We start from the raw sequence: 56570 nt of genomic DNA, 5'->3' as shown, positions 1-56570 counted from the left end.
GAGACCCGCCGCCACGGCCGCCGCCGATCCGGCCGACGATGCGCCAGGCGTGTGCGCCGCACTGTGTGGGTTCAGCGTCGGCACATCGCTGGCATAGGCGAATTCGGTCGTCACCGTCTTGCCGATGATGGCTGCCCCCAGCGCACGGGCCTGCGCGACAAGCGCTGCGTCCGCGCGCGGTCGGTGGCGGGCATAGAGTGGGGAGCCGTAGTCGGTGTCCAGATCGAACGTGTCGAACACGTCTTTCACGCCGAGCGATACGCCCGCCAGCGGCCCGTCCCGTATCGAAGAGGAAAGGGACGCGCGGTCGGCCACTCGGGCAAAACTTCGAAGCTCCGGGTCGAGAGATGCGATGCGCTCGAGAGCCCGATCGATCTCGCGCATCGGGCTGGACCGGCCGGACGCAACCCGTTCGATGAGAGCGGTCAGGGACTGGGGAGCAAAGCCGGCCATGCGTTCGTCCTGTATCGACTGTGCGCTCTTGTGGCAGATGGTTCACAAGCCTGCCATGCGTTTCGGTGCAGATAGCAAGATGGCTTTTGCTGGATTCGCCGCGCCCTATCTGTCGCAGCGGTTCGGCCTGAAAGGAGTGCCTTGTTGCAGAAGTTCGAAACGGCCCGCGATGCGGCCCTCTCGCTCCGCCCGGACGTTCCGGTCTACTGCTTCCGTCCCGATGTGCTGCGTGCCGACGCGCGCGCCTTCATGGACGCGTTTCCGGGCGAGACCGCCTATGCGGTGAAGACCAATGGCGAGCCCATGGTTCTGGAAACGCTGGCACAGGCTGGGGTGAAGGTGTTCGACGTCGCCTCGCCCGGCGAGTTCGCGGCGGTGCGCGCCGTCGCGCCGAATGCCGAGATGCTGTACATGCATCCGATCAAGGCCCAGTCCGATATTCGCCTCGCGCTCGAAACCTACGGGATCCGAACTCTTTCGCTCGACCATGAGGACGAGGTCGCCAAGATCCTGCGCATCGTGCGGGCCATGGATCTCGATCCCGCAACGCTCACCATTTTCGTGCGGCTCCAGACCAAGGGCCATGCGATGTACGAACTTTCGAAGAAGTTCGGCGCAGCGCCCGCCCATGCGGTCGAGCTTCTTCAGCGCTGCCATCGCATCGGCTTCAAGGTCGGCCTCTGCTTCCATGTGGGCTCGCAGATCGAAGACCCGGACACTTACGAGCGCTCGCTCGCCTCCGCCGACTGGGTGCGCAACCGCGCCGACGTGCCGCTGGCAGGGCTTGATGTCGGCGGTGGCTTCCCGGCGGAATACGGCCATGATCCGCGCCGCAAGAAACCCGACATTCCGGGCATGGACGAAATCATGTCGCGCCTTCGCGCGGATATTTCCGAATGGGGCTTTGCCGACATGCCGCTCGTCGCCGAGCCCGGCCGCGTCGTTGTCGCCCGCGCCTTTTCGCTGATCGTGCGCGTGCTTCTGCGCAAGGGGCGGCGTCTTTATATCAATGACGGGATCTGGGCGTCGTTGTCGGATTCCTGGACCGGCAAGATCACGCTGCCGGCCCGCTTCATTCCCGACCCCGCGCGGGTCGCGCGCAAGGGCGATCCGAAGGTGATCAGCGCGTTTCGCGTCTGCGGGGCGACCTGCGATTCCGTCGACATTCTGTCTCGACCCTTCTGGCTGCCGGAAACGGTCGATACGGGCGACTGGATCGAAATCGGCCATATCGGGGCCTATTCTCTCTCGCTGCGCACGCGCTTCAACGGGTTCTATCCCGACACGTTCGTGGAAGTGGCCCGGCCCTTCGAGGAGGGCGGGGCCGTCGAGGGCTTCGCGAGCCTTGAAACCATGGCGGACTGAACGTCCGTCAATGGCGCTGCGGCGTGACGTCCGTCATGATGTCGCGCCGCGCCAGATCGAAATGATCCAGAATGATCTGGATGTTTCGCTTGTGCGCCTTGAAGTAGACGTCGAACATGTCGCCGGCGAGCGGCACCGCACCGACCGCCGCGTCCAGCCCGAGATTGGCCACCATGCGCGCGAGCTTGCGCTTGGGCAGGCCCAGCCGGCGCGCCTCGTTGACGATGAAGAGACCGATCAGCGCGCCGCCCGCGTCGCCGATGCCCGGGACCAAGCCGATCAGGGCGTCCGCGCCGAACCGGATATTGGTGCCGGGAACTCTGAGTGCCGTGTCCATCAACCGCGCGATCCCGTTCAGCCGCGCAAGGCGACGGGTTAGGTCCAGCTCTCCCGCTGCGGTTTCGAAGCCAGACGCATAAGCGGTGGCGATCATCGTCTTTGTTCTCCAGGGGCGCGCGAAGGGCGCCGATCAAACAAGAGATGGTAGGTCGCCACTCGGGTTGCGAGGGGTTCGAATTGTAAGCCATTCCCGATCCGTAAGGGCCGCCTATCTCCCTCGTCACGAAAACGCGAAGGACGAACGGGGAGAGCGACCATGGAATGGCGAGGCCGACGCGAAAGCAGCAATATCGAGGACCAGCGCGGCAGCGGCGGTGGATTTGGCGGTGGGGGCGGCGGAATGCGCATTCCGATCCGTGCTGGCGGCGGTGGCATCGGTCTGCTGATCATACTTGGCATCCTCTGGATTGGCTTCGGCATCAATCCGATGTCGGTGATCGGCATGGACGACGGAACATCCACCAGCCAGACGCAGACCGCGCAGCGCGGACCTGGCGTCGATGGCACGGCCGACGAGACCGACAATTTCATCGCCGTGGTGCTCGGCGATACCGAGGATGTCTGGAACCGCCGCTTTCAGGACATGGGCCGTCAGTACCGCGACCCGACATTGGTGTTGTTCACCGATCGCGTCTCGTCTGCCTGCGGCAATGCCAGTTCAGCGTCCGGCCCCTTCTACTGCCCGAACGACCAGAAACTTTATCTCGACACGAGCTTCTTCCGTCAGCTCGATCGCGATCTCGGCGCGTCCGGCGACTTTGCGCAGGCCTATGTGATCGCGCACGAGGTCGGCCATCACGTCCAGAACATGACCGGCATTCTTCAGCGCACGACCGAGATGCGCCAGCGCATGTCGGAGGCCGAAAGCAACGCCGTCTCCGTCCGCGTCGAGCTTCAGGCCGATTGCTATGCCGGCATCTGGGCACATGACACGCAGCAGGCCGGCTATCTCGAAAAGGGCGATCTCGAGGAAGCGTTGAACGCCGCCAGCCGGATCGGCGACGACACGTTGCAGCGCCGCTCACAGGGCACGGTCGTTCCCGATAGCTTCACCCACGGCACCTCCGCCCAGCGTGTCGAATGGTTCCGCCGGGGTGCGACCTCGGGCGACATGAACCAGTGCGACACGTTCAACGGGCGGATTTGACCGCTCGAAACGGCTATCGGCTTGCAATCGGAAGATCGGCATGGTGAGACGCGGCCAAACGCGATCCAGCCACGAAGCGAACCATGCCCGATCTTCTTCTTGAACTCCGCTCCGAGGAAATCCCCGCACGCATGCAGCGCAAGGCGGCGGGCGATCTTCGCAAGGCGGTGACGGATGCTCTGGTGGAAGCGGGCCTCACCTACGAGGGCGCGCGCGAATACTGGACGCCACGCCGCCTGACGCTTGACATTCGCGGCCTCGACGCGCGCTCCAAGGACGTGCACGAAGAGCGCAAGGGGCCGCGCACCGACGCCAACGAGAAGGCGATCGAGGGCTTCCTGCGCTCGGCCGGTCTCACCTCGATCGATCAGGCGCACCGGCATTCGGACGGCAAGAAGGGCGAATTCTTCGTCGCCCATATCGTAAAGCCCGGCCGCGCGGCGGAAGAGATCATCGCCGAGATCATGCCGGCGATCATCCGCGAATTCCCCTGGCCGAAATCCATGCGCTGGGGCGCGGCCTCGCGCGAGCCGGGCTCGCTGCGCTGGGTCCGCCCGCTCCAGTCGATCCTCTGCGTCTTCGGGCCCGAGGTCGGCGAGACCGTCGTGGTGGATTTCGAAGTGTCCGGCATCCGTTCGGGCGACCGTACGGTCGGCCATCGCTTCCATGCGCCCGCTGAGATCAAGGTTCGCCGCTTCGAGGACTACGCCCAGAATCTCGAGCGCGCCAAGGTCGTGCTCGACGCCGAGCGCCGGAAGGACATCATCCGCACCGACGCGCAGAACCTCGCCTTCGCGCAGGGGCTGGAACTGGTCGAGGACGAGGGGCTGCTCGAAGAGGTGTCCGGCCTCGTGGAATGGCCGGTCGTCCTGATGGGCGAGTTCGAGGAGGCCTTTCTCGCCATCCCGCCCGAGATGATCCAGCTGACGATCCGCACCAACCAAAAATGCTTCGTCACGCGGCGTCGGGGCCAAGCGGGTCTGGCGAACCGTTTCCTGCTCGTTTCCAATATTGAGGCGGTGGACGGCGGCGCCGAGATTGCGCGCGGCAATGGCAAGGTCGTGCGCGCGCGCCTGTCGGACGCGCTCTATTTCTGGCACACGGACCAGGGCGCGCTTCCCGATCTGGCTTCGCTCGAAGCGTCCGCCAGCCGTTTCGGGCTGAACTTGGCCAAGCCGCTGGATCAGCGCATGGCCAAGCTCGACGCGCTCGGCGTGACCTTTCATGCCAAGCTCGGCACGCAGGGGCAGCGTGTTGCGCGGATCGCGGACCTTGCGGCCGTCATCGCACCACTGGTCGGCGCGGATGCAACGCTCGCGCGCCGCGCAGCCGTCCTCGCCAAGGCGGATCTCACGACCGAAGCGGTCGGCGAGTTCCCCGAGCTTCAGGGCCTGATGGGCCGGAAATATGCCCGGCTTCAGAACGAGCATACATCGGTTCAGGCCGCCGTCGAGGATCATTACAAGCCGCAGGGGCCTGGGGATCGCGTTCCCAAGGACGCCATCGCCATCGCCGTCGCGCTGGCCGACAAGCTCGATACGCTGGTCGGCTTCTGGGCCATCGACGAAAAGCCGACCGGCTCGAAGGACCCATACGCGCTGCGCCGTGCGGCGCTCGGCGTGATCCGCATCATTCTGGAAAACGAGCTTCGGCCCCGTCTGGGGACGCTGATCACGTCCGGCGATCTTCTGTCCTTCTTCCATGACCGGTTGAAGGTCCAGCTTCGCGATTCCGGCGCGCGGCATGATCTGGTGGACGCCGTGCTCGCGGGCGGAACCGACGGCGCGGTGAAGGACGATCTCCTTGACATCTCGCGCCGCGTCGCCGAGCTCGGCCGCCTTCTGGAAACCGAAGATGGCCGCAACCTTCTGGCGGCTTACCGCCGCGCCGCCAATATCCTGGCCGCCGAAGAGAAGAAGGGAACGCGCGTTGCCCAAGCGGTCGATCCCACGCTTCTGACGGAGGACGAGGAGCGGGCGCTGGTGGGCGCGGTGGACCGCGCGGAAGGTGAACTCGACACCGCGCTTTCGAGCGAGAATTACGCGCAGGCGGCCGCCGCGCTGGCGCGTCTTCGCGGCCCTGCCGACGCCTTCTTCGACAAGGTTCTCGTGAATGCAGAGGATGAAGCCGTGCGGGCTAACCGCTTGGCTTTGCTCGCTCGCATTCGCGCGGCGACGCAGCGCGTCGCGGACTTCTCCAAGATCGCGGGCTGATCTTGGCGGTCTGGAGCGATAGCCGCCGGATCGGCGAGATCCAGTGGCTTCGGGCGATCGCCGCCATCATGGTGGTGATTGCCCATATCAAGATCGCGATAGACCTGCGCTTCTACGGGCTGAGCTTCGCCGAGTTTCCGCTCAGCCCGTTTCCCTTCGTGGCCGGCGTCGACATCTTCTTCGTCATCTCCGGCTTCGTCATGGCCCATTCCTCGCGCAGCCTGCATGGCAAGGTGGGCGCCTGGAAGACCTTTCTCCTGCGCCGCCTGGCGCGCGTCGTGCCGCTCTACTGGCTGATGACGGCGCTGGTGATCGTGCTCCTGGACGTCATGCACGTGCCCGTTTGGGCCGATACGACGCTGACCCAGATCGTCGCGTCGTTCTTGTTCTTCCCCGCCGCCAATCCTGACGGGGTTCCGCTGCCAGTCCTCGATATCGGCTGGAGCCTCAATTACGAGATGCTCTTCTACGCCGTCTTCGCGCTTTTCGTGGGTCTCAGGCAGCGTTGGGCCTTGGGCGGCGTGTTTCTGGTTCTGGCGCTGGGCGTGGCAGCCGGGCGTTGGTTTTCGCCCGCCAGCCTCGCGCTACGCTTCTGGAGCGACCCGATCGTTCTGGAGTTTCTGCTCGGCATCATTGTCTATCTCCTCGTGTCGCGAGGATTTCGAATGCCGGACCCGGCCCGCTGGCTCATGGGTTTTTGTGGCTTCGGTCTGTTCTTTGCCTTTCCGCAAATCGACTTCACCTGGCGCTTCCTCCAATGGGGATGCCCGGCCGCGTTGATGGTTCTGGCCGCCGTGTCGGGCCGCCGCGAAACGCGCTCGAGTGTCGCCGAATGGGCGGGGAACGTGTCCTATGCGGTTTATCTCTCGCATTTCTTTGTGATCCGAGCGCTTCTCTTCGCGCTGGAGCGTGGCGGCATTCGCCATGCCAGCGCGTGGCTCGTCGGGTTTCCGCTGGGCGTTGTCCTTGGAACGCTCGCCGCCTCCACCGTCCTTCATTACGCGTTCGAGCGTCCGGTTCTGCGCTGGATCAGGCACCATGCCGACCGTGACCTTCTGACCGGCGTCGGCGCTCCGACCGGGCCTTGATCCCTGAATTTTCCTGTGGCGTCAGGCTGGGGCAAGGCGGGAATCGTTTTCTAAAGACTGGCGAGCGAACTGTTCGTCGAAGAGACGACCGCCGGATCGCAGCGATGATCGCTTCGACGGCGTCAAGGATCATATGTGGTTGCCTGTTCGGAACCGCGGTCGATCCCTGACGAGGAAGCGATTGGGTCTTGAGCCGATCGCTTTTTCAGGTGGTCGCTAAGTCATGAGAAAGCCTAGTTTTCTCATTTTATGACGAACGCTCATGATGAGTGATCTCCACCGCCTTCGGCCCGCCCGATTGGTTGTGGAAAACGGTTCCGGTTGGCGAAGGGGACGCGCCCCTTCAGGACTTGAGGGACAAGCGACGCATTCTCGGCGTCGTTTCGCGCACATTGTATCGCCCAATGCCGGCCTGCGGGCCTGCTGGGTGACGACGAGGGGACGAACCCGAATGCCTGACCTGAGCGCCGCTCACGCGGCTGCCCTGCGCTTGGTGACTGCAATTGCTTTCGGCGCGATTTTTTTGGGTGCGATGCCTGCCAGCGCCGACTGGAACAAACCATGGAAAGATAGCGAGCGCGCGCTCGTGATCGATGCCTACGAGTTCAATCCCATTAACTGGAAGCAGATGACCAGCGACAAGCGCATCGCGGGGTTCATCAGCAAGGCCTCCGATGGTCTGCCGCCGGAATGGTCTTGCTCCAAGCTGTCGGGCGATCTGCTCAATCTCTGCAAGAACCGCTGGTGGAAATATTCCGTCACGCAGGAACTCTACATGACCCGCCGCGAGATGGCGAAGACGCTGGGTCTGAAGTGGGGAGCCTATCATCTCGGGCGTCCCGGCAATCCGCGCGAGCAGGCCGATCATTTCGTGGATTTCGCCCAGCCCGAGCCCGATGATTTGATCGCGCTCGACATCGAGGACAACACGTCGGACTGGATGTCGCTGGCCGACGCCGAAATCTTCGCGCAGCAGATCAAGATCAGGCTAGGCCGCTATCCCGTTCTTTATACGAACGGCAACACCGCCGATTACGTCGCCCGCAACAAGGCGCAATATCCGCTTCTGTCGCGACTGCCCCTCTGGTACGCGCGCTATCGCGACGACATCACGGGCGTGTTCCCGAACGGGAACTGGGACAATTACGCGCTCTGGCAGTTTTCCTCGATGCACAATTGCGGCTCGCGGTCCTGTCCGTATCGCGTGGCGGGCGCCAAGAACGATATCGACGTCAACGTTTCGCCGCTCACCGTCGCCGAACTCCAGAAGGCTTGGCCCTTCGACGGACTGGTCGGACAGGACCCTGCGCCGAGCGAGGACCCGGGTGCTCTGATCGCCTCAGTCTCGCAGGGCACGAAGCAGGCTGTAGCCACCGACGATGAGACGGAACTGGCGGCCAAGACCGACAATGCCGCCGTGCCGGGCACCTTTGCCGCCGCCTTCGGTCCGAGTGGGCGGGCGACGATCGATCCGCTGGCGCTACTGACCGAGACCGCGCGTCAGGAACATGCGGGTAAATCGGCTTCTCCGGTGCTTTCGGCTTTGACCGACAGTCGCAAAGTGAATCCACCCATCCCGGGCGATCGGCCAGCTGCAACCGAGATCGTTTCGACGCAGCCGGGCAATATCGCCGATGCGGTGACGCAGCTGCGCGAGGAAATGCAGGCCGTCCGGGACATTCTTCAGGATACGGCGGAGCCGTCTCCCGCGCCGGAGCGGCGGTCGGACTTGCCTGATCATTTGAAGTCCCATCTGGCGACCCTTCTGGAGAAGGCCGCCGTGACGGTGAAACGGGTTCCCATGATCGGGCCGCAGCGGCCCGACAAACGCGCGGAGCTGAAGGACGGCCGCGACAGCTGGACGTCGCTGGCGTCTCTGACGCTCGCCGATCGCCGCGTCGTCAAGGCCTTCGATACGACGCGCTGACGAGTTTTCGCGCTTCGCGCCTGCAGTCCTTGTTTGTCATTCCCGCAACCGCCTTGCATCCGGCAAAGGCGGTTTTACTTTTTCTCGCAGATGGGTTTGAGGGGGCGGGCAGGCCTGCGATGGCGCCGCTTCCACGGCCCTGTTACCAATCCCGGCGAGTTTTCTTGGCGCGGGACGCGCGACGTCATAGGTGTTGGGCCATGCGACAGACCAGACGGATCGATCTGAGGGACGAGGGCGCGGGTGCGGCCGTGCTCTTGTGCCTCCGCGAAGGCGGCCTTGCGGCGGTGCCGACCGAAACGGTCTATGGTCTGGCGGCGGACGCTGCCAATGGTGTGGCCGTGGCCTCGATCTTCGAGGCGAAGGGTCGGCCTCGCTTCAATCCCTTGATCTGCCATGTGTTCGATCTCGCCATGGCCGAAACCTATGCCGAGTTCGATCCGGTCTCGCGTCGCCTTGCCACACGGTTCTGGCCGGGTCCGCTGACCCTCGTGCTACCGGTACGGCCCGAGTCCGGTCTGCATCCGCTGGTGATGGGCGGGCTCGACACGGTGGCCCTTCGCGCGCCTCAAGGCCCGCTGCGCATGGTCATCGATTCGCTGGGTCGCCCGATCGCGGCCCCCAGCGCCAACCGCTCCGGCTGCGTCAGCCCGACCAACGCCGAGCATGTCCTGAAGACCTTGGACGGCCGCATCGACCTCGTCGCCGATGGTGGCGCCTGCGAACAGGGGCTCGAATCCACGATCATCCGCGTGATGGACGATCACATCCTGCTCCTGCGGCCGGGAACGCTGACGGCCGAGCGCATCGAGGAGGAGGCGGGTCTGCCCATTCGCCGCCGCGAGGAGGGCGACGCCATTTCGGCGCCGGGCCAGCTCCTGTCGCACTACGCTCCGAGCGGGCGCGTGCGCCTCGACGCGACGGCGCCGGAGCCCGGTGAATATTGGATCGGCTTCGGCCCTGGTAGCCCGAACGAACTGACGCGGGCAGGGGGCGTCTTCAACCTGAGCGAGACGGGTGACTTGAAGGAGGCTGCGAGCCGTCTGTTCGCCGCGCTCTCGGCTTTCGACGCGCCGGATATCGAGGCCATCGCCGTCGCCCCGATCCCCGACGAGGGGTTGGGCGAGGCGATCAACGACCGGCTCCGTAGGGCCGCCGCCGAGCGCTGACCTATCGACGTTAACCTTGATCGAGGCTAGCGTCTGATCATGGACACGATCGATTCTTCGCCCCTTTCCGACACGCTTCTCAGCGAGTTCGCCGCCTTGCTTCCGGCCGGGCGCGCCCTGACAGAGGCCAGCGACATCGCGCCCTTCGTGCAGGAAGAACGCGACAAGTTCAAAGGCCGGACGCGCCTGGTGCTTCGCCCCTCCACGGTGGAGGAAGTCTCGGCCATCCTGCGTCTGGCTTCACAGACGCGCACGCCCGTCGTGCCGCAGGGCGGCAATACCGGGCTGGTCGGCGGGCAAGTGCCGCGTTCCGACGCCGAGATCGTTCTGTCGCTGTCGCGGATGGACCGTATCAGAGAGATTGACCCCCTCGGCCGGACGATGACGGTGGATGCCGGGGTCGTCCTGAAGCGGGCGCAGGAAGCAGCCGATGATGCGGGCTTCCTTTTCCCCTTGTCCCTCGGGTCCGAAGGCTCGTGCCAGATCGGCGGCAATCTGGCGTCGAATGCGGGGGGAACCGCTGTTTTGGCCTATGGGAACACGCGCGATCTCTGCCTTGGCGTCGAGGCCGTGCTCCCTTCGGGCGAGATCTTCCACGGGCTGCGGCGTCTCAAGAAGGACAATCGCGGCTACGATCTTCGACATCTCCTGATCGGATCGGAAGGCACGCTCGGAATCATCACCGGCGCGGTGCTCAAGCTCTTTCCCAAGCCCGCCGGCCGCGAGGTCGCCTATGTCGGTCTCGCCAGCCCGCAACAGGCGCTGAACCTTCTGGCAAGGGCCGAGTCGCTGGCTGGCGGGCGTCTCACGGCCTTCGAGCTCATGCCGCGAATCGGTCTGGAGTTCACAGTTCGCCATACGCAGGGCGCGCGCGATCCCATGGCTGAGCCCCATGCCTGGTATGTGCTGATCGAGATTTCCTCGCCGCAATCGGGGGAGGACGCGCGCGCGGTGCTGGAGTCCATCCTGGAGGTCGCCTTCGAATCGGGCGAGATCGAAGACGCCGCCATTGCACAGTCCCTCGCCGAGGCTGCGTCCTTCTGGCGCATGCGCGAGGAAATGAGCTGGGCGCAGAAGCCGGAGGGCGGGTCGATCAAGCACGACGTGTCCGTGCCCGTCGCTCTGGTGCCCGAATTTCTGGATCGTGCAAACGCGCTGGTGCTGGAGGCCATACCGGGCGCGCGCATCGTGTCGTTCGGCCATCTGGGCGACGGCAATATCCATTACAACATCTCTCAGCCCGTTGGCGCCGACAAGGAAGCCTTCCTGGCTCGTTGGACCGAGATCAACACGCTGGTGCACGGCGTCGTGGCCGAACTCGGCGGCAGTTTCTCGGCTGAGCACGGCATCGGCCAGCTCAAGCGCGAGGAACTCGCGCGCACCAAGGACGCGGTCGAACTGGGGCTGATGCGCGGTATCAAAGGGCTTTTCGATCCTTTCGGGATTATGAACCCGGGCAAGCTCCTTTAAAGTTTTATTTGAAGTTACGGTTTGAAAACCTTGGCGAAGGTCAGGAACACTTAACCGCATTTGTTAGGTGAGGCGAAACAAGCGTCGGATAGTCTCCAAGCATCGAAAGCCGGGATACATCGGCTAATCAGGAAGTATCTCTCAATAGGGAGCTTCCGGCAGAGAGACGGAAGGCGCGATCATGAGCCTGGTTACCAATCCGACGTCGTTGAAGCCCGAGTGGGCCCGTATGCCGATCCGCGTGGATCCCGCGCATGCCGACCGCAAGCAAGTTTTCGAAGTGCAGGACGGGGAGGAGACCGTCACCTACCGCGTGGATCATCGGGGCGCGGTGGTCCATCGCCGGCTGGAGATGTCAGGCATTCCGGTCGCCATCGCTCTGGCGCCGCGCTCCTTCAAGGGTATCGCCGCCCGCGCGATGGAAGACAGCAACGGCGAAGTGACCGTTACCCTCGAGATGCACCATGAGAATCCGAAGCTGTCGGTTCCGCTCCTGGTGGCCTGCGATCTGTTCGACGTGGCCGCCGACTGGCGCAGCTGGTCGGAACTGTTCGACCTGCCCATGCTGATGGTCGAGTCGGATGGCCGTGTGACGGCTCTCGAGGAAACCTTCGGCAAGCTGCGCACGAGCGAACCCGCTTCGCGTCGCCGCTCCAGCCATCGCGGACGCCGCCCGCGCTTCCTGGCACGTCGCAAGCCCGGCGGCCTCGGGATGCGCATGATGCTGGAAGGCGAAGAGATCATCGCCCGCAACTGAAGGCGTCAGACGGGTTTGGGGAAGGACAGGACCCAGAGGCTGGAAAAGACCAGCCCGAGGAAGATGATCCACCCGAACAGTCCGTTCGATTTGAACAAGCGCAGGCACTGATCGACATCGTCGATATCGAGGCGCTGTATCTGCCAAGCCATGTGAACCGCGCCCATCGCCAGTGCGGCATAGGCTGGCCAAGCCGGCCCGGACGCGTCTGTTCCCGTCGCGATGAAGGCGAGCGTGAAGCAGAGGATCGTTCCGCCGTAGAGAAGGGTGAGGGCTCGTTTGGTGTGGTGCCCGAACAGCCGCGCGGTGGAGCGTACGCCGACCAGCGCATCGTCCTCGCGGTCTTGGTGCGCGTAGATCGTGTCGTAGCCGATCGTCCAGAAGACCGAGCCCACATAAAGGAGAATCGGCGCCAGCCCGAGTGTGCCCCAGAAGGCGGCCCAGCCCATTAGCGCGCCCCATGAAAAGCACAGCCCGAGGCCGAGCTGAGGCCAGTCCGTGACCCGCTTCAGGAACGGGTAGGTCGCGACGATCAGAAGCGAGGCGATGCCCAAGCCGATCGCGAACGTGTTGAACTGGATCAGCACCAGCAAACCGATCAAGGCCTGCGCGACCAAGAAAAGCTTGGCCTGACGGCTCGTCACGCGGCCCGAAGGGAGCGGGCGGGAGCGAGTCCGCGCGACTTTCATATCGATGTCGCGATCCACCAGATCATTATAGGTGCAGCCCGCACCGCGCATGGCGATCGCCCCGATCAGGAACAGCGCGAGATGGCGCAGGTCCGGCAGGCCCGTATGAACGGCCGAAGGCGCGGCCCATTGCGGTGCCAGCGCCGCCGACCAAAGACAGGGCCACAGCAGCAATTGCCAGCCGATCGGCCGGTCCCAGCGCGCCAGCTGCGCATAGGGCCAGAGCGCGCGGGGAAGGACGCGGTAGACGAAATTGTCGGACGGTGCGTCCGAAACGCGGTCTGCCGAACCGTTGGGTGATGCGTCGGGTCTTTGCATAGAGCGGAGAAGCCCCGCAGCGCGCCCGTCGTCAAGCCCTTTGGGCCTGCGTGTCAGGCTTGACCCTGCCTATCCCAGCCCCGTAATCGAGCCCTCGAGAACGCGGCCTGGGCCGCCGGCACGATAGGGCCCTGCGGAGGCGAGAATGACCATGGATGTTCTTCTGATCGGTTCGGGTGGTCGCGAGCACGCGTTGGCCTGGAAACTGGCCCGCTCGCCGGATCTCGGCAAGCTCTTCGCCGCGCCCGGCAATCCGGGGATCGCCGCTGTCGCCGAATGCGTCGCGCTCGACCCCGCCGATCATGATGCCGTGATCGCTTTCTGCCGCGAGAAAGGCATCGGCTTCGTGGTCGTCGGCCCCGAAGTGCCTCTCGTTGCCGGCTTTGCCGATGCCCTGAGGCAAGCGTCGATCCCGGTCTTCGGCCCGAGCGCGGCCGCCGCGCGTCTGGAAGGGTCGAAGGGCTTCACCAAGGATCTCTGCACACTCCAAAATATCCCCACCGCGCGCTACCAGCGTTTCACCGAGGCCGATGCCGCGAAGGATTACATCCAGCGCGAAGGCGCTCCGATCGTCGTGAAGGCCGACGGTCTCGCCGCCGGCAAGGGCGTGACGGTGGCGGCGACGATCGAAGAGGCTCTGGCCGCGATCGACGATTGCTTCGCTGGCGCTCTGGCCGGCGCGGGGATCGAGGTCGTGGTCGAGGAGTGCATGGAAGGGCCGGAAGCCTCGCTCTTCTGCCTCTGCGATGGTGAGCGGGCGATTCTGTTTGGAACCGCCGAAGATCACAAGCGCGCTTATGACGGCGACAAGGGACCGAACACCGGCGGCATGGGCGCTTATTCGCCCTCCTATCTCATGACGCCCGAGATGACCGAACGCGCCATGGCCGAGATCGTGCGCCCGACGCTGGCGGGAATGCGCGCGCAGGGCGCGCCCTTCCGGGGCGTTCTCTATGCCGGGCTGATGCTGACGAAAGACGGCCCGAAGCTCATCGAATACAATGTGCGCTTCGGCGATCCGGAGTGTCAGGTTCTGATGATGCGTCTGGAAAGCGACCTTCTGCCGGTGCTTTATGCGGCGGCGACGGGCTCGCTCGACGGCGTGTCGCTCGACTGGTCGAGTGATCCGGCGGTGACGGTGGTCCTGGCCTCCAAGGGCTATCCCGGCGCTTACGAGAAGAACACGCCGATCCGTGCGCTGCCGGATGTCGGCGCGGGGGAAATGATCTTCCATGCGGGAACCAGCCTGATCCATGGCGAGTTGGTCGCCAATGGCGGTCGCGTCCTCAACGTGACGGCGCGCGCGGCGGATGTGGCTCAGGCCGTTGAAAAGGCCTACGCTCTGGTGGATCGCGTTGAATGGGGCGAAGGCTTCTGTCGCCGCGACATCGCGCATCGCGCGCGACACTGACAAAGGCTTGATGGCCGTTTTCGTCACGGAGGCTTGGTGATCGTCTGTTTGACGATTACGTAAGATGCAGCCATGGTGAGGCGGAGTGCTTCAGGCGAGGGAGGAAGCTTATGTCGTTCCGCAAGGACCGTTTGACCCGGCCGATTTTCCGTTGGGCCAAGACGGCCCTGCCGGCCATTTCCGAGACCGAGGAAAAGGCGATCGGCGCGGGCACCGTCTGGTGGGACGGCGAGCTTTTCAGCGGCGCGCCGGAATGGGACAAGCTCCTGGCCATGGCGCCCGCGCGTCTGTCGGACGAAGAGCAGGCCTTCATGGACGGTCCGGTGGTGGAGCTTTGCTCCATGCTGGACGATTGGCAGATCACCTGGAAGGATCGTGATCTTTCGCCGGAGGTCTGGGATTTTCTCAAATCCCGCAAGTTCTTCGGCATGGTCATCCCCAAGCAATATGGCGGCTTGGGCTTCTCCAACACGGCGCATTCGGAAGTGGTGCGCAAAGTGTCCTCCGCCAGCGTGGCGGCGGGCGTCACGGTCATGGTTCCCAATTCGCTCGGACCCGGCGAGTTGATGCTCCATTTCGGCACGCAGGCGCAGCGCGACCACTGGCTGCCGCGTCTGGCCGACGGACGCGAGATTCCGTGCTTTGGCCTGACCTCGGCGGATGCGGGTTCGGACGCGGCCGCGATGAAGGATCACGGCCTCGTCACCTATGGCGAGCATGAGGGCCAGCGGGTGCTCGGCATCAAGCTGAACTTCGACAAGCGCTATATCACGCTGGCCCCGGTCGCGACCGTGATGGGCCTCGCCTTCAAACTCTTCGATCCCGAGAATCATCTGGGTCGTGGCGAGAGTCTCGGCATCACGGTCGCGCTGCTGCCGACCTCGACGCCCGGCGTGCGCCATGGCGACCGGCACATTCCCCAGTTCACCTTCTTCCAGAACGGACCGATTTCGGGCCGCGACGTCTTCATTCCGCTGGACTGGGTTCTGGGCGGGCCGGAACGGATCGGCGAGGGCTGGACCATGCTGATGACGGCGCTGGCCGCCGGTCGCAGCATTTCGCTTCCCTCGCAGGCGGCGGCGGCCGCAGCGATGACCGCGCGGCTGACCGGCGCCTATGCCCGCGTTCGCTCGCAGTTCAACGTGCCGATCGGCCTTTTCGAGGGCATTCAGGAGCCATTGGCGGAACTCGCCGCCAATGCCTACCAGATCGACGCGGCGCGCCGGCTGACGGTCGCGGCGCTCGATGAAGGACATCGCCCCTCCGTCATATCCGCGATCATGAAATACAACGCCACCGAACTGATGCGCCGCTCGGTCGAGAAGGCGATGGATGTCCATGGCGGCAAGGGCATCATCGACGGCCCGTCCAACATGCTGGGTGGACAGCACAAGTCGGTCCCGATCGGCATCACCGTCGAAGGCGCGAATATTCTCACGCGCAATCTGATGATCTTCGGGCAGGGCGCCATTCGCGCTCATCCCTTCATGCTGTCGGAGATGCGCGCGCTTTCCAATCCCGATCGGGAAAAAGGGCTGGAGGAGTTCGACCGCGCCTTCTGGGGCCATGTGGGGCACTCGCTGGCCAATGCCGCGCGCACGGCGCTGTTCGGCTGGACCGGGGGGCTCGCCGCGCCCGCGCCGCGCGGTTCGGCCTTCCTCAGCCATTGGCGGCAGCTGTCGCGCTACAGCGCGGCCTTCTCGATGCTGGCCGACTTCGCCTTGCTGACCCTTGGCGGCGCACTCAAGCGGCGCGAGATGATCTCGGCGCGGCTCGGCGATATCTTGTCGGAGCTTTATCTGCTCGGCGCAACGCTCAAGCGTTTCGAAACGGATGGCCGCCCGGAAGCCGATCGCCCGATCGTCGAATATCTCATGCAGCGCGGCTACAACCGCATGGGGCTCGCCTTTAGCGGCGTCTTCGTCAACCTGCCGAGCCGCTGGGCGGCGGTGGCGGCGAGGCTCCTGTCCTTCCCGCTCGGCGTCCCGCTGCGCCCGCCGGCCGACGAGCTGGTGCGTGAAGTCGCCGACATTCTCATGCGGCCGTCGTCGCAGCGCGATCGCATCTGCCCCGATCTGTATCTGGGCGAAGGGCAGCCCGATCATCCCGTCTCCGTCCTGGAGCGGGCGTTCCGACTGGTGATCGAGGCCGCACCGATCGACAAGCGCCTGCGCGAGGCCAAGATCCGCGACGGAGCGGCCGCGCGCGAAGCCGGGCTCTTGTCGGACGAGGAATGGGCGCTGTTCCAGGAGCGGGACAAGGCCGTCGCGCGCGTCGTCGCGGTGGATGCTTTTACGATGGAGGATGTGTCTCCGATCGCGAGCCAGCACCGCAAGCCGCCCGAGGCGCAAGCCGACGAGTTGCGCGCGGAGGCCGCCGAATGACGCGAGCGGTTTATCTCGTCGATGGCGCGCGCACGCCTTTCATCAAGGCGCGCGGCAAGCCGGGACCTTTCACGCCCGTCGATCTGGCTGTCCAATGCGGACGGCCTCTCCTGATGCGGCAGCGGTTCGACCCGGCTCTGATCGATCTCGTGGTGCTCGGCTGCGTCAATGTCGTCGCGGAGGAAATGAACCCGGCGCGGGTCGCGGCGTTGCGTCTCGGCCTTCCCGAAGCGGTGCCGGCCTATACGGTTCAAATCAATTGCGGCTCGGGCATGTTGTCGATCGACGAGGCGTTCCGCGCGATCGAATCGGGGCGCTCGCAGATCGCGCTCGCGGGGGGCGCGGAAGCCCTCAGCCATTCGCCACTCGTGCTCCGGCGCGGCGCGGTGGATTGGTTCGCGCGTTTGAACGCCGCGCGTTCGACGGGCACCAAGCTTCAGGTGCTGGGCGGCCTCCGACCGGATTTCCTGAAGCCCGTCATCGGGCTGGAGCGTGGGCTGACCGATCCGATCACGTCTCTCAATATGGGCCAGACGGCCGAAAAGGTCGGACATCTCTTCGGTGTGACCCGGCGCGAGGCGGATGAATACGCCGCTGAAAGCCACCGTCGCTTGGCGCGGGCGCAGAGCGAAGGTCTGTTGAAGGATGAACTCGTCCCCGCCTTTGCAAGGGATGGCCGCGTCTACGACCATGACGACGGTGTGCGCGTGGATTCCACGGCCAAAGCGCTGGGAAATCTAAAGCCGGTCTTCGAGCGGCCCTATGGCAAGGTCACGGCGGGCAACAGCTCGCAGATCACGGACGGCGCGAGCTGGACGCTTCTCGCCTCGGAAGAGGCGGTTCGCGAGCACGGATTGATCCCTCTTGCGCGCATTGTGGACGCGCACTGGTCCGGGCTAGATCCCTCGATCATGGGCCTCGGTCCCGCCGTCTCCATGGCGGCGCTTCTGAAAAAGCGCAGTCTCACCTTGGGCGAGATCGATCTCTTCGAGATCAACGAAGCCTTCGCGGCGCAGGTTCTGGGCTGTCTTCGCGCTTTCGAGGATGGCGAGGTCAGCCGGACGGCGCTGGGCTTCGATGGGCCTGTCGGCGCGATCGCGCGCGACAAGCTCAATGTCGACGGCGGGGCCATCGCGCTTGGGCATCCCGTCGGCACGAGCGGCAATCGAATCACGCTGCATCTGGCGCGCGCCATGCGCCGGCGCGGCGCAAAGCTTGGGCTGGCCTCGCAATGCGTGGGCGGCGGCCTGGGCGGCGCCATGCTGCTCGAAGCGGCCTGACCGGCCAAGACCCGCACCTGACCGGAGGGAGCCGATCATGGATCTGATGCTGACCGCACTGAAAGACCGCGAACTGGAACTCTCAGTCGCGCGGAACGCCGAGCCTGATGGCAATTGGCGCATGGCACGCGACGATGAGAATATCGTCTGGCTGGTGCTCGACAAGCCGGGCAAGTCCGTCAACACGATTGACCGGAGCGTTCTCGAAGAACTCGACGTCCATCTGGCGGCGCTGGAGGCGGATCGCCCGCGCGGACTGGTTCTGCGCTCCGCCAAGCCGGCGGGCTTTGCGGCGGGGGCCGACATCAACGGTTTCGTCGGCGCGTCTCAAGCCGATGTTCGCACCATGCTGGAGGAGGGGCACCGTGTCCTCGACCGGCTGGCGGCCTTGCCCTGCGTGAGTGTCGCCATTCTCCATGGCCATTGTCTCGGCGGCGGGCTCGAACTCGCGCTGGCCTGCCGAATGCGCATTGCCGTTCCGGACACGTCGCTCGGCTTCCCCGAGATCATGCTGGGCCTGCATCCCGGGCTCGGCGGGACGTTCCGCTCGATTCAACTGGCCGATCCGCTGGCAGCCATGGGCCTCATGCTGAAGGGAAAGTCCATTCCGGCGCGCAAGGCTAAGTCGATCGGCCTCGTGGATGCCGTCGTGGAAGAGCGCCATATCGCGAACGCCGCCCATGCCGCGATCTTCGGTGATCTGGTGCGCCCCGATGCGCGGCTTCGCTCCAAGGCCTTCGCTCTCAAGCCCGCGCGCAGTTTCGCCGCCCGGCAGATGCGTGCCAAAGCGCGGGAGAAGGCGAGCCCCGAGACCTATCCCGCGCCGTTCCAACTGATCGATCTCTGGGAGCGCCATGGCGGTCAGCCAGAGCGGATGCGCGACGCCGAGCTTGAAAGCTTTGCAGCCCTTGTCGAGAGCCCGACGGCGCAGAGCCTCGTGCGCGCGTTTTTCTTGCGCGAGACCATGCGCGGGCTTCGCTCGGGCAAGAGCGACATCCAGCGCGTTCATGTGATCGGGGCCGGCGCCATGGGGGGCGACATCGCCGCTTGGGCCGCGAAGGAAGGCTTCCTCGTCTCCCTTCAGGACATCGCGCTGGAGCCCATCGGCCGCGCCATGAAGGCGGCTTCGAAAATGCTGGAAGCGGTGCTCAAGGACCCATTGAAGGTTCGCGATGCGCTGGATCGTCTGATGCCGGACCCTGACGGCGCGGGACTCGCTTCCGCCGATCTCGTGATCGAGGCGGCGCCCGAGAATCTGGATCTGAAGCGACGCATTCTGCAGGATGCCGAAAGCTGCATGAAGCCGGGCGCGATTCTCGCCAGCAACACCTCCGCCCTGCCGCTGCCCGATCTCGCTTCGGCTTTGGTCGATCCCTCGCGCTTTGTCGGTATTCATTTCTTCAATCCGGTGTCGCGGATGCAATTGGTGGAAATCGTCCGCCATGATGCCGCGTCGGACGAGACTTTGCGGCGCGCGATCAATTTCGTTGTCGAGCTGTCGCGTCTCCCCGCGCCGGTTCAGCCGACCGCCGGCTTCCTCGTGAACCGCGCGCTGACGCCCTATATGGCCGAGGCGCTCAAGCTCGTGGACGAGGGCGTTCCGAAGGAACGGATCGACGCGGCCGCCGAAGCCTTCGGGATGCCGATGGGACCGGTGGAACTCGCCGATCAGGTCGGCCTCGACATCGCCGTCGAAGTCGCCGAGACGCTGCGCGAGCGCATCGCCATGCCGCTGCCCGAAACTCCGACTTGGATCAAGGACATGGTTCAGGACGGTCGTCTCGGCCGCAAGAGCGGGCGCGGGCTTTATGAGTATGACGAGACCGGCAGGCCGAAGAAGATCGCGCTCGAAGCGCTGCCGGACGGATCGAAGGCCAATGCCGATCTCACCGACCGCCTGATCCTGCCGATGCTGAACACGCTGGTCGCCTGCCTGCGGGAGGGCGTGGTGGATAGCGAGGAGATCGCGGACGGAGCCATGGTATTTGGAACGGGTTTCGCGCCCTTCCGCGGCGGTCCGCTGCGCTATGCTCGCCAGCGCGGCGTCAACGAAATCGTCGCCCGGCTTCGTGACCTTGAGGCGCGGCATGGCGAGCGCTTCCGACCCGACATAGGCTGGGAGAACCTGCGCTAGCAATTAGGTGCCGCCCCGGCCTATCGAGTCGGGGCGGTGCCGGATATCCATCAGCCCTGAATACAGACGTAATCCTGATGACCCAGGCCGTCGCAGCCCAACACTATACGATCGCCCGGCGCGAGAAAGCGGGGCGGGTCGTGCGACAGGCCGACGCCGGCGGGCGTTCCCGTCATGATGACGTCGCCAGGCTCCAGACGCAGAAAGCGCGAGATATAGGAGATCAGGTAGGGCACCTTGAAGATCATTCGGTTGGTCTCGCCCTCCTGCATCCGTTCGCCGTTCACGTCCAGCCAGAGATGGAGGTCGTGATACTCAGGCAATTCGTCGGGCGTGACGAGCCACGGGCCGATCGGCGCGAACGTATCGTGCGACTTGCCCTTGAACCATTGGCCGCCGCGCTGGAGTTGGAAGTTGCGCTCGGTCAGGTCGTTGGAAAGGGTGAAACCGGCCACATGCTGCATCGCCGCTTCGACGCTGACATATTTCGCCGTGCGGCCGATCACGACGGCCAGTTCCACGCCCCAGTCGGTGCGGGTCGAAAGGCGCGGAATTTCGATCGGGTCGTTCGGGCCGCTGACGGCTGTCGCCGCCTTCATGAAGAGCGTCGGCTCGGGATTGACCTTGAAGCCGGCGAGCCGAGCGCTTTCGTGATAGTTCGGCCCGACGCCGATGATCTTGCGGACCTCGCTGACGGGCGGGCCGAGCCGGACATCCGCCGGGGCTTCCGGCAACGCGGTCAAGTCCGTTGCCGCCAGCTTTTCCAGATGCGCGGGGTCGATGAAACTGTCCCGCCAATCCTCCACGAGCGTGGAGAGATCACGGATGCGACCCTCGCCATCCAAAGCCCCTGGCTTCTCGACACCTCTCGCGCCGAACCGGACCAGCCGCATTCGCTCCACTCCTACGCTGCCACGCAGCGGGAAATGGAACAGACATTTGGTTCTTCCAACCTTTTGTTTTGACGTTTACGTTCGAGTTGAAAGAGGGCCTGGATAGCCAGCGTCCTGACTGCCGCGCTCGGGAGGAGCCCATGACCTATCAGCCGCCGATCGAGGAGATCGAGTTCACGCTTCGCCATGTGGTCGGCTTGGATCGCGACATGGCCGAAGGCAGGGCCGGCGACCTGTCGGACGACCTGCTGACGGCCATCCTTGCGGAAGCAGGGCGATTTGCGAGTGATGAAATCGCGCCGCTCGCCGCAGGGGGAGATAAGGAGGGCGCGCGATTCTCGGACGGCCGAGTCACTATGCCGAAGGGCTGGGCTGCCCTCTACAAGGCTTGGCGGGAGGCCGGTTGGAACGGCTTAGCCGCGCCCGCCGAGCATGGCGGGCAGAACCTGCCCGTTTCACTCTCCGTCGCCATCGCGGAATTGTGGAACGGCGCGTCCATGGCCTTCGGCATCGGCCCGACGCTGACGATGGGCGCGGTCGAGGCGCTGGAAGCGCATGGCTCTGACCATCTGAAATCCTTGTATTTGCCCAAACTCGTGTCCGGCGAATGGATGGGCACGATGAACCTCACCGAGCCGCAGGCGGGCTCCGACCTTTCCACGTTGCGCACGCGGGCCGAGCGGCAAGGGGACGGCACATACCGCATCTTCGGCCAGAAGATCTACATCACCTATGGCGAGCACGATCTGACGGAGAACATCGTCCATCTGGTGCTGGCCCGCTTACCGGATGCGCCGGAGGGGGTGAAGGGCATTTCGCTGTTCCTGGTGCCCAAGTTCCTGCCCGACGAAGCTGGGAACCCAGGGCCTCGGAACGACGCCTTCTGCCATGCGATCGAGCACAAGCTCGGCATCCATGCCTCTCCGACCTGCACGATGATCTTCGGGGATGGACGCGGCGAAAGCGGAGAGGCCGGCGCGGTCGGCTGGCTGGTGGGCGAGGAGAATCGCGGCCTTGCGTGTATGTTCACGATGATGAACTCGGCGCGTCTCATGGTCGGCATCCAGGGCCTCGGCGTGGCGGAAGCCGCCTATGGCAAGGCGCTGGCCTATGCTCGCGAACGGCGGCAGGGACGGGCCAATCTTCTGGCCAAAGACCGGGCCGAGCCGGCTTCGCGCGACATGGTACCCATTATCGAGCATCCCGACGTCGCGCGGATGCTTCTGCGCATGAAGGCACTCGTCACCTCTGCTCGCGCCATTGCCTATTGCTGCGGTCACGCGATCGATCGTGAACGGCATGCGCAAACCGAAGAAGAGGCGCGCTTCTGGCGTGAGCGCGCCAATCTGCTGACGCCTCTCGCCAAGTCGTTCCCGACGGATGTCGGCGTGGATGTCGCGTCGCTCGGCGTCCAGATCCATGGCGGCATGGGTTACGTCGAAGAGACCGGCGCGGCGCGTCTCCTGCGTGATGCGCGCATCGCGCCGATCTACGAGGGCACCAACGGCATCCAAGCCATTGATTTGGTGACTCGCAAGCTTCCGCAGTCCGGCTCGCAATCGGTTCGTGCCTATCTCGCCGAGCTGCGTGGAGTGGCGGACCGCGCGAGCGAGCGCAACGAGACCGGTTTCGGTGCGCTCGCGCGGCGATTGAACGAGGCGCTAGACGATCTAATGGAGACGACCGACCAGCTTCTCCAGTGGCTGAACGAAGGGCGAATGGGCGATGCCCTGGCTGTCGCGACGCCCTACCAGCGCCTCTTCGCCCTGACGGCGGGCAACGTCTATCTCGCCAAAGCCGCCCTTGCGGATGAGGCCGGCAGCGCTCGGCTCGCCTTGGCCGTCTTCATGGCCGACAGTCTTTTGACCGAGACCAGCGGTTTGAAGCGTGAGATTCTGCAAGGCGGCGAGAGCCTTTCGGCGGCGCGGGAGGCGCTCCAGTGACCCATATCGATCGCGCCGTTGCAGACGGTGTTCTCACCCTCCGTATGAGCCGCCCGGAAAAGAAGAATGCGCTGAACCGCGCCATGTATCAGGCCTTGGCGGAGGGCGTGGAAGCTGCGCAAGCCGACGAGGCCGTGCGCTGTGTTCTCCTTCTGGGCAGTGAGGGTTGTTTTTCGTCGGGCAATGATCTCACCGACTTCGCCGATTTCGGTGCGGCAGCGGGGCTCTCGGAGGTTCAGCGCTTTCTCCGGGCGCTGGTGCGCCTAGAGAAACCACTGATCGCCGGGGTCGATGGGTTGGCGGTGGGTATAGGAACCACCGTGCTATTCCATTGCGATCTGGCTTACGCCACGCCGCGATCGAGTTTCCGCACACCCTTCCTCGATCTCGGCCTCGTGCCGGAAGCCGGCTCCAGTCTTCTGGCGCCCCGAACCATGGGATATCAGCGCGCCTTCTCGCTGCTCGTCATGGGCGATTCGCTTTCGGCGGATGCGGCAGTCGAGGCGGGACTGATTCTTACCGTCAGCGATCATGCCGAAGAGGAGGCGAGGCAGGCCGCCGTGAGGCTGTCCGCCAAACCGCCCGAAGCGCTGAGGCTCGCCCGCCGTTTCATGCGCGGAGACACGGTGCCCCTGGCCGAGCGGGTGGAGGCGGAGTCCGCAGCCTTTGCCGAACGGCTGACCTCAGACGAGGCTCGAGCCGCCTTTGCCGCCTTTTTCGGACGAAGAGTCCGTTGAATCAGCGGCTTGCGCCAAAGACTTCGCGCTCTTGCGAAACTTGAGGATGGTCGTGGCCGTGAACAGAAGAAACACGGCCGCGATCGCCGCGTAGGCCCAGGGGCTGCCATGGAGATAGGTATTGATCTTGTCGCCCAAGATATACGAGCCGAACCCATAGGCGCCCGACCACAGCGCCGCGCCCAGTGCATTGAAGAGCAGAAACTCCCACCAGGGAAAGCGAAGCGTTCCCGACACGAAGCCTGCGAGTTGGCGCAGAATGAGGATGAAGCGCGCGATCAGCACGATCGGCGGGCCGACCTTCTGGAACCGCGCCTCGACCATCTGGAACTTTTCGGGCGTGATGCCGAAACGCGATCCATAGCGGGCGACAAAGCGCCGGCCGAAACGATGGCCGATATAATAGCCGAGATTGTCGCCCATCGTGCCGCCGAACCAGGCGGCCCCGACAACGCCCCAGACATTCAGCTCGCCATGTCCGGCCATGATGCCGGCCGCGATCAGGATGCTCTCGCCAGGGAAGGGCAGCCCCGTCGATTCCAGAAAGATGGATATGAAAACAGCCACATAGCCGTAAGTCTGAAGAAGATCGTTGAGCGTTTCCAGCATGAAGCGCTAAGCCTTTTGGAGGCGAAATGGAAGCTCAGCGTTCGAACAGCGCCACGGCTTCGACATGGTGAGACCAGAGAAACTGGTCGATCGGCGTAACGGACAGGAGCTTGTACCCGCCCTCGACCAGAATCGCCGCATCACGCGCCAAGCTGGCCGGGTTGCAGGACACGGCCGCGACGCGCTTCACGGTGGATTTGGCGAGTTCGCGGCATTGCGCCTCGGCCCCGGCACGGGGCGGATCGAAGAGCACACCGTCGAAGCGATTCAGTTCCTTCGTGGTCATTGGGCGACGAAACAGATCGCGACGCTCCGTCGTCACCGGCTTCAAGCCGGGAATGCCGCGTCTGGCGTGGTCGAGCGCGGCGAGGGCCGGGCTGTCGAACTCCACACCATGGACCGGGTGACGCCGCGCCAGACGCAATGTGAACGTGCCGACGCCGCAGAAGAGATCGGCCACCTGCTTGGCCTTGCCGAAATGCGGAAGCGCGATCTCGGCCATCGCACCTTCGGCGCTCGCCACGGCCTGAAGAAAGGCACCGGGCGGAAGCGGAACACCGATTCCATCCACGTCGATGCGCGGCGCTTGCGGCTCGACGATGGTTTCCCCGTCGATCGCCAAGCGCGCGACGCCCGGCGCGAGCGCAAGGCTCAGAACCCTTTGACGGAGCTTGTCGTCCAGACGCGCCGCGTCCGACACGGCAATGTCCAGCCCGGCTGCCGTATAGGTCACCACCATGCGAAGCTCACGCTTGCGGTCGATCATCGCGACGGCGAGCTTCTCGAAGAAATCGAGCCGGTTCGCGATCTCGGGTACGGTCACGAGACAGGTCGAAATGGGCGCGATGCGATGGCTCAGCGCTTCATGAAAGCCGAACAGAACCCGGCTATCGACGCGAAGCGCTGAGAACACGGCGCGCCGGCGCGAATGCGGCGCGCAGGGCACCAGATCGGCGACCTGAGGCTCTAGACCGACGCGCCGGAAGGCCTCGACCACCGTCTCGCGCTTGAAGGCGCGGTAGGCCGAATCGCTCATATGCTGAAGCTCGCAGCCGCCGCAGCGGCCGAAATGCGGGCAGGGTGCTTCCACACGCTCGGGCGACGCGGTCTCGACCTGCAGGAGCCGGCCGCGCTCGCCCTGCCGTTCGATCTCCACGATCTCGCCCGGCAGCGTGAAGGGCACGAAAACGGCCGCGCCGCCGACATGGGCGATGCCATCGCCCTTCTGTCCCAGCGTTTCGATGGTCAGCCGTTCGGTCATGCCTTGTGTCCTATCACGAGATATTCGCGGTTCCCGTCGCCCCCTTCGATAGGTGAGGCGATGGGCGGCTCGGCGATCCAGCCCTGATCCTGCGCTAGCCACAGCGCCATGTCGCTCGCGATCCGCTCGCCCAGCGCGCTGTCGCGCAGGAGGCCGTTCTTGCCGATCGCGTCCCGGCCCGCTTCGAATTGCGGTTTGACGAGAAAGACGCCATCCGCGCCGGAGCGCGCCAGACGCAGCGCGGGCGGCAGCGCGAGCGTCATCGAAATGAACGAGACATCGCAGACCACGAGATCGACAGTGCGCCCCTGCAGATGCTCCGCTTCAAGGTCCCGCGCGTTCAACCCTTCGAGAAGCGTGACGCGAGGATCGTTCCGAAGGCTCGGATGAAGCTGATCGTGACCGACATCCACGGCGATCACATGAGCCGCGCCGCGCTCCAACAGAACCTGCGTGAAGCCGCCCGTGGACGCGCCGACATCGAGCGCCGTTCGATCTTGCGCATCGATGCCGAACCGATCGAGCCCGGCAACGAGCTTCAGGGCCGCCCGCGAAACGTATCGCGCCGCCGGGTCATCGAGCGTCAGTTCAGCATCCTTGCGCACCAGCTGGCCGGGCTTCGAAACGGCTGTTCCATCGACCCGCACATGCCCGCGCAGGATGGCGTCGCGCGCTCGCGCGCGGCTCTGCGCCAGGCCGCGTTCGGCGACCAGCTGGTCGAGCCGCACGCGCGCACCGGAGGCGATCTCAGCCATCAGGTGCCAGCGGGCAGGGCGGACGATGCGAGGCGCATCACGCCTGCAACACGCGCCGCGCGCCGGTTCCCAGCGCCCGGAAGACGGCATCGACGATGCCGGCCCGGTCGAGACCGGAGGCTTTCACCATCGCCTCGGGAGAGGCATGATCCACGAACAGGTCGGGCATGGTGAGCGGGCGCACCTTGAGCCCATGATCCAGGAGGCCGTTGCGTGCGAGATGCTCCAGAACCTGCGCGGCGAAGCCGCCGGACGCGCCTTCCTCCAGAAGAATCAGAACCTCATGATGGCGCGCCAGCTGGGCGATCAGCTCTCCGTCGAGCGGCTTGGCGAAACGCGCGTCGGCCACCGTGGTGGAAAGGCCGAAGCCTTCGAGATCCTCGGCGGCCGCCAGAGCCTCCGTCAGGCGCGAGCCGAAGGACAGGATCGCGACCTTCGCACCCTCTTTCAGGATGCGGCCCTTGCCGAGCGCCAGCACGGAACCGCGCTCGGGAAGATCGACGCCCGTGCCATTGCCGCGCGGATAGCGGAAGGAGATCGGTCCGTCCTCGTAGGCGACGGCCGTGCGGACCATATGGCGCAATTCCGCCTCGTCGGCGGCCGCCATGACCACCATGCCGGGAAGCGGGCAGAGAAAGCCCGTGTCGAAGGAGCCCGCATGGGTTGGCCCATCCGCGCCCACGAAGCCGGCGCGGTCGATCGCGAAACGAACCGGCAGGTGCTGGATCGCGACATCATGCACGATCTGGTCATAGGCGCGCTGCAGGAAGGTCGAATAAACCGCGACGAAAGGCTTGTAGCCTTCGGTCGCCAGACCGGCCGCGAAGGTCACCGCATGTTGTTCGGCGATGCCGACATCGAAGGTGCGTTTCGGAAAGGCCTGCCCGAACAGGTCGAGCCCGGTCCCATCCGGCATGGCCGCATGGATCGCGACGATCTTCTCGTCCGCGTGCGCTTCCTGAACGAGGCTTTCGGCGAAGATTTTCGTGTAGGTCGGCGCATTGGCCTTGGGCTTGGATTGCGCCCCGGTCACGACGTCGAACTTTGACACGCCATGATACTTGTCGGCGCTGGCCTCAGCGGGCGGATACCCCTTGCCCTTCTTGGTCACGACGTGGATCAGCACCGGCCCGTTGTTCGTATCGCGCACATTGCGCAAAACCGGCAGAAGGTGGTCGAGATCGTGCCCGTCGATCGGGCCGACATAGAAGAAGCCGAGCTCTTCGAAGAGCGTTCCGCCCGTCAGCAGGCCGCGCGTGTATTCCTCGGTGCGGCGCGCGCCCTCGCGCATGAATTCGGGCAGGTGGCGCGTCATCGCCTTGGCCCGCTCGCGCAGCGAGCGATAGGCCTTGCCGGACACGAGCCGTGCCAGATAGGCGCTCATGGCACCTGTCGGCGGGGCGATGGACATGTCGTTGTCGTTGAGGATCACGACGAGCCGCGCGTCCAGCGCGCCGGCATTGTTCATCGCTTCATAGGCCATGCCGGCGCTCATCGCGCCGTCCCCGATCACCGCGATCACATTGTTGCGCCGCCCGTCCATCTCGCTGGCGACGGCCATGCCGAGGCCGGCGGAAATCGAGGTCGAGGAATGGCCCGCGCCGAACGGGTCGTATTCGCTTTCCGTGCGCTTGGCGAAACCCGACAGGCCGCCTTCCTGGCGCACCGTGCGCATGGCTTCGCGCCGGCCGGTCAGGATCTTGTGGGGATAGGCCTGGTGGCCGACATCCCAGATCAATCGATCGCGAGGCGTGTCGAACACCGCATGGATCGCCACCGTCAGTTCCACGACGCCGAGGCCCGCACCCAGATGCCCGCCCGTGCGCGAGACGGCGTCGATCAGATCGGCGCGCAGCTCGTCGGCCACCTGGCGCAGCTCCGATTGGGGCAGGCGGCGCAGGTCTTCGGGGGATGCGATCTGGTCGAGAAGCGGCGTCGAAAGGGTGCTGGACAAAGCGGCGGTCTCCTGCGGAACGGGTGCCTCGCATGGACCGAACATGCAACGGCTGACAATCGGGCGGTTAGAGCCATTTCAACTAGGGTTGTCCAGCCGCCGATTCCAGCGGACGCGGCGATCAGGCCGGGTCGAGCGGCTCGGTGCCCGTCGCCTTGCCCGCGCGCGACAGCTTGATCTTCTCCACCTTGTCTTCGGCGGCGGATAGAAGCCGGTCGCAATGGCTCTTGAGCTTCTCGCCGCGCTCATAGATGCGGATCGACATTTCTAAGGGGACGTCGCCGCGCTCTAGGTCCGAGACGATGCGCTCCAGCGCCGCCAGGGCTTCCTCGAAGCTCATGCGCTTGATGTCGGAATCGTCGGCCGGAATCTGATGGGCGGTATCGGACATGAAGATCACTTTCGTTGCGATGCCGGATCAGCCGACCATCAAACGCTTCACATGGGCCGCGGCGGATTGCGACAAGCCCTGGAGGTCGTATCCCCCCTCCAGAACGCTGACGAGCCGGTGCTGGCTGAAGCGGCCGGCAATGTCCAGAAGCTGTCCCGTCGCCCAGTCGAAATCCGCTTCGATGAGATTGAGACCGCCCAGCGGATCGCGGTGATGGGCGTCGAAGCCCGCCGAGACGATTACGAGATCTGGGCGAAAATTCTCGAGAGCCGGAAGCACGGCGTCGCGGAACGCCGTACGGAATTCGTCCGTGCCGTCATCCTCGCGCAGCGGGACATTGACGATATTGCCCGCGCCCACCTCGTCCTTCGCGCCGCTGCCGGGATAAAGCGGCATCTGATGCGTCGAGACGTAGAGAACGGAAGGGTCAGCCCAGAAGATATCCTGCGTGCCGTTGCCGTGGTGGACGTCCCAATCGACGATCGCCACCCGCTCCAAACCATGCACCGCCTGCGCATGGCGCGCCGCCACGGCGGCCTGGTTGAACAGGCAGAAGCCCATCGCCGTTTCGCGCTCGGCATGGTGCCCTGGAGGCCGCGCGGCGACGAAGACGTTGCGCGCCGCCCCTGACATCACATCGTCCACGCCCGCGCAGGCCGCGCCCACACCGTGCAGCGCGGCGGTAAAGCTGCGAGGACTCACCACCGTGTCACCGTCGATCCGGGCCAGACCCTCTTCGGGAATCGTGCGCGCGATCCGCTGCACATAGTCGAAGCTGTGGCAGCGATAGATCGCTTCCAGCGAGCCCTCCGGTGCCATGGCGCGGTCGAGATTTTGAAAGGCTTCCGCCTCGAACGCGGCCTCCACAGCCGCGATTCGCTCCGGCCGCTCGGGATGGCCCGGCGGCGTCAGATGTTCCCGAAAGACCGGGTGATGATACAGGCGCGTCAGCATGGCAGCCTCCCGGCGATTGCGTCGCGTCAGATGCGGCCGGTCTGGCCGCGATGGCGCAGATAATGATCGGCGATGGCGCAGGCCACCATGGCCTCGCCGATGGGCACCGCGCGAATGCCGACGCACGGGTCGTGCCGGCCTTTGGTCATCACATCGACCTCGTGCCCATCGGCATCGATCGATCGGCGCGCCGTCAGGATAGAGGAGGTGGGTTTCACCGCGAACCGCGCCACCACCGCTTGTCCGGTGCTGATGCCGCCGAGAATGCCGCCGGCATGGTTGGACAGGAAGACGGGCCGGCCGTCATTGCCCATCCGAATTTCGTCGGCATTCTCTTCGCCCGAGAGCGTAGCCGAAGCGAAACCATCGCCGATCTCGACGCCTTTTACGGCATTGATCGACATGAGATTGGCTGCGATGTCGGCGTCCAGCTTGCCATAGAGTGGCGCCCCGAGCCCGGCCGGAACGCCTTCCGCCACCACTTCGACGACGGCTCCGATTGATGAGCCGCTTTTGCGCGTCGCATCGAGCAGTTCTGCCCAGCGCTCGGCTGTTTGTGCGTCCGGGCAGAAGAAGGGGTTACGGCGTGTCTCGTCCCAGTCGAACCGGGACCGATCGATGGCGATGCTGCCGATCTGCACCAGCGCGCCGCGCACTGAAAGGCCGGGGACGATATGCCGGGCGATGGCGCCGGCCGCCACGCGCATCGCGGTTTCGCGCGCGGACGAACGCCCGCCGCCACGATAATCGCGAATGCCGTATTTGATGTCATAGGCGATATCGGCATGGCCCGGCCGGTAGCGGCGGGCGATGTCGCCGTAATCCTTGGAGCGCTGATCGACGTTCTGAACTTCCAGCGCGATCGGCGTGCCGGTGGCGATCAGTTCGCCCTCCGCCTCGCCCGGCATGGTACCGGAGAGAATGCGGACCTGATCGGGTTCCTGGCGCTGCGTCGTGTAGCGCGATTGGCCGGGTCGGCGCTCGTCCAGAAAATGCTGGATCATCGCCTCGGAGAGTTTCGTGCCCGGCGGTGTTCCGTCCACGACGCAGCCGATCGCCGGTCCATGACTCTCGCCCCAGGTGGTGACGCGGAACAGGTGGCCGAAGCTGTTGTGAGACATGAATGACGCGGGTCCGATGGAAAGACGGTTGGCTCGTTTACGACCTGCTAACCGGCGGCGTCAAATCGCGGATCGACGATTGGCGGCGCGGTCTGGAATAAACCATAATCGAGATGGAATTTTTCCAGACTATGGCCGCGAATCGTCCTCCAAACGCCGCCCGAAAGAGATTGCTTCATGACCCGACGAATCGTCGCCTTGTTCGCCTGCTCCGCTCTCTCCGTCTCGATGAACATCTCGGCGCAGGCGGAAGAAAGCGGAGGCGTGGTGGAGAAGGTCGATCATGAGCGCTCGGCTCTGAAATTGAACGACGGGACCAGCTATCTTCTGTCTCACGATATTCAGGTCGAGGCGATCACACCGGGCATGATGGTCCACATCATTCACGAACCGCTTGTCTGAGGGCAGGGACGCCCCGCAGACTATCTCCGGTGATTTCGGATTCGCTGGAAATGCTTCGGCATATTGATGTCGCCGCATCGCTCGACCACGGCGCGCGCCATCGTCTCTCGAAATCTCTCGGCGGCACATAGAGTTGTCTGACGGTCTATCAGACCCAGGCGATTTCACCATTCTCGAAACGCAGGATACGATCCTGCGGAATGTCCATCTCCGCCGCGTCTCCTCGCGATACTCCCGCGAAGCGCTGAAGGAAGGCGCGCGTCACGCCGCCATGGGCGGTCACGATGCTCGGGCCGCGCAGCTCTTCGAAAACCGGCGCGACGCGGTCCGCCAGGCTTTCATAGGTTTCCGCGCCATCGCCCGGCGGCTGGAAATTCCACTTGTCTTCGTGCCGTTTCGCCAGCCGTTCCGGGTCGCTTTGCCCGAGCTCGCGCAGCGTATAGCCCTGCCAGTCGCCGAAATGAATTTCGCTCAGCCGCTCGTCCTGCGAGAAGGCCTCCGCGTCCAAACCCATCTCATGCCGGATGATCCGCATCGTGTCCGCCGCGCGCTGCATCGGGCTTGAGATGAACTCGAACCCGGATGCGCACGCGCCCAGAACGTTTCGCAGATACCGGCCGTTGCGGCGCGCCTGCCCGCGCCCGTAGCTGTTGAGGGGAATGTCGCTCTGTCCCTGAAGGCGACGCTCGGCGTTCCAGTCCGTCTGACCGTGACGGCAGAGATAAAGAAGCGGCATGCTCACGGATGATACTCGCTGTCAGTCCTTGACGACCGAAATATCGGGCGCATCCACCGCCTTCATTCCAACGACGTGGTAGCCGGAATCGGCATGGTGCACTTCGCCCGTCACCGAGCGGGACAGGTCGGACAGAAGATACAGACCGACATCGCCGACTTCCTCGATCGTCACGGTGCGGCGCAGCGGAGCGTTATACTCGTTCCACTTGAGGATATAGCGGAAATCTCCGATCCCGGAGGCCGCCAGAGTCTTGATCGGCCCGGCGGAGATCGCGTTGACGCGGATGTTCTTCGGGCCGAGATCGACCGCCAGATATTTGACGCTCGCCTCGAGCGCGGCCTTGGCGACGCCCATGACGTTGTAGTTCGGCATGACCTTTTCCGCGCCGTAGTAGGTCAGCGTCAGCATCGATCCGCCCGAGGTCATCAGCTTCTCAGCGCGCTGGGCGACGGCCGTGAAGGAATAGACCGAGATCAACATCGTCTTGGAAAAGTTGGCCTCGCTCGTGTCGACATAGCGACCCGTCAGCTCGTCCTTGTCGGAAAAGCCGATGGCGTGAACCAGGAAATCGATCTTGCCCCACTTCTCTTCGAGCGCCTGGAAACAGGCGTCGATCGTGGCGGCATCGCCCACGTCGCAATGGCCGCAGACGAAGGCGTTCAACTCGGCCGCCAGAGGCTCGACTCGCTTGCGCAGTGCATCGCCCTGATAGGTGAAGGCCAGTTCCGCGCCTTGGTCCGCCAGTGCCTTGGCAATACCGTAGGCGATGGAGCGATTGTTCGCCACACCCATGATGAGGCCGCGCTTGCCCTTCATCAGGCCGACCGATTCAACCATGGTGCAGCTCCTCAACTCGATTCCAAATCATCATATTGGCTTTGCGCTATGGCATAGCAGCTTGAGACCAGCAAGCTTGACGGATCATCGCCTGCCGGCCCACAAGTTTTATTCCGGTCTGTTATCAGACGTTGGCGTCACGCCGTTTCTGCATCAGCGCGATCAACTCGGCATCCGGCGACTCGGGCAGCGCTACCACGAGCGAAACGAGGATGTCGCCGCGCCCGCCATCCTTGCGCGTCAGCCCCTTGCCCTTGAGCCGCAAGGTCTTTCCGGAATTCGTCCAAGGCTGAATCTTCGTCGCGATTCGCCCGTCCAGTGTTTCGATCGTGATGCGCCCGCCCAGTACCGCGTCCTCCAAGGCAACTTCGTGGTCGCAGAGCAGGTCGCGTCCATCGACGCTGAAGCGGGCATGATCGACGAACTGGATGGTCACGAGCGCGTCGCCGGGTTGACCGCCGCTGATGGCGGGCGGTTGGCCCTGTCCACGCAGACGGATGACCTGACCGTCCTCCACGCCTTCCGGCAGGCGAATGGCCAGGCGCTTGCCCGTCGGGAAGACGGCTTCGACCTTCTCGTCGGAGACCACTTCTTCGAGGCGGACCTTCAGCGTGGCGTTGATGTCCTCGCCCTTGGCCGAGCCGTTGCGTGCGGCCGTGAAGCCCGCGCCGCCGCGCGCTCCGCGCTTGGCGCCGCCGAAGGCCTGATCGAAGAAGTCCGAGAAGAGACCTTCGCCAAGATCGGCCGATCCGCCGCGGAAATCGAATCCGCCGCCCGTGCCGCGCGTCTGCCCGAACGGGTTCCCGCCCGCGCCACCGCCGCCGAAACCTCCAAACCCCTGAAACTTGGGCTTTCCTTCGGCGTCGATCTCGCCATTGTCGAACTTCTGACGCTTTTCCTTATCGCCCAGAATCTCGTAGGCTTGGTTGGCCTCGTTGAAGCGTGCGGCGGCGGAGGGATCGTCGGTGTTGGCGTCCGGGTGATACTTCTTGGCGAGTTTGCGGAAAGCGGACTTGATTTCGCCTTCCGTGGCGGTCTTGGCGACGCCGAGAACGGTATAGGGGTCGCGCATGGAGTGTCGGCATCCTGTCTGACATGGGCGCGCCGAGCCGATCCGGCGCGGCGCAACCGGCTTGCGATTGGCTTTGACAGGTATATGGCGAGAGTCTGAAAAGAAATGAAGTCCTCCGACGGCAGCGCGCACAGCCTATCGGCCAGCCTGCCAGGGACTTTCAGCTTCGATCATGCGCCTTCATTGAAACGGGTCAGCGTCCATTCGCCGCTGCCGCGCGTGCAGGCTTCGCCCTTGTAGACGGCCACGCCATCGAATCTTTGACGCGAGGTCTTGAAGCTGCGGCAGATCTGGTCGCCCGCGCGCGTTTCCTGAATGCCGGTGATCGTTCCGCTCGCGCCCGTATCCGTGTTGCTCCAGGCCAGCGGCTCGGACTCCGACCGCTCCAGATTGGCCGACGACACCGCATTGCGCACCGTGCGCCCGTCCGAATCCGTTTCGGGAGAGGGGGGAGCCATGGGCTTGACGGAACTGGTCTGGATCGAGTGGTCCACCTTGGCCGCATCTTCCAGCGCCGCGCCGCTGATCACGGTGCAGCCGGACAGGACTGTCGCCAGACAAGTCGCCACTAAGGCCTTTCGAATCCCGTGCATGTCGCCGTTAAACCTTTGCCGTCGGCCCCGTTCGGTTCTACGAAATCGAAGGCACGAACCGGAAGATGCAGGAATGATGCTCAAAACGGCCTTAACGTTTGGTGAAACCGAGTTGCCCGCCGATCCATTCGCGGCGTTCCAGATCTGGCTTGGCGAAGCGGAGCGCTCCGAGTTGAACGACCCTAACGCCATGGCGCTCGCGACGGTCGATGCGGATGGGTTGCCGGATGTCAGAACAGTTCTCCTCAAGGGGGTCGACCCCGGCGGTTTCGTCTTCTACACGAATTTCGAGAGTCGGAAAGGGCAGGAACTGCTCGGTCAGCCCAAGGCCGCCCTCTGCTTCCATTGGAAAAGCCTGCGTCGGCAGGTCCGCGTGCGCGGCACGGTCGAAATCGTCAGCGACGAGGAAGCCGACGCCTATTATCGCACCCGCGCCCGCATCAGCCGTCTCGGCGCCTGGGCCTCGCAACAGTCTCGCCCGCTGGCGTCGCGCGCGGAGCTGGAGCAGCGGGTCGCAGAGTTCGACGCACGCTTTCCCGGTGAGGACATTCCGCGCCCGCCTCATTGGTCGGGTTTTCGCGTCGTCCCGGTGCAGATCGAGTTCTGGCAGGACGGAGCCTTCCGCCTTCACGACAGCTATCGCTTCGTGAAGGACGAATCCGGACAATGGGTCGCAACCCGGCTCAACCCTTGATCGCCTCGAGAAGGGGAGGGCGGAGGCTCTAAGCCTCCGTCCCGCCGACCGTGATCTGATCCATTCGTAGGTGCGGCTGGCCGACGCCGACCGGCACCCACTGGCCAGCCTTGCCGCAATTGCCGATGCCGGCATCCAGCTCCAGATCGTTGCCGACCATCGAAACGCGGTGCATCGCGTCCGGACCGTTGCCGATCAACATGACGCCCTTGAGCGCCTCGCCGATCTTCCCGTCGCGCACGCGGTACGCTTCGGTGCAGTTGAAGACGAACTTGCCCGAGGTGATGTCGACCTGTCCGCCGTTGAAGGACACGGCGTAGATTCCGTCCTTCACCGACGCGATGATCTCGTCCGGCGTATGCGAGCCCGCCAGCATCATCGTGTTGGTCATGCGCGGCATGGGCGCATGGGAATAGGACTGACGGCGGCCATTGCCGGTCGCCTCCATGCCCATCAGCCGGGCGTTCTGGCGATCCTGCATGTAGTTGACGAGACGGCCGTCCTCGATCAGCACCGTGCGGTTGGTTGGCGTTCCCTCGTCGTCGATCGACAGCGAGCCGCGCCGCTCGGCGATCGTCCCATCGTCCACGACGGTGACGCCCTTGGCCGCGACCTGCTGGCCGAGAAGGCCCGAAAAGGCCGAGGTCTTCTTGCGGTTGAAGTCGCCTTCGAGACCATGCCCCACCGCTTCGTGCAGCATGACACCCGGCCAGCCGGATCCGAGCACAATGTCGAACGTGCCTGCCGGGGCCGCCACGGCATCGAGATTGACCTTGGCGCCGCGTAGCGCTTCGTCGGCCAGCTTTTCCCAGCTCTCGTTCAGCATGAAGCCGCCGAACCCGACGCGCCCGCCGGCACCCGACGAGCCGGTTTCCTGCCGATTGCCGCGCCCCGCGACGACCGAGACGTTCAGCCGCACCAGCGGACGAACGTCCTGAAGCCATTGTCCGTCGGCGCGCAGGATTTCGACCACCTGCCATTGCGTGGCGAGCGACACGCTGACCTGACGCACCTCCTCGTCCTTCGAGCGAAGATAGCTGTCGATGTCCTGCAGCAGCTTCACCTTGGCTTCGAAGCTCGGCTGGGGAATGGGATTCTCGTCGCCATAGAGCTTGCGGTTCGTCCCGCGCGGCCCCTCTGCCGCGACGCCGCTATATCCGGCCCGAATAGCCGTGACGGTGGACGCCGCGCGACGGAGCGCCGCATCCGAAAGATCGCCGGCATGCGCGAAGCCGATGGCCTCGCCCGCGACACAGCGAAGGCCGAAACCTTGGTCCGTCGAGAAGTCGCCGGCCTTCGATCGGCCATTGTCGAAGACGAGGGATTCCTGCTCGCGATATTCCAGAAAGAGTTCGCCGTCGTCCGATCCCGTCAGCGTGTCCGAAACAAGCGCTTCGAGCTGCGGACGGGACATGTCGAAGCGGTCGGCGAGGGAGAGGGGCATGAGAGGCTCCGGAGAACTAACGTGCCCCTGAGATAGGCGGCCCGAGCGCCCGTGTCATCCACTGGCGGTCTGGGAACGGGGCGAGGCTGGTCAGGGCAGGGCGGCAAAGCCGTCCGCAAAGCCCGCGAGATCGACCGGAATGCCGATGCCCTCTTCGGGTGTCTGAAACACGATGAAGGTCGCAGACTTGCCGCTCGACAGCGTCTGGCGCAGCGTCTCGTCCAAAATCACTTCCGCGTAGCATCCATCCTCGAAGCAGCGAACGAACTGCGCGCGGCCGATATCCTTGCCATCCACGTAGAGGCCGAGCCCATTGGGAAGAAGAATGCCGAGCGGGGCCAGCACTCGGAGAATCTGCGCCTTGCCGTCTGCGGTCTTCAGCGCGAGAACCGACAGGCCGACTTCGGGCCGATCTTCGGCGACGACATTCTGCAGGAGGGCGCATTGCTCGCCCGCCGCGCCCGCAGGCTGATCGCACACCACGGCCCAGGCACCATGCTGCGATTTGACGGTTCCCGTCTGGGCCTGTGCCGCCAGCGGCAGCATGATGAGACAGGCGGCGGCGGCCGCGGCGAGGAGGGTCTTCATGAGGTTATCCCGATGTGACGCCGGTCGGAATCGGCGCCTTGAACGAAATCAAAGGTTAAAGCATCTCGACCGGCCCCGTCGAGACGCACTGCCGCATGTGCGAGATAAGGGAGGCATTGCGGTCACAGCCCCGCTTATGTCGCAATCGGGCGTGGCGCGCTCGTGTTGCGAAGGAGGCGGTTTCGTGGTTGAACCGAGCCTCAGCTGCACATTAGCGGCATTCGAAATCTCGGGAGGCTCGCCGGGAGATTCGAGCGTCGATGATTCGTTCGGCAGATCGGGTTCATTTGCTTCCACGAGGGGGAGATTCGTGAAGAGAACAGCCCTTGCCGCCCTTGCTCTGGCCGGCTCGCCCCTTGCGGCGTTCGCACAGGATGCCGTGGTGCATCCCGGCCAGCCTCATCCATGGCAGATGGGGCTTCAGGAAGCCCTGTCGCCGATCGAGGCGCAGATCCATTGGTTCAGCACCTATACGCTCTGGTTCATCGTTCCGATCGTGATCTTCGTGGCGGGTCTGCTCGCCTGGGTCGGCTTTCGCTACACGGAAGAGCGCAATCCCAAGCCGTCCCGCACCAGCCACAACACGACGATCGAGATCATCTGGACGATCGCTCCGGTCCTGATTCTGTTGTGCCTCGCCATTCCCTCGTTCCAGCTTCTTACGGCGCAATACAATCCGCCGCGCGAGCCGGAACTGACGGTGAAGGCGACCGGTTATCAGTGGTATTGGGGCTACGAGTATCAGCCGGCGCAGGCCAACGCCGCCGCTGCATCGCCGGCTGCCGGCACGGCAGCCAATCCGGCAAACCCGGCGTCGCAGCCCGTTTCCTTCCTGTCGTATCCGCTCGGCGAGGACGCGCGGGACGCCTCGGGCAAAACCGACAAGGCGACCTATCCTCGCCTCCTTGCCGTCGACAACGAGATGGTCATTCCGGTCAACACCGTGGTTCGTCTCTTATCGACGGGCGGAGACGTGATTCATTCCTTCGCGATGCCGTCTCTCGGTGTGAAGGTCGATGCGGTTCCAGGTCGTCTGAACGAATATTGGTTCGAGGCCAATCGCGAAGGCATCTTCTATGGCCAGTGCTCCGAGCTTTGCGGCGCCAGCCATTACAACATGCCGATCGGCGTGCGCGTGGTCAGCCGCGAGCAGTTCGATCGCTGGCTCGCCGCCGCTGCCGACAATGTCCAAAACGCCAACGCCCAGCTCTCGGCCGAGATCGCCCATCAGGCGCCGGTCGTGGCCGCTCGCTGATACAAATTCGGGGGGAAGCACCTTATGGATCACGCTGCATCGCATGATCACGACCACGCCCACCCGCGCCCGACCGGCTGGGTTCGCTGGGTCTATTCGACCAACAACAAAGACATCGGCATTCTCTATCTGATCTTCTCGATCTTCGCGGGTATCGTGGGAGCCAGTCTCTCGATCGCGATCCGCGCCGAGTTGCAGCAGCCGGGTCTTCAGATCTTCGGCAATCCGCAGATCTTCAACGTCTTCACGACGGCCCATGGTCTCGTGATGGTGTTCTTCCTCGTCATGCCGGCGTTGATCGGCGGCTTCGGCAATTATTTCGTCCCGATCATGATCGGTGCGCCGGACACGGCTTTCCCGCGCATCAACAACATCGCCTTCTGGATGCTGCCGCCTTCGCTGCTGCTACTGATCCTGTCGATGTTCGTGGAGGGCGCTCCTGGCGCCAATGGTGCGGGAACCGGCTGGACGCTGTATCCGCCGCTTTCGACCACGGGCCATCCAGGTCCAGCTGTCGATCTTGCGATCTTCGCGCTGCATCTGTCCGGTGCGTCGTCGATCCTCGGCGCGATCAACATGATCACGACGATCCTCAACATGCGCGCGCCGGGCATGACGCTGCACAAGATGCCGCTGTTTGCGTGGTCGCAGCTGGTGACCGCCTTCCTGCTGCTGCTCTCCCTGCCGGTTCTGGCCGGCGCGATCACGATGGTGCTGACCGATCGCAATTTCGGAACCACCTTCTTCGCCCCTGAGGGCGGCGGCGATCCGATCCTGTACCAGCATCTCTTCTGGTTCTTCGGCCACCCCGAAGTCTACATCATGATCCTGCCGGCCTTCGGCATTGTCAGTCACATCATCTCGACCTTCTCCAAGAAGCCGGTCTTCGGTTATCTCGGGATGGCCTATGCCATGGTCGCGATCGGCGTGGTCGGGTTCGTCGTCTGGGCTCACCACATGTACACGACGGGCATCTCGCTCAACACGCAGCGCTATTTCGTGTTCGCGACGATGGTCATCGCCATCCCGACCGGCATCAAGATCTTCTCGTGGATCGCGACCATGTGGGGCGGCTCGCTTCGCTTCACCACGCCGATGCTCTGGTCGATCGGATTCATCTTCCTGTTCACGGTCGGCGGCGTCACGGGCGTCAAGCTGGCCAATGCCGGCATGGATCGCGTGCTCCACGACACCTATTATGTCGTGGCGCACTTCCACTACGTTCTGTCGCTTGGGGCGGTCTTTGCGATCTTCGCCGGCTGGTACTACTGGCTGCCGAAGATGAGCGGCTACATGTATGACGAGAAGATCGGCAAGATTCATTTCTGGGTCATGTTCGTCGGCGTCAATCTCGTCTTCTTCCCGCAGCACTTCCTGGGCGCCGCCGGTATGCCGCGCCGCTACGCGGACTATCCCGATGCCTTCGCCGGCTGGAATTTCGTTTCTTCGATGGGTTCCTATATCTCGGGTGTATCGGTCCTGATCTTCCTCTATGGTGTCTACGATACGTTCGCCAAGAAGCGCCTCGCGGGAGCCAATCCCTGGGGCGAAGGGGCGACGACCCTCGAATGGCAGCTATCGTCTCCGCCGCCGTTCCATCAGTGGGAAGAGCTGCCGCGGATCCGCTGAACCCGGTCAAATCCTGTGATCCCGGCATCCAAGCCGGGATCGCTCACCGTCGGGTTCGCGATAGGCGACAGATGGCAGTCTCGATGGGTCTGCCGGTCAAGGATAAGGACGTCCTATGAGTGCGATCGACGCGACGGATCTGCGGGCCGCTCGTCCAGGCATCAGTCTCGCCGAACCGGGTGACTTCCTGGCTCTGTTGAAGCCGCGCGTCATGTCGCTCGTGATCCTGACGGCGGTGACGGGATATCTCGCCGCTCCCGGCCATATGCATCCGGTTCTCGGTTTCGTGTCACTCCTGGCGATCGCCTTGGGAGCGGGCGGCTCCGGGGCGCTGAACATGTGGTATGACGCGGATATCGACCGCGTGATGAAGCGTACGGCTGGACGTCCCGTTCCGTCAGGCCGCGTGTCCGCAGGTGGAGCGTTGGCCTTCGGTCTGTCGCTGTCGATCCTGTCCGTGATCATTCTCGGCCTCGCATCCAACTGGTTTGCAGCTGCTTTCCTGGCCTTTACGATCGCCTTCTACGCCGTTTTCTACACGATGGGTCTGAAGCGTCGCACGGCGCAGAATATTGTGATTGGTGGCGCGGCTGGCGCGTTTCCACCAATGGTGGCGTGGGCGGCGGTGACCGGTGGCGTCTCGCTGGAAAGCTTCGTCCTCTTCCTGATCATCTTTCTTTGGACGCCCCCGCATTTCTGGGCTCTGGCTCTCTTCAAGATGCAGGATTACGGCGCGGCTGGTATCCCGATGCTGCCCAATGTGGCGGGTGAGCGTTCGACGCGTCGTCACATCTTCGCTTACACGCTGCTTCTCGTGCCTGTCGGTGTCCTCCCTTACGTGCTCGGTTTCGGCGGCCCGGTCTATGGCGTGGTGTCGCTCGCGCTGGGGCTCGACTTCATTCGCCGGGCTTTCCTCGTGCTGCGGATGCCCGATCGCGATCCTGCGATGGTCCCGGCCAAGAAGCTGTTCGGATTCTCGATCGTGTATCTCTTCGCGCTCTTCTCCATCCTGCTGATCGAGCGTGTCGTCGCTTTGTGGATGGTCTGATTTCGTGAACGAAGGGGAGGAGGATCGCGTGCGTTTGACCCAGCAGGAACATAAGGCGCAGCGCAAGCGCTCGGTGGCGATCGCGCTGACGCTGACGGCCCTCGTCGTGATTTTCTATGTGGTGACGCTGGTCAAGATGGTGGGGGGTCATGGCTGAGCCCGATGGCCCTCGCGAAATGTCGGCCCGCCGATTTCGGATCACCGCGTTCAGTTGCGCCGCATTCGTCTGCGGCATGATCGGCGCGGCCTACGCATCCGTCCCGCTCTACAGCCTGTTCTGCAAAGTCACGGGCTATGGCGGCACGACGCAGCGCAGCGAAATGGCATCCGCCACGGTGCTGAACGAGACCGTCCGAGTTCGATTTGACAGTAATGCGATTCCCAGCGTGCCGTGGACCTTTCAGCCGAACGAGCGGGAAGTGGTGGTGCGTCTCGGCGAAACGCGCCAGATGTCGTACCGCGTTCGCAACCGTTCCGACCGGGAAGTGACGGCGCGCGCCACGTTCAACGTGACGCCGCTGCTGGCGGGCGGCTACTTCAACAAGATCCAGTGTTTCTGTTTCACGGATCAGACGCTGAAGCCGGGGGAAGAAGTGGACATGCCGGTCGTGTTCTTCGTCGATCCCGACATTCTGAAGGACGCTGATGTCGGAACCTTGCCGACGATTACGCTGTCCTACACGTTCTTCCCGGTAGAACCGAAGAAGACACCCGTCGCCGATGCCGCGACGGACAATCAGGCAAGCGGGCGTTTGTAACGCGCCCGAATTGAGTTGGAACGGGGCCGTTGGCTACAGCGGCTTAGGGCGGTAGCGAGGGGGAGAGCGATGGCCGACACGACACACAAGCATCACGACTATCATATGGTCGATCCGAGCCCGTGGCCGGCCTTGGCGTCTCTCGGCGCGTTCTTCCTCTTGTTCGGTGCCGTGGCGCTGTTCCGTTTCCACGGTGACAAGACGTTCATCGTCTTCGGCGCCAATCTGGCGACGCCTTGGATTTTCTACATCGGCCTCGCGATCGTGCTCTACACTATGTACGCTTGGTGGTCGGATACGATCCGCGAAAGCCGCCAGGGCGCGCATACGCCCGTCGTCTCGATGCATCTGCGCTACGGCATGATCATGTTCATCGCCTCCGAGGTGATGTTCTTCGTGGCGTGGTTCTGGGCCTTCTTCGATGCCAGCCTGTTTCCCGGGGAAGCCATTCAGGCCGCCCGCGTCCAAGCGCTCGGCGGCGTCTGGCCTCCCAAAGGGATCGAAGTTCTCGATCCGCTGCATCTGCCGCTGTTCAACACGGTGACCTTGCTTCTGTCCGGCACGACCGTGACATGGGCGCACCATGCGATGCTGGAGGATGATCGCAAGTCGCTGATCACGGGTCTCGCCCTGACGGTGGCACTAGGTGCCATCTTCTCCTTCGTTCAGTATATCGAATATGCCCATGCGCCCTTCGCGTTCAAAGGCTCGATCTACGGCGCGACCTTCTTCATGGCGACGGGCTTCCATGGTTTCCACGTCTTCGTCGGCGTGATCTTCCTGGCCGTCTGCCTGATCCGCGCCATTCGCGGGCATTTCACGCCGCACAAGCATTTCGGCTTCGAAGCGGCTGCCTGGTACTGGCACTTCGTAGACGTGGTCTGGCTTTTCCTCTTCTTCGCCATCTATGTCTGGGGTGGCTGGGGCGGACAGATCCACGGCGCTTGATCACAACGCCCTCGCTTGATCTTGTGAAAGGAGGCGGCTTGGCCGCCTTTTTTCGTCGCAGGGTTCAAGCCAGGGAAACGCTTGAGGAGAGAAACGCTGATGGACGATTCTCGCCAACCCTATCCCGGCGTCGATCCGGCCCATGCCGCCATGTTCGGTCACTGCCCTCGCTGTGGGAAGGGCAAGCTCTTTGCGGGCTATCTCCGGCTCGAGCCGGTTTGCTCACGATGCGGGCTGGACTTGGCCAGCCTAGACTCGGCCGATGGACCCGCCTTCTTCGTGATGTCGATCGTCAGTTTCGTTGTGGTCGGTCTCGCCCTCTATACGGAGGTCGCCTACAGCCCGCCCATCTATGTCCATCTCCTTCTCTGGGTTCCGCTCGCGTTTCTCCTATCGGCCCCGCTCATGCGTCTTGCAAAAGGCTTGATGGTTGGCCTGCAGTTTCGATCCAGCGCCGCGGAAGGTCGCCTGCATCCTCATGACGATTCCTGACTCCGCCCAGAACGTGAACGAGAGCCAGCCTCGCCTCGGTCGCGGACGCATCATCTCGATCCTCGTTCTGGGCTCTGCGGCCTTTGCCGTCCTGTTGATGCTCGGTTCCTGGCAGTTGGAGCGTATGGCCTGGAAGGAAGGGCTTCTAAGCGCCATTGCGCAGCGCATCGAGAAGCCAGCCCAGACGATCGATGACATCCGGGACGCTCGAGATCGGGGCGAGGCGATCGATTATAATCCCGTCGCGTTGCGGGGGCGGTTCGATCATTCCGATGAGCGTTATTTCCTCGCGACGCGCAATGGCGAAGCGGGATGGCATGTCTATACGCCGCTCCAGATCGAAGGCTCGGATCGCTGGATTTTCGTGAACCGAGGGTTCGTGCCCTATGCCATGAAAGATCCCGCAAGCCGCATGGCGGGAAACCCTGTGGGGACGATGGATTTAACGGGGCTTGCTCGCGAAGCGCCAATCGAGAAACCCGGCTCCTTTCTTCCCGACAACGATCCCTCGCAGAACGTCTTCTTCTGGCGCAGCGTATCGGACATGGCCAAAGGGCTGTCGCTGCCAGCAGACAAGGTTCTACCCTTCTTCGTGGACGCAGGGCCGGGCGCGGCGGAAGGCGGCTATCCGATCGGCGGCGTGACCGTGGTCGACCTCCCCAACAACCATCTGCAATATGCGATCACGTGGTTCAGCCTCGCCGCCGCGCTGTTCGTCATGCTCGCGCTCTTCGTGCGCCATCTCCTGCGTGGCCGTCCTCGCGCGCCGATGGGTTGACAGAGGGGGGCTCCATCCCCTCATTCCCAAGCGAAACCGCTGCCCGGAGATTGCCTTGTCCGCGATCCAGACCAAGCCGCCCCTGACCCTGCGCCTTTGCGAACCGCGAGGCTTCTGCGCGGGCGTCGATCGCGCGATCCAGATCGTCGTTCTCGCGCTCAAGCGCTACGGCGCGCCGGTTTATGTCCGGCACGAGATCGTTCACAACAAATATGTGGTGGATGGGCTGCGCCAGATGGGCGCGGTCTTCGTCCGGGAACTCGACGCCATTCCCGATGACGGGCAGCCCGTCGTCTTTTCCGCCCATGGGGTCCCCAAGACCGTCCCGGCCGAGGCCGAGCGCCGCGAGATGCTCTATCTTGATGCGACATGCCCGCTCGTCTCCAAGGTCCATAAGCAGGCGATGCGTCACATGCGCCTGGGGCGAACCGTGCTGCTGGTCGGTCATCGCGGTCATCCCGAGGTCGTCGGGACGATGGGTCAGCTGCCCGAAGGTACGGTCGTCCTGATCGAGACCGAGGAAGACGTTGCGGCCTTTGAGCCGGCCGACCCCGCAGCGCTCGGTTTCGTGACGCAGACCACTCTGTCGGTGGATGATACAGCCGGTATCATCGCAGCACTTCAGGCGAAGTTCCCTCAGATGCAGGCGCCCGCCTCGGAGTCGATTTGCTATGCGACCACCAACCGGCAGGACGCGGTGAAAGCGTCCGCGCCCGGCACCGATCTCTTCTTCATCGTCGGGGCGCCCAATTCGAGCAATTCGCGCCGTCTGGTCGAGGTGGCCGAGAAGGCGGGGGCGAAGCGGGGCCTTCTCCTGCAAGGACCCGCCGATGTCCCGATGGATGACCTGATGCCCGGCCATGTCATCGGCATGTCGGCAGGCGCCTCCGCGCCCGAAGTGCTGACGGACGCGATCCTCGACGCGCTGCGCGAACGCTTCGACCTGCGCATCGAACTCGTGCAGACGGCAATCGAGAACGAGAACTTTCCGGTCATGCGGGCTCTGCGCGACGTCCCTCTGACCAAGGAAGACATGGCGTTCGTCAACGGCGATCGGCCTCTTGCCGGCGAAAGGACGCTTTGAGATGGCGGTCTATACCGAAGTCGGCGAAGCGGAACTCAGCGCCTTTCTGACGCGCTACGACATGGGCCGACTTCTGTCCTACAAGGGGATCGCGGAAGGGGTGGAGAACTCCAACTTCCTGCTGCGTTCCGAGGGCGGCACGTTCATCCTGACGCTGTATGAGAAGCGCGTGAACCGCGCCGATCTTCCCTTTTTCGTGGGTCTGATGGAGCATCTGGCCGGCAAGGGGCTGTCCTGCCCTCTGCCGGTGCAGCCGCGCGAGGGCGATGCGCTGGGTGAACTGGCAGGGCGGCCCGCTGCGCTTTTCACCTTTCTGGAGGGCATGTGGTCGCGGCGTCCGACGGCCGACCAATGCGGCGCGGTCGGCAAGGCCATGGCCGGAATGCATTTGGCGGCTGCGGACTTTCCGCTCCAGCGCGCCAACAGCCTGTCCGTCGATGCGTGGCGTCCGCTTCTCGACGCCTGCGGAGACGATGCGGACCGCGTCGAGGCGGGCCTTCGGGCCGAGATCGCAGCGGAACTGACCGAACTGGAAGCCGATTGGCCAGCCGATCTGCCCCAGGGGGTGATCCACGCGGATCTCTTCCCGGACAATGTCTTCTTCCTGCAGGGCAATCTATCCGGGCTGATCGACTTCTATTTCGCCTGCAACGACATTCTGGCCTATGATCTCGCCATCTGTCTCTGCGCATGGTGCTTCGAACAGGATGGGGCCTTCAACGTCACCAAGGGGCGCGCGTTGATCGAAGGCTACCAGAGCGTGCGTCCCTTGAATGCGGCCGAGCGGGAAGCTCTGCCGATCCTGGCGCGGGGAGCTTCGGTGCGTTTTCTGCTGACGCGCCTTTACGACTGGATCAACACCCCGGCCGATTCCTTCGTCACCAAGAAGGATCCGAAGGAATATCTGCGGAAGTCCCGCTTCCACCGTCAGGTGCGCAGCCTTGCCGATTACGGCGTCACCATGGATTCCCGGACGGCATGAGCGATCTGACCCACGTCGATATTTTCACCGATGGCGCCTGTTCGGGCAATCCGGGTCCGGGCGGCTGGGGCGCGATCCTGCGCTCGGGCGAAACGGAACGGGAACTGTCCGGTGGTGAAGCCCATACAACCAACAACCGGATGGAGCTTCTGGCCGCGATCGAAGGTCTTGCGGCGTTGAAGCGCGGCTGCGCCGTTCATCTTCATTCCGACTCGCAATATCTTCGGGATGGAATCACGAAATGGATTCACGGGTGGAAGCGCAACGGATGGCGCACGGCCGACAAGAAGCCGGTCAAGAATGCCGAGCTTTGGCAGCGGCTCGATGAAGAGCGCAACCGCCACGAGGTGACGTTCCATTGGATCAAGGGGCATGCCGGCCACCCCGAGAACGAGCGCGCGGACGAGTTGGCGCGCGCGGGTATGGAGCCCTTCAAGCGCAAGCCGGCGAGGGTGGCCTCGCCGGCCTGAGGTGACGGCTTAGAGCTGCGCCAGAAGCGCGGAAGCCGAGGAGGTTTCCGCCTGGCCCGGCGATTCCTCAATGTTGAGCGCGGCGACCGTTCCATCGCGGACGATCATGGAATAGCGCTTGGACCGAAGCCCCAAACCGCCGCCCGACAGATCGACATCGAGGCCGGCGGCACGGGTGAACTCGCCGTTTCCATCGGCCAGGAACAGAATGCGGTCTCCGGCATCCGTGGCCTTGGCCCAGGCCTTCATGACGAAGACATCGTTCACCGAGACGACGGCGATCGTATCGACGCCCTTGCCGCGAATTTCGTCGTTGAGTTCCAGGAAACCGGGCAGGTGGTTCATCGTGCATGTGGGCGTGAACGCACCGGGCACGGCAAAGAGCGCCACCGTCTTGCCGTTGAAAATCTCATCGGTGGACAGGGACTTGGGGCCGTCTTCGCTGGGCGTGCGGAACGTCGCCTGGGGCAGCTTATCGCCGATCGATAGGGTCATGGCATATCCTCTGGCATCTTGAGTCGGTCAATTCCGACCAACTGGAAGCGCGCGGATTAGCTCTGCCTTCTCCCCATCCGTCAACACAAGGTCGATCTTCGTCAGCTCCGCATCGGTGCCGGGTGTGGATAGGACCGGAATGTCGAGGGAAAAACCATGTGCGTCGGAGCCCGCGACCGGCACGCCGAAGCCCCAGCCTTCGGGTGCGGCCACAAAGGCGTCGGTTGGGGGCGGCCCCTCGCGCGAAGCGCTGGCGATATGCAGCCGGCCCTGCCGCATCGAAGCCTCGATGTCGTGCGGCTGAACGTCCTGTGGAAGCGCCGCCAGCGCGCGGCGCACGGCTGCTTGCGCGTTGAGGCTTGTCGAAGGCTTGGCTTCCAGTTCGACGTGAACAGGCAAACAAAGCTCGCGGCAGAGACCGATCTTGATATCGGCCCGCAGGATCGACGTTTCGCCCGGCTTCGCCTCGCCCATGACAACAAAGGAGACGGGCTCGGCATAGCCGATGCTCTCCATGTCACCCTCGCGAAATCGCGTTGGAACCGGCAGGCGAATACGAGCGTCTTCAACCCCGGCGCTGTTGTCGAGCTCGATCACCGGGGCAAGTCCCACCGGGCCGGGCGAGATCCAGTAAGTTTTCCAGCCCGGCTTGAGTTCGATCGAGATAGCGGCCTGAACGCGACCGTTCTCCTCTACGACGTCCAATCGCATATGCGCGCCCTCCACCTCGACTTCGGATGCGGCGCGGACAGGGGCGGCAGTCACCGACACAGCCGCTGGAAGCGCGAGGAAGAGCCAGCCCATTGCGAGCCTGTGCGGCAGCTGGAAAAAATCGAAACGCCGCATTTCAAAACCTCATGTCGCTGATGCAAAACCGGCAGGACAGCTTTATCTTAGGCTCATGGACTTCGAGAACATTCGCAACCGATCCGACGAAGCCTCTTCCCTGGAAGGGCACTTTCTCATCGCCATGCCGGGCATGGAGGACGAGCGCTTCTCGCGCTCGGTCGTTTATATCTGTGCGCATTCGTCGAGCGGTGCGATGGGTTTCATCGTCAATAAGGCGCAGCCGCTCAGCTTCGCAGCGCTTTTGACGCAATTGGAGATCGTGAGCGATCCCAACGAGATTCGCCTGCCGCAAAAGGGGCGGGAGGTTCCCGTTTGCCAAGGCGGGCCGGTCGAGCAGGGGCGCGGCTTCGTTCTGCATTCCGAAGATTACGATTCCGAGTCAACCGTCAGCGTCGATGATGGCATTGCCCTGACGCCGACGCTCGACATTCTGAAGGCGATTTCGAGCGGCGTCGGCCCGTCTACGGCGATCATGGTGCTCGGCTATGCCGGCTGGAGCCCTGGCCAGCTCGAATCCGAAATCGCCGCCAACGGATGGCTGACTTGCCGCGCCGATCTCGACATCGTGTTTGATGCCGAACTCGACAACAAATACACCCGCGCGCTTGCCATCCTCGGCATCAATCCCGCGTTTCTGACGAGCGAAGCCGGCCACGCCTGAGGCGTCGGCGGCTACGCCTTTCCGCAAGGGATAGCCGCCTCAGACGACGGCTGCCTTGCGGCCCTGCCGATCCTGAAGCCGCCGGCGCGCTTCCTCGGCGGTAAGCGGCGGCGAGAACATGAAGCTCTGAACATATTCGCAGTTCAGCTGGCGAAGCCGTTGCGCGTCGATCTCCTTATCGACGCCTTCGGCGACCACGGCGAGCCCGAGCTCATGCGCCATGGTCACGATCGACTGCACGATGATCTGCTTCTGCGGATGCGCGTCTCCGCGCAGGAATGTCTGGTCGATCTTCAGCGTGTCGAACGGAAAGCGGATGAGATAGGAAAGGGCGGAATAGCCCGTTCCGAAATCGTCCAGCGACAAGCCGACGCCCATCTCCTTGAGGCGCTCGAGAAGCTTGGCCGAGCGTTCGGGATTGTCCATGACGAGCGATTCGGTCAGCTCCAGCTTCAGCGTCTCAGGCGGAAGGTTGTAGCGTTTCAGAATGTGCCGGACATCGTTCAGCAGATCCTGGCGGATGAGCTGGCGGCTGGAAATGTTGACCGAGCAGAAGAGCTTGGATTGGCCCGGCAGCTTTTGCCAGTCCGACAAACGCCTTGTCGCCTCGTCCAAGGCGAACTGGCCGAGTTGCACGATCAGGCCGGTATTCTCGGCCATCGGGATGAACTCATAGGGCGAGATCGGCCCGCGCTTGGCGTGATTCCAACGTAGCAAGGCTTCGAAGCCGACGATCTCGCTCGACGACAGCTTCACGATCGGCTGGAACATGAGCGACAGCTCGTTGCGCCCGAAGGCACGGCGTAAGTCCGATTCCAGTTCGACGCGGCCCGAGGCGTGGGTCTTGTAGCCGGGTCGGAAGGGTTCGATGCGATCCCCACCGAGCCGCTTGGCCTGATACATGGCGAGTTCCGCGTCGCGCAGAACCTCGTCCGCGCTGGCGCCATCCGTCCATCCCGTCAGGCCGATCGAGGCCGTGAGGATGATATCGCGGTCGCCGAACGTGATCGGCGCACGAACGACTTCGCGCAACGCCTCGGCGAAGGAGCCGACCGCTCCGATCTCGGCTTCGGACATGAGGATCAGACCGAACTGATCGCCCGTCAGCCGGGCCAGCGAATCCTGGGGCTTCAAGACACGCTTCAAGCGCCGGCCGAGCGTGAGGATGATCGTGTCGCCGGTCGCCATGCCGAAATCATCGTTGACCTGCTTGAACCGGTCGATGTCGATGACGAAGAGCGTCGGCCGCACGTCCGGGTGGCTTGCGGCGAGGGCCGCGATGGAGTTCAGCCGGTCGATGAAGAGTTCGCGGTTGGGCAGGCCGGTCAGCTGGTCGTGCAGCGCGTCATGCAGAAGGCGCTCCTCGGCCTTCTTCCGGTCGGTCACGTCCTTGAGCGTACCGACGCAGCGCACGACCTCACCGTTCGAGCCGAGCACCGGCCGGGCCTGCAGGTTCATCCAGTGGTAATGCCCGTCGTCGCTCCGCAGGCGGAAATCCTGCGCGATGCGGCCACGACGATGTTCGAGGATCGTGTCGAGCGTGATCTTGAAACGGTCCCGATCGTCCGGGTGCAGGATGGGAAGCCAGTCCCGCGCCGGTCCGTTCATGGCTGCCACCGGCATCCCCAGGAGACCGTCCGTGTCGGAGCCCGCGAAGATTCGGTCACGCGCAACGTCCCAGTCCCAGATCGCATCGCCGGTTCCCGCCAGCGCCAGAGCGCGGCGCTCCATGTCGGACAGGAGCCCGCTGCCGAAACTGCCATTGCCGGCGAAGGCGTGTTGCATGACCGTGAAGCCGATGAGCAGGACGACGAGCACCAGACCGCCGCCCAATGCCGGTTGAATGATGTCGTTATGGATTTGGCCGGTGATCGTCAGCCATCCCGTGGCGAGCCACGCAATGATCAGCAGCCAGGTCGGGATCAGCATGATCGCCCGGTCGTAGCGCATGGCCGAGAGATAGAGGATCAAGAGGAGACCCACCCCGGCCGTGGCGGCCATGGACATGCGCGCGATGCCGGACGCCATCGGCGGATCGAACGCCGCGAGGGCACCGAGGCCGCCGAGGCCCACCAGCCAGAGTGCCGTGAACGCGGAGAGAATCCCGTGCCAGCGGTTGAGGTTCAGATAGGCGTAGAGAAACACGACCAGGGTGAAGGCGAGGGCCACTTCCGTGCCTGCGCGCCAGATGCGCTCCTCACCCGGCACGATGGGCACCAGCTTCTGCCAGAAGTCGAAATCGATGCAGATATAGGCGAGTACGGCCCAGGCGAGGGCGGCGGTCGCGGGGAACATGGGCGACCCCTTCACGACGAAGAGGATCGTCAGAAAGACCGCGAGCAGGCCGGCGATACCGAGCACGATGCCGCGATACAGCGTGAAGGCGTTCACCGTGTCCTTATAGGCATTGGGTTCCCAAAGGCGGATTTCCGGCAGCTTGTCGCTGGCCAGTTCCGCCACGAAGGTGATCACCGTGCCGGGGTCGAGCGTCACAAGGAAGACATCGGCTTCCGGGCTATCCTGCCGGTCGAGCGCGAAGCCCTCCGACGGTGTGATGGCGACGATGCGCTGCGAGCCGAGATCGGGCCAGACCAGCCCGGAGCCCGACAGCCGGAAATGTGGCGCGACGACCAATCGGTCGATCTGCTCGTCCGTGTTGTTGGCGAGCGCGAAGACGGCCCAATTTCCCGATGGATTGGACGAGCTGGACTCGACTTCGATCCGCCGCACGATGCCGTCCGAGCCTGGGATGGTCGAAACCTGGAAGTTCGCTCCACGCCCGCGATGGATGTCGATCGCGGGCGCCAGATCGATCGCTACATCCTCGCGTCCGATGCTGACGGGGGCGAACGCGCTGGCGGGCGTCGCACAGGCCCAAGCCAGCAGGAAGACGCCGAGCAGGCAGACGAGAAAGGCCGGGGATCGGGAGAGTTTGGGCATGGAAAACGTCAAGGTCTTGTCCCGGCGAGCGAAGGGGCGGACATCGAATCGGCATGATAACCGGCGCTGGCGGCCCAGTCTTCGGCCAACAAGGAATAGAGTAGGTGATCCTCCCAGACACCGGCTATTTTGAGATATTGCCGGAGATGGCCTTCCCGGCGAAATCCACAGGACTCAAGAAGGCCAATCGATCGGCCGTTGCGCGGAACACAGGCTGCTTCGACGCGGTGCAACCCTTCGATCTCGAAGGCGAAGATACAGATCGTACGAACCGCGCGGCTCATGATGCCCCGCCCTGCGTGGCGTTCGCCCATCCAATAGCCCAGCGTCGCCGATTGGGCCACGCCGCGCTGGATGCGTCCAAGCGTCAGGCCACCGTAGAGAACCTGCCCCGTTGGATCGAACACGAAGAAGGTATAGCTGCCGCGCTCCCGTGCATCGCGGCGGTAACGCGAAAGGCGTAGGCGGAAGGCCGGGCGGCTGAGTTCCCCCGGAGACCAGCTGGGCTCCCATGGCGTGAGAAAGGCTCGGCTTTCCTCCCGAAGCGCCCTCCAGCGCTCATAATCGCCGGGACGCGGCATCCGCAGCAGGATTCCGGGACCGTTCAGCACCGGCTGAGCCGATGCCTGAACCCAAGTCAGCCAACCCATCCGGCTGGGATCAGCTGACCGCAGCGGCGGCGCGTAGCGGGGCCGATGCGCTACGACCCGCCCCACCTTGCATCAAGGTCTCCGACGACGGCAAACGCGACACCGGACCGATCGCCGCAAGGGTCGGAACGGTGTCGATGAAGGTCGCTTCCGCAAGCCCTGCCAGACGCGTCGCCGTGATGGCGTCGAGCCGATCCAGCAACTCGGTATTGGCGATGATCGCACCGTTGAACATGAGTTGGCGCGCCATCTGGCCCGCGCGCGATGCCGGGCTTTCCTGGCTCATCAAGAGGCTGGAGCGCATCTGCGCGCGGGCCCGCACGACTTCCTTCTCGGTGATGCCGTCCGCTGCGCGAACCAGCTCCTCCACGATCACGGGCGCGAGCTCGGCCAGTTCTTCCTCGCCCGTCGCGGCGTGGACGCCAAAAATGCCGCTGTCGGAGAAGCTCCAGTGGAAGGCCGAGATCGCGTAGCAGAGCCCGCGCGTTTCCCGCACTTCCTGAAACAAACGAGACGACATACCGCCGCCCAAGATGATCGACAGGACCTGCGCGGAATAGAAATCGCGTTGGTAGTAGGGGCGACCCTTGAAGCCCAGCACCATCTGCGCGTCGGAAAGATCGCGTTCTTCGCGGAACTCGCCGCCCGTATAGAGAGCGGGCGTGCGTTCGGGCAGGGCGCCACCCATGGGCGCTTGGGCGCCGAATGCGGCCGAGACACGGTCCACGATGTCCTGATGCGACACGGCGCCGGCCGCCGAAACCACCATGCGGTCCGGCGCGTAATGGCGCGTGAGATAGGTCCGCAGATCATCAGGCGTGAAGGAGCGCACGCTTTCGCGCGTGCCCAGGATCGGTCGCCCGATAATCTGGTTGGCGAAGGCCGATTGCTGGAAATGGTCGAACACGATGTCGTCCGGCGTATCCTCGGCTGCGCCGAGTTCCTGCAGGACGACCTGTTGTTCCCGCTCCAGCTCTTCCTCGTCGAAGCGGGAATCGAGCAGGATGTCCGATAGGATGTCGATCGCCAGCGGCACGTCGTTTTTCATGACGCGGGCGTAGAAGGCGGTGGTTTCAACGCTGGTGGAGGCGTTAAGCTCTCCGCCGACATCTTCGATCTCTTCGGCGATCTGCCGGGCCGAACGGCGCGACGTACCCTTGAACGCCATGTGCTCGAGAAGATGAGCGATGCCGTGCTCGCGCTCGGTTTCGTCTCGCGCACCGGCCTTGACCCAGACCCCCAGCGCGGCGCTTTCCAGCGTCGGCATGGTTTCGGTCGCGACCGTCAACCCGTTGGAGAGGCGCGTGACCTCGACGCTCATGCTGCGGCCCCGTGGCGCACGGCGCGGCTGCGCTCACGGATAAAGGCTTCGATGGCATCGAGATCGTTCGGCAGAACGTCGAACTTTTCCTCCCTGCTCATCAAATCTCCATGGCTGGGCGGCAGCGGCGGCTCGACGCCGCAGGCCGCCTTCACCGAAGCCGGGAACTTGGCCGGATGCGCCGTACCAAGCGTGATCATCGGGATATCGCCCATATGCTGGTCCGCCACGGCAACGCCGACCGCCGTATGGGGGTCGAGAAGATAGGCCGTCATTCCGAGATAGGTCTTGATCGTTTCAGCCGTGCCGGCCTCGTCCGTGCGCCCGGCGTCGAACTCCGCGCGGATAGCCTGGATCATCGGCTCGGGCAGGGTGAAGGCGCCGGACTGGCGGAGTTGCTGCATCAGGCGACGAACCGTTTCCGCATCGCGCCCGCTCGCCTCGAACAGGAGACGCTCGAAATTGGAGGAAATCTCGATGTCCATGGAGGGCGACATGGTGGCGTGAACGCCTTCCATCTCGTAGCGCCCGCTTCTCATCGTGCGCTCGAGAATGTCGTTCTTGTTGGTGGCGATGATGAGTCGATCCACCGGCAGGCCCATGCGCTTGGCCGCATAGCCGGCGAAGATGTCACCGAAATTGCCGGTTGGCACGGTGAAGGACACCGTGCGGCGGGGCGCGCCGACGCTCGCGGCCGCCGTGAAATAATAGACGATCTGGGCCATGACGCGGGCCCAGTTGATCGAATTGACGCCCGAAAGAGCCGTTTCCGCGCGGAACTTCGCGTCGTTGAACATGCTCTTCACAAGAGCCTGGCAGTCGTCGAACGTGCCTTCCACCGCAAGCGCATGAACGTTCGGTCGTTCGGCCGTCGTCATCTGGCGCTGCTGGACGGGGGAAACGCGGCCCTTCGGGAAGAGAATGAACATGTCGGTGCGCTCGCTGCCCGCGAAGGCTGCGATGGCGGCGCCGCCCGTGTCGCCCGAGGTCGCGCCGACGATCGTGGCGCGGCGTTGACGCTGCGTCAGCACATGGTCCATCAGCCGCGCCAGAAGCTGCATCGCCACATCCTTGAAGGCAAGCGTCGGGCCATGGAACAGTTCAAGCACGAAATGTCGATCGCCGATCTGAACGAGCGGGGCGACGGCGGGATGGCGGAAGGTCGCATAGGCCTCGCGCACCATGCGCTCCAGATCGGCCTGAGCGATCTCGCCGCCCACGAAAGGCGTCAGGACCTCCAGCGCTACCTCGGCATACGGGCGACCGGCGAAGGAGGCGATAGTCTCGGGCGAGAGGGTCGGCCAGGTTTCCGGAACGTAAAGACCGCCGTCCGTCGCAAGGCCGGCCAGGAGAACGTCAGCAAAACCAAGGGTCGGAGCTTCGCCCCGCGAACTCACATATCTCAACGACAACTCCCGTGCGCCCTTGCGGGCGGCTTGCTTCGGCTCGGAGGAAACGGTCTTCGCTTCTCCATGCCAAGACTGGTCGCAACCTGGCTGGGTGCCTGATATAGACCGAGCGACACCCCTATGGGAAGAACCGCGGATGCATATGTCGAGACGCAGCCCCTTCCAGAATCTACTTTTTTTGACCCTGGCCGGCCTCAGCGCCGCCGGTTGCAGCACGTCGGGCGGAGGGCCGGCACCCGCCGCGCCTTCGTCCGCCAGCCTTCCGGCCTCGCCCGCGCAGGTCGCGAGCGCGGGAAAGGTGGCGGACTATTGCCCGCAGGTCGCCTTGCGCGAAGGCACCGCCATCCTGCGCAAAGGCTCGGGAGATTCAGTGGACTATGTCGCCTCCATCACCGGTACGACGCGGTCTTGCCGCGAGCGCGAAGGGCAGTACTTTATGGAAGTCGCGGTCACGGGCCGGGTCGTGCCGGGGCCGGTCTCGAAGGGCGGAACGGTCGATCTGCCGCTGCGCGTGGCAATCGTGGACAATGGCAAGCTCGTCTACAGCCAGCTGGGCCACCAGGGCGCGCTTCTGGATTCCACGGGCGGCGCGGTGAACTTCTCCTATATCGACCGCAACATCCGCTTCCCCAAGCCCGCCGGCAAGACGCTCACGATCTATGCCGGCTTCGACGAAGGGCCGCCAGCGCCGGCCGTTGCCGCCAAGGGCAAGACCGGCCGCTGAATGGTGCGACGGGGGCGGCCGGTCAGGCCGCTTCCCAATTGCTGAAAGCCTCCACGACGCCGGGAAATTCCGAGAGGCGACGGATCACGGTTTCCGCTCCCGCTTCGGCCAGCGCATGGCCGTGGCCGTCATAGCTGTGCTGTCCGCCGGTGAAGCCGACGACTCGGCAGCCCGCCGCAACGGCTGCGGCAACGCCGTGAACGGAATCCTCCAGAACGATGGTTTCGCGCGGCTCGGTCTCGAACTGACGGCAGCCATAGAGATAGACGTCCGGCGCGGGCTTGGGCCTCTTCGTGCCGACTTCGCGCGAGGCATAGACATAGGGGCGGAAACGGTCCCAGAGCTTGGTCGGCTCCAGAACGATCTTCAGCCGCTCGGAGGAGGAATTCGAGCAGATGGCGCGGGGCAGGTCGAGCCGATCGAGCATCTCATGGACGCCCGCAATCGGCGTGATCTCGGCGGCGAGGCGACGGTCGAGTTCCAGTCGCTGACGCTCGGCATAATCCTCGGGAAAACGAATTCCCGCTTCCGCCGTCAGGAGTTCGAGAATGCGGTCCTGCGTCAGGCCAGCGAAGCGCTCGGCGATCTCGTTGGCGGATATTTCATATCCCAACTCCTTCAGGAGCGAGGCGTCCACCTTGGCGGAGATGATTTCGGAATCGACGAGCACGCCGTCGCAATCGAACAGAATGAGGGAGAGTGCCATCGTGGCCTTTCGAGGTTCTGTGCGGGCCTCGGCCGAACTCGCGTTCCTGAGCCGCTCCCGGATGCTGTCGCGGCACCGGTTCGAGGGCCGCTCATGCTCCGCCGCGACGACGAAACCCAAATGAGACAGGGGCGGGCGGGGATGCGGCGGGGTTAGCACGCTTCGCAGCCGGAGGCCAATCGGCGGGTCACTTCATGGCTCGTTAACCCTCTTCGGTAACCATAAGCACATGAGGGGCGG

The 56570-nt window shown here is 64.1% G+C and carries 54 protein-coding genes; 29 read left to right on the top strand and 25 right to left on the bottom strand.

Features of this window, described 5'->3' with window-relative positions; genetic code table 11:
• Window positions 1-453 (bottom strand): amidase family protein (locus AUL36_RS15030; protein WP_244497139.1); only part of this gene is annotated, 453 nt, incomplete at its 3' end.
• A gap of 144 nt (window positions 454-597) precedes the next feature.
• Between AUL36_RS15030 and AUL36_RS15025 the strand changes: the two genes are divergently transcribed.
• A complete protein-coding gene (locus AUL36_RS15025; RefSeq protein WP_062222049.1) occupies window positions 598-1818 on the top strand; it encodes an alanine racemase in 1221 nt (406 codons plus the stop codon).
• 7 nt (window positions 1819-1825) lie between these two features.
• Here AUL36_RS15025 and AUL36_RS15020 read toward each other — a convergent pair whose 3' ends face one another.
• Complete coding sequence (locus AUL36_RS15020) at window positions 1826-2251, bottom strand: DUF4112 domain-containing protein (RefSeq protein WP_062222047.1); 426 nt, start codon at window positions 2249-2251, stop codon at window positions 1826-1828.
• A 162-nt stretch (window positions 2252-2413) separates the two neighbouring features.
• Between AUL36_RS15020 and ypfJ the strand changes: the two genes are divergently transcribed.
• From ypfJ to AUL36_RS14985, 7 genes are all read left to right on the top strand, one after another.
• Window positions 2414-3304 (top strand): KPN_02809 family neutral zinc metallopeptidase, encoded by an 891-nt coding sequence (gene ypfJ / locus AUL36_RS15015; protein WP_062222046.1) that lies wholly within the window; start codon window positions 2414-2416, stop codon window positions 3302-3304.
• 83 nt (window positions 3305-3387) lie between these two features.
• Window positions 3388-5517: a glycine--tRNA ligase subunit beta gene (gene glyS, locus AUL36_RS15010; protein WP_062222045.1), complete on the top strand. Its 2130-nt coding sequence runs from the start codon at window positions 3388-3390 to the stop codon at window positions 5515-5517.
• A 2-nt stretch (window positions 5518-5519) separates the two neighbouring features.
• On the top strand, window positions 5520-6605 hold the full coding sequence (locus tag AUL36_RS15005) for an acyltransferase family protein (RefSeq protein WP_062222042.1): 1086 nt from the start codon (window positions 5520-5522) through the stop codon (window positions 6603-6605).
• 451 nt (window positions 6606-7056) lie between these two features.
• A complete protein-coding gene (locus tag AUL36_RS15000; protein ID WP_062222040.1) occupies window positions 7057-8532 on the top strand; it encodes a glycoside hydrolase family 25 protein in 1476 nt (491 codons plus the stop codon).
• Window positions 8533-8732: 200 nt separating this feature from the next.
• Window positions 8733-9701, top strand: coding sequence for an L-threonylcarbamoyladenylate synthase (locus AUL36_RS14995; protein WP_062222038.1), 969 nt, complete (start codon window positions 8733-8735; stop codon window positions 9699-9701).
• 39 nt (window positions 9702-9740) lie between these two features.
• Entirely contained in the window at window positions 9741-11171 is a 1431-nt protein-coding gene (locus AUL36_RS14990; protein WP_062222036.1) for an FAD-binding oxidoreductase, read from the top strand.
• Between the two features lie 181 nt (window positions 11172-11352).
• On the top strand, window positions 11353-11928 hold the full coding sequence (locus AUL36_RS14985) for a DUF6101 family protein (protein ID WP_058600507.1): 576 nt from the start codon (window positions 11353-11355) through the stop codon (window positions 11926-11928).
• Between the two features lie 5 nt (window positions 11929-11933).
• Here AUL36_RS14985 and ubiA read toward each other — a convergent pair whose 3' ends face one another.
• A complete protein-coding gene (ubiA, locus tag AUL36_RS14980) occupies window positions 11934-12935 on the bottom strand; it encodes a 4-hydroxybenzoate octaprenyltransferase (protein ID WP_058600508.1) in 1002 nt (333 codons plus the stop codon).
• Between the two features lie 151 nt (window positions 12936-13086).
• Between ubiA and purD the strand changes: the two genes are divergently transcribed.
• The 4 genes from purD (at window position 13087) to AUL36_RS14960 (ending at window position 20144) form a co-directional block, all read left to right on the top strand.
• Window positions 13087-14346 carry a phosphoribosylamine--glycine ligase gene (gene purD / locus AUL36_RS14975; RefSeq protein WP_062222035.1) on the top strand — a complete coding sequence of 420 codons (1260 nt, stop codon included), beginning with the start codon at window positions 13087-13089 and terminating at the stop codon, window positions 14344-14346.
• 110 nt (window positions 14347-14456) lie between these two features.
• Window positions 14457-16730: an acyl-CoA dehydrogenase gene (locus AUL36_RS14970; RefSeq protein WP_062222033.1), complete on the top strand. Its 2274-nt coding sequence runs from the start codon at window positions 14457-14459 to the stop codon at window positions 16728-16730.
• Window positions 16727-18010, top strand: a complete 1284-nt coding sequence (locus tag AUL36_RS14965) for an acetyl-CoA C-acetyltransferase (RefSeq protein ID WP_062222032.1) — start codon at window positions 16727-16729, stop codon at window positions 18008-18010. The genes AUL36_RS14970 and AUL36_RS14965 overlap by 4 nt, the downstream gene beginning before the upstream one ends.
• A 37-nt stretch (window positions 18011-18047) precedes the next feature.
• Window positions 18048-20144, top strand: coding sequence for a 3-hydroxyacyl-CoA dehydrogenase NAD-binding domain-containing protein (locus AUL36_RS14960; RefSeq protein ID WP_062222030.1), 2097 nt, complete (start codon window positions 18048-18050; stop codon window positions 20142-20144).
• Window positions 20145-20194: 50 nt separating this feature from the next.
• On the opposite strand, the gene AUL36_RS14955 is transcribed toward AUL36_RS14960, so the two are convergent.
• Window positions 20195-21037 carry a fumarylacetoacetate hydrolase family protein gene (locus tag AUL36_RS14955; RefSeq protein WP_062222028.1) on the bottom strand — a complete coding sequence of 281 codons (843 nt, stop codon included), beginning with the start codon at window positions 21035-21037 and terminating at the stop codon, window positions 20195-20197.
• Window positions 21038-21177: 140 nt separating this feature from the next.
• On the opposite strand from AUL36_RS14955, the gene AUL36_RS14950 reads away from it, so the two are divergent.
• Both AUL36_RS14950 and AUL36_RS14945 read left to right on the top strand, forming a co-directional pair.
• The gene (locus AUL36_RS14950; protein WP_062222026.1) at window positions 21178-22980 is read left to right on the top strand and encodes an acyl-CoA dehydrogenase; all 1803 of its coding nucleotides are present in this window, start codon (window positions 21178-21180) and stop codon (window positions 22978-22980) included.
• Window positions 22981-23024: 44 nt separating this feature from the next.
• A complete protein-coding gene (locus tag AUL36_RS14945; RefSeq protein WP_062222059.1) occupies window positions 23025-23717 on the top strand; it encodes a crotonase/enoyl-CoA hydratase family protein in 693 nt (230 codons plus the stop codon).
• Here AUL36_RS14945 and AUL36_RS14940 read toward each other — a convergent pair.
• The 8 genes from AUL36_RS14940 to AUL36_RS24875 all read right to left on the bottom strand — a co-directional run bounded on the left by AUL36_RS14940 (window position 23664) and on the right by AUL36_RS24875 (window position 30941).
• On the bottom strand, window positions 23664-24326 hold the full coding sequence (locus AUL36_RS14940; protein ID WP_062222025.1) for a DedA family protein: 663 nt from the start codon (window positions 24324-24326) through the stop codon (window positions 23664-23666). The two genes, AUL36_RS14945 and AUL36_RS14940, sit on opposite strands and share 54 nt — an antisense overlap.
• A gap of 34 nt (window positions 24327-24360) precedes the next feature.
• A complete protein-coding gene (locus AUL36_RS14935; RefSeq protein ID WP_062222023.1) occupies window positions 24361-25587 on the bottom strand; it encodes a class I SAM-dependent RNA methyltransferase in 1227 nt (408 codons plus the stop codon).
• On the bottom strand, window positions 25584-26342 hold the full coding sequence (locus AUL36_RS14930) for a TlyA family RNA methyltransferase (protein ID WP_062222022.1): 759 nt from the start codon (window positions 26340-26342) through the stop codon (window positions 25584-25586). Before AUL36_RS14930 ends, AUL36_RS14935 begins: the two co-directional genes overlap by 4 nt.
• A 37-nt stretch (window positions 26343-26379) precedes the next feature.
• Entirely contained in the window at window positions 26380-28341 is a 1962-nt protein-coding gene (dxs, locus tag AUL36_RS14925) for a 1-deoxy-D-xylulose-5-phosphate synthase (RefSeq protein WP_192843843.1), read from the bottom strand.
• 76 nt (window positions 28342-28417) lie between these two features.
• Window positions 28418-28687 carry an exodeoxyribonuclease VII small subunit gene (locus AUL36_RS14920; RefSeq protein WP_058600519.1) on the bottom strand — a complete coding sequence of 90 codons (270 nt, stop codon included), beginning with the start codon at window positions 28685-28687 and terminating at the stop codon, window positions 28418-28420.
• Between the two features lie 27 nt (window positions 28688-28714).
• Window positions 28715-29641, bottom strand: a complete 927-nt coding sequence (locus AUL36_RS14915; protein WP_062222019.1) for a histone deacetylase family protein — start codon at window positions 29639-29641, stop codon at window positions 28715-28717.
• 26 nt (window positions 29642-29667) lie between these two features.
• A complete protein-coding gene (aroC, locus tag AUL36_RS14910; RefSeq protein WP_062222017.1) occupies window positions 29668-30762 on the bottom strand; it encodes a chorismate synthase in 1095 nt (364 codons plus the stop codon).
• Between the two features lie 47 nt (window positions 30763-30809).
• Complete coding sequence (locus tag AUL36_RS24875; protein ID WP_280137992.1) at window positions 30810-30941, bottom strand: hypothetical protein; 132 nt, start codon at window positions 30939-30941, stop codon at window positions 30810-30812.
• On the opposite strand from AUL36_RS24875, the gene AUL36_RS14905 reads away from it, so the two are divergent.
• Window positions 30940-31164, top strand: a complete 225-nt coding sequence (locus AUL36_RS14905) for a DUF1344 domain-containing protein (protein WP_058633738.1) — start codon at window positions 30940-30942, stop codon at window positions 31162-31164. The two genes, AUL36_RS24875 and AUL36_RS14905, sit on opposite strands and share 2 nt — an antisense overlap.
• Before the next feature lie 148 nt (window positions 31165-31312).
• Here AUL36_RS14905 and AUL36_RS14900 read toward each other — a convergent pair whose 3' ends face one another.
• The 4 genes from AUL36_RS14900 to AUL36_RS24245 form a co-directional block, all read right to left on the bottom strand.
• Window positions 31313-31900, bottom strand: a complete 588-nt coding sequence (locus tag AUL36_RS14900; protein ID WP_062222015.1) for a histidine phosphatase family protein — start codon at window positions 31898-31900, stop codon at window positions 31313-31315.
• 21 nt (window positions 31901-31921) lie between these two features.
• Window positions 31922-32740, bottom strand: coding sequence for an enoyl-ACP reductase FabI (gene fabI, locus AUL36_RS14895; protein ID WP_058633736.1), 819 nt, complete (start codon window positions 32738-32740; stop codon window positions 31922-31924).
• 124 nt (window positions 32741-32864) lie between these two features.
• Window positions 32865-33812: a DnaJ C-terminal domain-containing protein gene (locus AUL36_RS14890; RefSeq protein WP_058600525.1), complete on the bottom strand. Its 948-nt coding sequence runs from the start codon at window positions 33810-33812 to the stop codon at window positions 32865-32867.
• Between the two features lie 170 nt (window positions 33813-33982).
• The gene (locus AUL36_RS24245) at window positions 33983-34381 is read right to left on the bottom strand and encodes an RT0821/Lpp0805 family surface protein (protein ID WP_058600526.1); all 399 of its coding nucleotides are present in this window, start codon (window positions 34379-34381) and stop codon (window positions 33983-33985) included.
• Window positions 34382-34481: 100 nt separating this feature from the next.
• On the opposite strand from AUL36_RS24245, the gene pdxH reads away from it, so the two are divergent.
• Window positions 34482-35099 carry a pyridoxamine 5'-phosphate oxidase gene (pdxH, locus tag AUL36_RS14880; RefSeq protein ID WP_062222056.1) on the top strand — a complete coding sequence of 206 codons (618 nt, stop codon included), beginning with the start codon at window positions 34482-34484 and terminating at the stop codon, window positions 35097-35099.
• Between the two features lie 28 nt (window positions 35100-35127).
• Here pdxH and tldD read toward each other — a convergent pair whose 3' ends face one another.
• Both tldD and AUL36_RS14870 read right to left on the bottom strand, forming a co-directional pair.
• Window positions 35128-36543: a metalloprotease TldD gene (gene tldD / locus AUL36_RS14875; protein ID WP_062222013.1), complete on the bottom strand. Its 1416-nt coding sequence runs from the start codon at window positions 36541-36543 to the stop codon at window positions 35128-35130.
• A gap of 90 nt (window positions 36544-36633) precedes the next feature.
• Complete coding sequence (locus AUL36_RS14870) at window positions 36634-37131, bottom strand: invasion associated locus B family protein (protein ID WP_062222011.1); 498 nt, start codon at window positions 37129-37131, stop codon at window positions 36634-36636.
• 310 nt (window positions 37132-37441) lie between these two features.
• Between AUL36_RS14870 and coxB the strand changes: the two genes are divergently transcribed.
• The 11 genes from coxB (at window position 37442) to rnhA (ending at window position 46575) form a co-directional block, all read left to right on the top strand.
• Complete coding sequence (gene coxB / locus AUL36_RS14865; protein ID WP_082655865.1) at window positions 37442-38386, top strand: cytochrome c oxidase subunit II; 945 nt, start codon at window positions 37442-37444, stop codon at window positions 38384-38386.
• Window positions 38387-38410: 24 nt separating this feature from the next.
• Entirely contained in the window at window positions 38411-40015 is a 1605-nt protein-coding gene (gene ctaD, locus AUL36_RS14860) for a cytochrome c oxidase subunit I (RefSeq protein WP_058600529.1), read from the top strand.
• A 115-nt stretch (window positions 40016-40130) separates the two neighbouring features.
• Entirely contained in the window at window positions 40131-41063 is a 933-nt protein-coding gene (locus AUL36_RS14855) for a heme o synthase (protein ID WP_062222009.1), read from the top strand.
• 28 nt (window positions 41064-41091) lie between these two features.
• Window positions 41092-41220 carry a protoheme IX farnesyltransferase gene (locus tag AUL36_RS14850; RefSeq protein ID WP_244493456.1) on the top strand — a complete coding sequence of 43 codons (129 nt, stop codon included), beginning with the start codon at window positions 41092-41094 and terminating at the stop codon, window positions 41218-41220.
• Entirely contained in the window at window positions 41213-41821 is a 609-nt protein-coding gene (locus tag AUL36_RS14845; RefSeq protein WP_062222007.1) for a cytochrome c oxidase assembly protein, read from the top strand. Before AUL36_RS14850 ends, AUL36_RS14845 begins: the two co-directional genes overlap by 8 nt.
• 69 nt (window positions 41822-41890) lie before the next feature.
• On the top strand, window positions 41891-42769 hold the full coding sequence (locus AUL36_RS14840; protein WP_062222005.1) for a cytochrome c oxidase subunit 3: 879 nt from the start codon (window positions 41891-41893) through the stop codon (window positions 42767-42769).
• Between the two features lie 99 nt (window positions 42770-42868).
• Window positions 42869-43261, top strand: coding sequence for a DUF983 domain-containing protein (locus tag AUL36_RS14835; RefSeq protein ID WP_062222003.1), 393 nt, complete (start codon window positions 42869-42871; stop codon window positions 43259-43261).
• Complete coding sequence (locus tag AUL36_RS14830) at window positions 43248-44039, top strand: SURF1 family protein (protein WP_244497138.1); 792 nt, start codon at window positions 43248-43250, stop codon at window positions 44037-44039. Before AUL36_RS14835 ends, AUL36_RS14830 begins: the two co-directional genes overlap by 14 nt.
• Before the next feature lie 55 nt (window positions 44040-44094).
• Entirely contained in the window at window positions 44095-45123 is a 1029-nt protein-coding gene (gene ispH / locus AUL36_RS14825; protein ID WP_062222001.1) for a 4-hydroxy-3-methylbut-2-enyl diphosphate reductase, read from the top strand.
• Between the two features lies 1 nt (window position 45124).
• A complete protein-coding gene (locus AUL36_RS14820; RefSeq protein ID WP_062221999.1) occupies window positions 45125-46105 on the top strand; it encodes a homoserine kinase in 981 nt (326 codons plus the stop codon).
• 5 nt (window positions 46106-46110) lie between these two features.
• The gene (gene rnhA, locus AUL36_RS14815) at window positions 46111-46575 is read left to right on the top strand and encodes a ribonuclease HI (RefSeq protein ID WP_062222051.1); all 465 of its coding nucleotides are present in this window, start codon (window positions 46111-46113) and stop codon (window positions 46573-46575) included.
• Between the two features lie 9 nt (window positions 46576-46584).
• Here rnhA and AUL36_RS14810 read toward each other — a convergent pair whose 3' ends face one another.
• Window positions 46585-47070: a peroxiredoxin gene (locus AUL36_RS14810; RefSeq protein WP_062221997.1), complete on the bottom strand. Its 486-nt coding sequence runs from the start codon at window positions 47068-47070 to the stop codon at window positions 46585-46587.
• Between the two features lie 27 nt (window positions 47071-47097).
• Complete coding sequence (locus AUL36_RS14805; protein WP_062221994.1) at window positions 47098-47916, bottom strand: protein-disulfide reductase DsbD domain-containing protein; 819 nt, start codon at window positions 47914-47916, stop codon at window positions 47098-47100.
• Between the two features lie 55 nt (window positions 47917-47971).
• Between AUL36_RS14805 and AUL36_RS14800 the strand changes: the two genes are divergently transcribed.
• A complete protein-coding gene (locus tag AUL36_RS14800) occupies window positions 47972-48580 on the top strand; it encodes a YqgE/AlgH family protein (protein ID WP_062221992.1) in 609 nt (202 codons plus the stop codon).
• Window positions 48581-48619: 39 nt separating this feature from the next.
• Here the strand turns inward: AUL36_RS14800 and AUL36_RS14795 are convergent, their stop codons facing one another.
• Genes AUL36_RS14795 through thrC form a run of 4 tightly spaced genes read right to left on the bottom strand, consistent with a single transcriptional unit; the run spans window position 48620 to window position 54897 of the window.
• Window positions 48620-51520 (bottom strand): EAL domain-containing protein, encoded by a 2901-nt coding sequence (locus AUL36_RS14795; RefSeq protein ID WP_062221989.1) that lies wholly within the window; start codon window positions 51518-51520, stop codon window positions 48620-48622.
• A gap of 8 nt (window positions 51521-51528) precedes the next feature.
• Window positions 51529-52170, bottom strand: a complete 642-nt coding sequence (locus tag AUL36_RS14790) for a GNAT family N-acetyltransferase (RefSeq protein ID WP_062221986.1) — start codon at window positions 52168-52170, stop codon at window positions 51529-51531.
• Between the two features lie 10 nt (window positions 52171-52180).
• A complete protein-coding gene (locus AUL36_RS14785; protein WP_062221985.1) occupies window positions 52181-53491 on the bottom strand; it encodes a M16 family metallopeptidase in 1311 nt (436 codons plus the stop codon).
• Window positions 53488-54897 carry a threonine synthase gene (gene thrC, locus AUL36_RS14780; protein ID WP_062221983.1) on the bottom strand — a complete coding sequence of 470 codons (1410 nt, stop codon included), beginning with the start codon at window positions 54895-54897 and terminating at the stop codon, window positions 53488-53490. Before thrC ends, AUL36_RS14785 begins: the two co-directional genes overlap by 4 nt.
• A 145-nt stretch (window positions 54898-55042) precedes the next feature.
• On the opposite strand from thrC, the gene AUL36_RS14775 reads away from it, so the two are divergent.
• A complete protein-coding gene (locus AUL36_RS14775) occupies window positions 55043-55624 on the top strand; it encodes a hypothetical protein (protein WP_210168864.1) in 582 nt (193 codons plus the stop codon).
• Window positions 55625-55646: 22 nt separating this feature from the next.
• On the opposite strand, the gene AUL36_RS14770 is transcribed toward AUL36_RS14775, so the two are convergent.
• A complete protein-coding gene (locus AUL36_RS14770) occupies window positions 55647-56330 on the bottom strand; it encodes an HAD family hydrolase (protein WP_062221980.1) in 684 nt (227 codons plus the stop codon).
• Between the last annotated feature and the right edge of the window lie 240 nt (window positions 56331-56570).

Source organism: Aureimonas sp. D3 (assembly GCF_001463805.1).
In the GTDB taxonomy this organism is placed as follows: domain Bacteria; phylum Pseudomonadota; class Alphaproteobacteria; order Rhizobiales; family Rhizobiaceae; genus Aureimonas; species Aureimonas ureilytica_A.
This window is presented reverse-complemented; position numbering and strand designations above follow the sequence as displayed.

Bases quoted from the DNA above. Each gene is read 5' to 3' on its own strand.
- AUL36_RS15020 (WP_062222047.1), bottom strand. From the start codon at position 2,251: ATGATCGCCACCGCTTATGCGTCTGGCTTCGAAACCGCAGCGGGAGAG.
- ypfJ (WP_062222046.1), top strand. From the start codon at position 2,414: ATGGAATGGCGAGGCCGACGCGAAAGCAGCAATATCGAGGACCAGCGC.
- glyS (WP_062222045.1), top strand. From the start codon at position 3,388: ATGCCCGATCTTCTTCTTGAACTCCGCTCCGAGGAAATCCCCGCACGC.
- AUL36_RS15000 (WP_062222040.1), top strand. From the start codon at position 7,057: ATGCCTGACCTGAGCGCCGCTCACGCGGCTGCCCTGCGCTTGGTGACT.
- AUL36_RS14995 (WP_062222038.1), top strand. From the start codon at position 8,733: ATGCGACAGACCAGACGGATCGATCTGAGGGACGAGGGCGCGGGTGCG.
- AUL36_RS14990 (WP_062222036.1), top strand. From the start codon at position 9,741: ATGGACACGATCGATTCTTCGCCCCTTTCCGACACGCTTCTCAGCGAG.
- AUL36_RS14985 (WP_058600507.1), top strand. From the start codon at position 11,353: ATGAGCCTGGTTACCAATCCGACGTCGTTGAAGCCCGAGTGGGCCCGT.
- ubiA (WP_058600508.1), bottom strand. From the start codon at position 12,935: ATGCAAAGACCCGACGCATCACCCAACGGTTCGGCAGACCGCGTTTCG.
- purD (WP_062222035.1), top strand. From the start codon at position 13,087: ATGGATGTTCTTCTGATCGGTTCGGGTGGTCGCGAGCACGCGTTGGCC.
- AUL36_RS14970 (WP_062222033.1), top strand. From the start codon at position 14,457: ATGTCGTTCCGCAAGGACCGTTTGACCCGGCCGATTTTCCGTTGGGCC.
- AUL36_RS14965 (WP_062222032.1), top strand. From the start codon at position 16,727: ATGACGCGAGCGGTTTATCTCGTCGATGGCGCGCGCACGCCTTTCATC.
- AUL36_RS14960 (WP_062222030.1), top strand. From the start codon at position 18,048: ATGGATCTGATGCTGACCGCACTGAAAGACCGCGAACTGGAACTCTCA.
- AUL36_RS14955 (WP_062222028.1), bottom strand. From the start codon at position 21,037: ATGCGGCTGGTCCGGTTCGGCGCGAGAGGTGTCGAGAAGCCAGGGGCT.
- AUL36_RS14950 (WP_062222026.1), top strand. From the start codon at position 21,178: ATGACCTATCAGCCGCCGATCGAGGAGATCGAGTTCACGCTTCGCCAT.
- AUL36_RS14945 (WP_062222059.1), top strand. From the start codon at position 23,025: ATGAGCCGCCCGGAAAAGAAGAATGCGCTGAACCGCGCCATGTATCAG.
- AUL36_RS14940 (WP_062222025.1), bottom strand. From the start codon at position 24,326: ATGCTGGAAACGCTCAACGATCTTCTTCAGACTTACGGCTATGTGGCT.
- AUL36_RS14935 (WP_062222023.1), bottom strand. From the start codon at position 25,587: ATGACCGAACGGCTGACCATCGAAACGCTGGGACAGAAGGGCGATGGC.
- AUL36_RS14930 (WP_062222022.1), bottom strand. From the start codon at position 26,342: ATGGCTGAGATCGCCTCCGGTGCGCGCGTGCGGCTCGACCAGCTGGTC.
- dxs (WP_192843843.1), bottom strand. From the start codon at position 28,341: ATGTTCGGTCCATGCGAGGCACCCGTTCCGCAGGAGACCGCCGCTTTG.
- AUL36_RS14920 (WP_058600519.1), bottom strand. From the start codon at position 28,687: ATGTCCGATACCGCCCATCAGATTCCGGCCGACGATTCCGACATCAAG.
- AUL36_RS14915 (WP_062222019.1), bottom strand. From the start codon at position 29,641: ATGCTGACGCGCCTGTATCATCACCCGGTCTTTCGGGAACATCTGACG.
- aroC (WP_062222017.1), bottom strand. From the start codon at position 30,762: ATGTCTCACAACAGCTTCGGCCACCTGTTCCGCGTCACCACCTGGGGC.
- AUL36_RS14905 (WP_058633738.1), top strand. From the start codon at position 30,940: ATGACCCGACGAATCGTCGCCTTGTTCGCCTGCTCCGCTCTCTCCGTC.
- AUL36_RS24875 (WP_280137992.1), bottom strand. From the start codon at position 30,941: ATGAAGCAATCTCTTTCGGGCGGCGTTTGGAGGACGATTCGCGGCCAT.
- AUL36_RS14900 (WP_062222015.1), bottom strand. From the start codon at position 31,900: ATGCCGCTTCTTTATCTCTGCCGTCACGGTCAGACGGACTGGAACGCC.
- fabI (WP_058633736.1), bottom strand. From the start codon at position 32,740: ATGGTTGAATCGGTCGGCCTGATGAAGGGCAAGCGCGGCCTCATCATG.
- AUL36_RS14890 (WP_058600525.1), bottom strand. From the start codon at position 33,812: ATGCGCGACCCCTATACCGTTCTCGGCGTCGCCAAGACCGCCACGGAA.
- pdxH (WP_062222056.1), top strand. From the start codon at position 34,482: ATGCTCAAAACGGCCTTAACGTTTGGTGAAACCGAGTTGCCCGCCGAT.
- tldD (WP_062222013.1), bottom strand. From the start codon at position 36,543: ATGCCCCTCTCCCTCGCCGACCGCTTCGACATGTCCCGTCCGCAGCTC.
- AUL36_RS14870 (WP_062222011.1), bottom strand. From the start codon at position 37,131: ATGAAGACCCTCCTCGCCGCGGCCGCCGCCGCCTGTCTCATCATGCTG.
- ctaD (WP_058600529.1), top strand. From the start codon at position 38,411: ATGGATCACGCTGCATCGCATGATCACGACCACGCCCACCCGCGCCCG.
- AUL36_RS14855 (WP_062222009.1), top strand. From the start codon at position 40,131: ATGAGTGCGATCGACGCGACGGATCTGCGGGCCGCTCGTCCAGGCATC.
- AUL36_RS14845 (WP_062222007.1), top strand. From the start codon at position 41,213: ATGGCTGAGCCCGATGGCCCTCGCGAAATGTCGGCCCGCCGATTTCGG.
- AUL36_RS14840 (WP_062222005.1), top strand. From the start codon at position 41,891: ATGGCCGACACGACACACAAGCATCACGACTATCATATGGTCGATCCG.
- AUL36_RS14835 (WP_062222003.1), top strand. From the start codon at position 42,869: ATGGACGATTCTCGCCAACCCTATCCCGGCGTCGATCCGGCCCATGCC.
- AUL36_RS14830 (WP_244497138.1), top strand. From the start codon at position 43,248: ATGACGATTCCTGACTCCGCCCAGAACGTGAACGAGAGCCAGCCTCGC.
- AUL36_RS14820 (WP_062221999.1), top strand. From the start codon at position 45,125: ATGGCGGTCTATACCGAAGTCGGCGAAGCGGAACTCAGCGCCTTTCTG.
- AUL36_RS14810 (WP_062221997.1), bottom strand. From the start codon at position 47,070: ATGACCCTATCGATCGGCGATAAGCTGCCCCAGGCGACGTTCCGCACG.
- AUL36_RS14805 (WP_062221994.1), bottom strand. From the start codon at position 47,916: ATGCGGCGTTTCGATTTTTTCCAGCTGCCGCACAGGCTCGCAATGGGC.
- AUL36_RS14800 (WP_062221992.1), top strand. From the start codon at position 47,972: ATGGACTTCGAGAACATTCGCAACCGATCCGACGAAGCCTCTTCCCTG.
- AUL36_RS14795 (WP_062221989.1), bottom strand. From the start codon at position 51,520: ATGCCCAAACTCTCCCGATCCCCGGCCTTTCTCGTCTGCCTGCTCGGC.
- AUL36_RS14790 (WP_062221986.1), bottom strand. From the start codon at position 52,170: ATGGGTTGGCTGACTTGGGTTCAGGCATCGGCTCAGCCGGTGCTGAAC.
- AUL36_RS14785 (WP_062221985.1), bottom strand. From the start codon at position 53,491: ATGAGCGTCGAGGTCACGCGCCTCTCCAACGGGTTGACGGTCGCGACC.
- AUL36_RS14775 (WP_210168864.1), top strand. From the start codon at position 55,043: ATGTCGAGACGCAGCCCCTTCCAGAATCTACTTTTTTTGACCCTGGCC.
- AUL36_RS14770 (WP_062221980.1), bottom strand. From the start codon at position 56,330: ATGGCACTCTCCCTCATTCTGTTCGATTGCGACGGCGTGCTCGTCGAT.